The sequence below is a fragment of the Staphylococcus rostri genome, from assembly GCF_002902145.1.
In the GTDB taxonomy this organism is placed as follows: domain Bacteria; phylum Bacillota; class Bacilli; order Staphylococcales; family Staphylococcaceae; genus Staphylococcus; species Staphylococcus rostri.
Map to the genome: position 1 here is coordinate 1 of NZ_PPRF01000014.1, position 57,671 is coordinate 57,671.

At 40.9% G+C, this 57,671-nt stretch carries 49 protein-coding genes and 5 pseudogenes (1 of these 54 running past the window's edge); 46 read left to right on the plus strand and 8 right to left on the minus strand.

From position 1 onward, the window contains the following. From CD122_RS01675 to CD122_RS01750, 17 genes are all read left to right on the plus strand, one after another. Window positions 1-507 (plus strand): DUF1430 domain-containing protein (locus CD122_RS01675; protein WP_142381170.1); only part of this gene is annotated, 507 nt, incomplete at its 5' end. Beyond that, a complete protein-coding gene (locus CD122_RS01680; protein WP_103357291.1) occupies window positions 500-1,123 on the plus strand; it encodes an ABC transporter ATP-binding protein in 624 nt (207 codons plus the stop codon). The genes CD122_RS01675 and CD122_RS01680, both read left to right, overlap by 8 nt. A gap of 65 nt (window positions 1,124-1,188) precedes the next feature. Continuing rightward, complete coding sequence (locus tag CD122_RS11735) at window positions 1,189-1,506, plus strand: hypothetical protein (RefSeq protein WP_142381171.1); 318 nt, start codon at window positions 1,189-1,191, stop codon at window positions 1,504-1,506. 347 nt (window positions 1,507-1,853) lie between these two features. Continuing rightward, window positions 1,854-2,339, plus strand: a complete 486-nt coding sequence (gene lspA / locus CD122_RS01685) for a signal peptidase II (RefSeq protein ID WP_103357292.1) — start codon at window positions 1,854-1,856, stop codon at window positions 2,337-2,339. 3 nt (window positions 2,340-2,342) lie between these two features. Continuing rightward, on the plus strand, window positions 2,343-3,260 hold the full coding sequence (locus CD122_RS01690; protein WP_103357293.1) for an RluA family pseudouridine synthase: 918 nt from the start codon (window positions 2,343-2,345) through the stop codon (window positions 3,258-3,260). A 274-nt stretch (window positions 3,261-3,534) separates the two neighbouring features. After that, the gene (gene pyrR, locus CD122_RS01695) at window positions 3,535-4,059 is read left to right on the plus strand and encodes a bifunctional pyr operon transcriptional regulator/uracil phosphoribosyltransferase PyrR (protein ID WP_103357294.1); all 525 of its coding nucleotides are present in this window, start codon (window positions 3,535-3,537) and stop codon (window positions 4,057-4,059) included. Between the two features lie 207 nt (window positions 4,060-4,266). After that, a complete protein-coding gene (locus CD122_RS01700; protein ID WP_103357295.1) occupies window positions 4,267-5,559 on the plus strand; it encodes a uracil-xanthine permease family protein in 1,293 nt (430 codons plus the stop codon). Window positions 5,560-5,580: 21 nt separating this feature from the next. Next, window positions 5,581-6,459, plus strand: coding sequence for an aspartate carbamoyltransferase catalytic subunit (locus tag CD122_RS01705; RefSeq protein ID WP_103357296.1), 879 nt, complete (start codon window positions 5,581-5,583; stop codon window positions 6,457-6,459). Between the two features lie 14 nt (window positions 6,460-6,473). After that, a complete protein-coding gene (locus CD122_RS01710) occupies window positions 6,474-7,751 on the plus strand; it encodes a dihydroorotase (RefSeq protein WP_103357297.1) in 1,278 nt (425 codons plus the stop codon). Continuing rightward, window positions 7,751-8,851: a carbamoyl phosphate synthase small subunit gene (locus CD122_RS01715; protein ID WP_103357298.1), complete on the plus strand. Its 1,101-nt coding sequence runs from the start codon at window positions 7,751-7,753 to the stop codon at window positions 8,849-8,851. Before CD122_RS01710 ends, CD122_RS01715 begins: the two co-directional genes overlap by 1 nt. Further along, window positions 8,844-12,017 (plus strand): carbamoyl-phosphate synthase large subunit, encoded by a 3,174-nt coding sequence (gene carB / locus CD122_RS01720; RefSeq protein ID WP_103357299.1) that lies wholly within the window; start codon window positions 8,844-8,846, stop codon window positions 12,015-12,017. The genes CD122_RS01715 and carB overlap by 8 nt, the downstream gene beginning before the upstream one ends. Before the next feature lie 14 nt (window positions 12,018-12,031). Further along, complete coding sequence (locus tag CD122_RS01725; RefSeq protein WP_103357300.1) at window positions 12,032-12,796, plus strand: dihydroorotate dehydrogenase electron transfer subunit; 765 nt, start codon at window positions 12,032-12,034, stop codon at window positions 12,794-12,796. Then, window positions 12,793-13,713: a dihydroorotate dehydrogenase gene (locus CD122_RS01730; protein ID WP_103357301.1), complete on the plus strand. Its 921-nt coding sequence runs from the start codon at window positions 12,793-12,795 to the stop codon at window positions 13,711-13,713. The genes CD122_RS01725 and CD122_RS01730 overlap by 4 nt, the downstream gene beginning before the upstream one ends. Further along, window positions 13,714-14,409: an orotidine-5'-phosphate decarboxylase gene (gene pyrF, locus CD122_RS01735; protein ID WP_103357302.1), complete on the plus strand. Its 696-nt coding sequence runs from the start codon at window positions 13,714-13,716 to the stop codon at window positions 14,407-14,409. It abuts the gene before it with no gap. Further along, window positions 14,409-15,017 (plus strand): orotate phosphoribosyltransferase, encoded by a 609-nt coding sequence (pyrE, locus tag CD122_RS01740; protein WP_103357303.1) that lies wholly within the window; start codon window positions 14,409-14,411, stop codon window positions 15,015-15,017. The genes pyrF and pyrE overlap by 1 nt, the downstream gene beginning before the upstream one ends. Window positions 15,018-15,117: 100 nt before the next feature. After that, window positions 15,118-15,552: a MarR family winged helix-turn-helix transcriptional regulator gene (locus CD122_RS01745; protein WP_103357304.1), complete on the plus strand. Its 435-nt coding sequence runs from the start codon at window positions 15,118-15,120 to the stop codon at window positions 15,550-15,552. A 2-nt stretch (window positions 15,553-15,554) separates the two neighbouring features. After that, on the plus strand, window positions 15,555-16,379 hold the full coding sequence (locus CD122_RS01750; protein ID WP_103357305.1) for an N-acyl homoserine lactonase family protein: 825 nt from the start codon (window positions 15,555-15,557) through the stop codon (window positions 16,377-16,379). A gap of 52 nt (window positions 16,380-16,431) precedes the next feature. Here CD122_RS01750 and CD122_RS01755 read toward each other — a convergent pair whose 3' ends face one another. Both CD122_RS01755 and CD122_RS01760 read right to left on the minus strand, forming a co-directional pair. Beyond that, window positions 16,432-16,845 carry a VOC family protein gene (locus tag CD122_RS01755; protein ID WP_103357306.1) on the minus strand — a complete coding sequence of 138 codons (414 nt, stop codon included), beginning with the start codon at window positions 16,843-16,845 and terminating at the stop codon, window positions 16,432-16,434. Between the two features lie 198 nt (window positions 16,846-17,043). Further along, window positions 17,044-18,747 carry an Rqc2 family fibronectin-binding protein gene (locus tag CD122_RS01760; RefSeq protein WP_103357307.1) on the minus strand — a complete coding sequence of 568 codons (1,704 nt, stop codon included), beginning with the start codon at window positions 18,745-18,747 and terminating at the stop codon, window positions 17,044-17,046. A 185-nt stretch (window positions 18,748-18,932) separates the two neighbouring features. On the opposite strand from CD122_RS01760, the gene gmk reads away from it, so the two are divergent. From gmk to CD122_RS01800, 8 genes and pseudogenes are all read left to right on the plus strand, one after another. Beyond that, window positions 18,933-19,556 (plus strand): guanylate kinase, encoded by a 624-nt coding sequence (gene gmk, locus CD122_RS01765; protein ID WP_103357308.1) that lies wholly within the window; start codon window positions 18,933-18,935, stop codon window positions 19,554-19,556. After that, window positions 19,556-19,765, plus strand: coding sequence for a DNA-directed RNA polymerase subunit omega (gene rpoZ, locus CD122_RS01770; RefSeq protein WP_103357309.1), 210 nt, complete (start codon window positions 19,556-19,558; stop codon window positions 19,763-19,765). Before gmk ends, rpoZ begins: the two co-directional genes overlap by 1 nt. Before the next feature lie 544 nt (window positions 19,766-20,309). Further along, window positions 20,310-20,900, plus strand: a complete 591-nt coding sequence (locus CD122_RS01780) for a type IV toxin-antitoxin system AbiEi family antitoxin domain-containing protein (RefSeq protein WP_103357311.1) — start codon at window positions 20,310-20,312, stop codon at window positions 20,898-20,900. A gap of 137 nt (window positions 20,901-21,037) precedes the next feature. Then, window positions 21,038-21,655 (plus strand): annotated as a pseudogene (locus CD122_RS01785) (nucleotidyl transferase AbiEii/AbiGii toxin family protein); the annotation flags it as partial. A 198-nt stretch (window positions 21,656-21,853) separates the two neighbouring features. Next, complete coding sequence (gene coaBC / locus CD122_RS01790) at window positions 21,854-23,068, plus strand: bifunctional phosphopantothenoylcysteine decarboxylase/phosphopantothenate--cysteine ligase CoaBC (RefSeq protein ID WP_103357312.1); 1,215 nt, start codon at window positions 21,854-21,856, stop codon at window positions 23,066-23,068. Next, complete coding sequence (gene priA, locus CD122_RS01795; protein WP_103357313.1) at window positions 23,065-25,473, plus strand: primosomal protein N'; 2,409 nt, start codon at window positions 23,065-23,067, stop codon at window positions 25,471-25,473. The genes coaBC and priA overlap by 4 nt, the downstream gene beginning before the upstream one ends. A 48-nt stretch (window positions 25,474-25,521) precedes the next feature. Next, on the plus strand, window positions 25,522-25,725 hold the full coding sequence (locus CD122_RS12130; RefSeq protein WP_206167742.1) for a hypothetical protein: 204 nt from the start codon (window positions 25,522-25,524) through the stop codon (window positions 25,723-25,725). A gap of 8 nt (window positions 25,726-25,733) precedes the next feature. Then, window positions 25,734-26,276, plus strand: a complete 543-nt coding sequence (locus CD122_RS01800; protein ID WP_206167743.1) for a Fic family protein — start codon at window positions 25,734-25,736, stop codon at window positions 26,274-26,276. A gap of 55 nt (window positions 26,277-26,331) precedes the next feature. Here CD122_RS01800 and CD122_RS12630 read toward each other — a convergent pair. From CD122_RS12630 to CD122_RS12580, 4 pseudogenes are all read right to left on the minus strand, one after another. After that, window positions 26,332-26,469: pseudogene (locus CD122_RS12630) on the minus strand (LPXTG cell wall anchor domain-containing protein); the annotation flags it as partial. Between the two features lie 933 nt (window positions 26,470-27,402). Next, a pseudogene (locus CD122_RS12575) lies at window positions 27,403-28,699 on the minus strand (SdrD B-like domain-containing protein); the annotation flags it as partial. Window positions 28,700-29,233: 534 nt separating this feature from the next. Continuing rightward, window positions 29,234-34,441: pseudogene (locus CD122_RS01810) on the minus strand (SdrD B-like domain-containing protein); the annotation flags it as partial. Between the two features lie 87 nt (window positions 34,442-34,528). Beyond that, window positions 34,529-34,657, minus strand: a pseudogene (locus tag CD122_RS12580) (YSIRK-type signal peptide-containing protein); the annotation flags it as partial. Window positions 34,658-34,969: 312 nt separating this feature from the next. Between CD122_RS12580 and def the strand changes: the two are divergent. From def to pknB, 6 genes are read left to right on the plus strand one after another with little or no spacing between them, the layout of a single operon-like run. Then, on the plus strand, window positions 34,970-35,458 hold the full coding sequence (gene def, locus CD122_RS01815; RefSeq protein WP_103357315.1) for a peptide deformylase: 489 nt from the start codon (window positions 34,970-34,972) through the stop codon (window positions 35,456-35,458). Further along, window positions 35,451-36,383 carry a methionyl-tRNA formyltransferase gene (fmt, locus tag CD122_RS01820; RefSeq protein WP_103357316.1) on the plus strand — a complete coding sequence of 311 codons (933 nt, stop codon included), beginning with the start codon at window positions 35,451-35,453 and terminating at the stop codon, window positions 36,381-36,383. Before def ends, fmt begins: the two co-directional genes overlap by 8 nt. Further along, window positions 36,383-37,687 (plus strand): 16S rRNA (cytosine(967)-C(5))-methyltransferase RsmB, encoded by a 1,305-nt coding sequence (gene rsmB, locus CD122_RS01825; RefSeq protein WP_103357317.1) that lies wholly within the window; start codon window positions 36,383-36,385, stop codon window positions 37,685-37,687. Before fmt ends, rsmB begins: the two co-directional genes overlap by 1 nt. A 1-nt stretch (window position 37,688) precedes the next feature. Next, the gene (gene rlmN, locus CD122_RS01830; protein WP_103357318.1) at window positions 37,689-38,783 is read left to right on the plus strand and encodes a dual-specificity RNA methyltransferase RlmN; all 1,095 of its coding nucleotides are present in this window, start codon (window positions 37,689-37,691) and stop codon (window positions 38,781-38,783) included. Between the two features lie 6 nt (window positions 38,784-38,789). Then, complete coding sequence (locus CD122_RS01835; protein WP_103357319.1) at window positions 38,790-39,533, plus strand: Stp1/IreP family PP2C-type Ser/Thr phosphatase; 744 nt, start codon at window positions 38,790-38,792, stop codon at window positions 39,531-39,533. After that, the gene (gene pknB / locus CD122_RS01840; protein ID WP_103357320.1) at window positions 39,530-41,599 is read left to right on the plus strand and encodes a Stk1 family PASTA domain-containing Ser/Thr kinase; all 2,070 of its coding nucleotides are present in this window, start codon (window positions 39,530-39,532) and stop codon (window positions 41,597-41,599) included. The genes CD122_RS01835 and pknB overlap by 4 nt, the downstream gene beginning before the upstream one ends. Before the next feature lie 59 nt (window positions 41,600-41,658). Here the strand turns inward: pknB and CD122_RS01845 are convergent, their stop codons facing one another. Then, window positions 41,659-42,570, minus strand: a complete 912-nt coding sequence (locus CD122_RS01845; RefSeq protein WP_169926449.1) for a trypsin-like serine peptidase — start codon at window positions 42,568-42,570, stop codon at window positions 41,659-41,661. Window positions 42,571-43,278: 708 nt separating this feature from the next. Between CD122_RS01845 and rsgA the strand changes: the two genes are divergently transcribed. The 3 genes from rsgA to CD122_RS01860 are packed head-to-tail and all read left to right on the plus strand — an operon-like array spanning window position 43,279 to window position 45,454. Beyond that, window positions 43,279-44,154 carry a ribosome small subunit-dependent GTPase A gene (gene rsgA / locus CD122_RS01850; RefSeq protein WP_103357322.1) on the plus strand — a complete coding sequence of 292 codons (876 nt, stop codon included), beginning with the start codon at window positions 43,279-43,281 and terminating at the stop codon, window positions 44,152-44,154. Continuing rightward, window positions 44,154-44,804: a ribulose-phosphate 3-epimerase gene (rpe, locus tag CD122_RS01855; RefSeq protein WP_103357323.1), complete on the plus strand. Its 651-nt coding sequence runs from the start codon at window positions 44,154-44,156 to the stop codon at window positions 44,802-44,804. Before rsgA ends, rpe begins: the two co-directional genes overlap by 1 nt. A gap of 5 nt (window positions 44,805-44,809) precedes the next feature. Beyond that, window positions 44,810-45,454: a thiamine diphosphokinase gene (locus CD122_RS01860; protein WP_103357324.1), complete on the plus strand. Its 645-nt coding sequence runs from the start codon at window positions 44,810-44,812 to the stop codon at window positions 45,452-45,454. Window positions 45,455-45,815: 361 nt separating this feature from the next. Here CD122_RS01860 and rpmB read toward each other — a convergent pair whose 3' ends face one another. Next, on the minus strand, window positions 45,816-46,004 hold the full coding sequence (gene rpmB / locus CD122_RS01865; RefSeq protein WP_014614133.1) for a 50S ribosomal protein L28: 189 nt from the start codon (window positions 46,002-46,004) through the stop codon (window positions 45,816-45,818). Window positions 46,005-46,366: 362 nt separating this feature from the next. Here rpmB and CD122_RS01870 point away from each other — a divergent pair, with 362 nt between their 5' ends. The 12 genes from CD122_RS01870 to smc all read left to right on the plus strand — a co-directional run. Further along, window positions 46,367-46,741 carry an Asp23/Gls24 family envelope stress response protein gene (locus CD122_RS01870; RefSeq protein WP_044360802.1) on the plus strand — a complete coding sequence of 125 codons (375 nt, stop codon included), beginning with the start codon at window positions 46,367-46,369 and terminating at the stop codon, window positions 46,739-46,741. 12 nt (window positions 46,742-46,753) lie between these two features. Continuing rightward, window positions 46,754-48,421: a fatty acid kinase catalytic subunit FakA gene (gene fakA, locus CD122_RS01875; protein WP_103357325.1), complete on the plus strand. Its 1,668-nt coding sequence runs from the start codon at window positions 46,754-46,756 to the stop codon at window positions 48,419-48,421. A 162-nt stretch (window positions 48,422-48,583) separates the two neighbouring features. Beyond that, a complete protein-coding gene (gene sdaAB / locus CD122_RS01880; protein ID WP_103357326.1) occupies window positions 48,584-49,249 on the plus strand; it encodes an L-serine ammonia-lyase, iron-sulfur-dependent subunit beta in 666 nt (221 codons plus the stop codon). Between the two features lie 13 nt (window positions 49,250-49,262). Next, complete coding sequence (gene sdaAA / locus CD122_RS01885; protein ID WP_103357327.1) at window positions 49,263-50,132, plus strand: L-serine ammonia-lyase, iron-sulfur-dependent, subunit alpha; 870 nt, start codon at window positions 49,263-49,265, stop codon at window positions 50,130-50,132. 2 nt (window positions 50,133-50,134) lie between these two features. Further along, window positions 50,135-52,180 carry an ATP-dependent DNA helicase RecG gene (recG, locus tag CD122_RS01890; RefSeq protein ID WP_103357328.1) on the plus strand — a complete coding sequence of 682 codons (2,046 nt, stop codon included), beginning with the start codon at window positions 50,135-50,137 and terminating at the stop codon, window positions 52,178-52,180. A gap of 243 nt (window positions 52,181-52,423) precedes the next feature. Next, complete coding sequence (fapR, locus tag CD122_RS01895) at window positions 52,424-52,984, plus strand: transcription factor FapR (RefSeq protein ID WP_169926450.1); 561 nt, start codon at window positions 52,424-52,426, stop codon at window positions 52,982-52,984. Window position 52,985: 1 nt separating this feature from the next. Beyond that, window positions 52,986-53,972, plus strand: a complete 987-nt coding sequence (gene plsX, locus CD122_RS01900) for a phosphate acyltransferase PlsX (RefSeq protein WP_103357330.1) — start codon at window positions 52,986-52,988, stop codon at window positions 53,970-53,972. After that, window positions 53,965-54,891 (plus strand): ACP S-malonyltransferase, encoded by a 927-nt coding sequence (gene fabD, locus CD122_RS01905; RefSeq protein ID WP_103357331.1) that lies wholly within the window; start codon window positions 53,965-53,967, stop codon window positions 54,889-54,891. Before plsX ends, fabD begins: the two co-directional genes overlap by 8 nt. Next, complete coding sequence (fabG, locus tag CD122_RS01910; RefSeq protein WP_103357332.1) at window positions 54,884-55,621, plus strand: 3-oxoacyl-[acyl-carrier-protein] reductase; 738 nt, start codon at window positions 54,884-54,886, stop codon at window positions 55,619-55,621. The genes fabD and fabG overlap by 8 nt, the downstream gene beginning before the upstream one ends. Before the next feature lie 185 nt (window positions 55,622-55,806). Further along, complete coding sequence (locus CD122_RS01915; protein ID WP_044361001.1) at window positions 55,807-56,040, plus strand: acyl carrier protein; 234 nt, start codon at window positions 55,807-55,809, stop codon at window positions 56,038-56,040. A 297-nt stretch (window positions 56,041-56,337) separates the two neighbouring features. Further along, on the plus strand, window positions 56,338-57,069 hold the full coding sequence (gene rnc / locus CD122_RS01920) for a ribonuclease III (protein WP_103357333.1): 732 nt from the start codon (window positions 56,338-56,340) through the stop codon (window positions 57,067-57,069). 3 nt (window positions 57,070-57,072) lie between these two features. Further along, a protein-coding gene (gene smc, locus CD122_RS01925; protein WP_103357334.1) for a chromosome segregation protein SMC crosses the window boundary here: on the plus strand, window positions 57,073-57,671 show its beginning. The gene runs 2,971 nt beyond the window's last position; 599 of the gene's 3,570 nt are visible here — the first part of the coding sequence; it begins with the start codon at window positions 57,073-57,075; its stop codon lies off the right edge, out of view.

The following is a 57,671-nucleotide window of genomic DNA, read 5'->3' on the forward strand; positions in this document are numbered from 1 at the left end:
TTAAATTATGGTTATTATTTTTCAATGTACTATTACTTTAAGAGTCATCTAGATAATCCATATGAAACAATACATTCAGGTTTAAAAAAACATAAAATTGATGGTGTAATTCAAAATGTGTATTCGGTTTACGATACAAAAGTAGGTATTGTGAATGAATTAAAAACGGAAATTTACAAATATGTCGGTTTGGCGCTACTCACAAGTATTGCATTCATCTTAACGACTTTGACGTTTATTCAAATTTACTTCAAGTCGTACCAGTTCCAAATTTTTCTTAAGCGTTCGTTGGGCTATAGTTACTGGTCGATTCACAAATGGATGTTGTTGTTCCTTGTCATGCTACATGTTTTAATGGGCGCATTACTATTAACAAGCCACAACATGATCGCAATATCAGTTTTTGCGTCAATTACGTTGATAGAGGCACTGTCTGTCGCATTCACATTTATGAAGTTGAATCGTGAAAATGTCAATCTGGTGTTAAAGGGGAAGAAAGATGATTAACTTACAAAACATTAATAAATCATTCGGTAACAAGCGCATTTTAGAAGATTTTAGTTTAACTATTAAGCAAGGTGAATTTGTCGTTATTCATGGGGCAAGTGGTAAAGGAAAGTCGACGTTACTTAATATCATCGGACTGTTAGAAAGTCCAGATTCAGGTACGATTACGTTTAAAGGACAAGCCATTCAAAAAGAGAAAGATAAGTTGGCGTTTAAACGAGAGGACATTGCCTATATTTATCAACATTATGGTTTGTTAGAGAACGAGTCGGTTTTAAAGAATTTGACATTGCCACTGAATGTGAATAAAAGTGACAGTGCACGTATTCAAGAAGTGATGTCACGTGTTGGATTAGCAGATATGCCGTTAAAAACAAAAGTGTATACGTGCAGTGGTGGTGAACAACAACGGATTGCGATTGCACGGGCGATTTTAAAAGCACCAAGCGTGATTATTGCGGATGAGCCTACTGGGAACTTGGATGACCACAATAGCGACACGGTCATGTCATTATTTAAAGAATTGAATGATGATGGTGTTACGGTTGTTTTAGCAACACATGAACCAGCTTATTTTGGTATCGGTAATCAAGAAATTAATTTAGATAGGCAATAAAAATCAGCAAGAAACAGTTACTAGGTTTATAGATAACTTGCAAGAATAATGAAAAGGGGACGACGATGAAAAGAGGGGTTATATTTTTTCTGGTATTGCTCATTGGCGTAGCGTATCTATTTATTAAAATTTCTCAAGATGTACCAGTTTATGGCTATTATGGCGGGTGCGAAAATGTAGATGATGTGCAAACGGATAAAAAGGGCACAGTATTAATCTACAGACATCGAAATCACATTGATATTGAAAGGAATGCAAACAATGATGAAGATTCGTGGTTAAGTCGAGTCAGAGATAAAATTGTAGATTTTACGTATCAGCGTCATAACAAACGACATCATCATGGAGAACTGCCAGAAAAGCATCGCATCACATGTGAATAATAGGGAACGGGACAGGGGCTGGGACACAATAAATTTAAGCACTGGGAAACCGATAAACGGTGTCCCAAAAGTAGGATTTTCGACAGAACTGCCACGATTTCGTCAAAATTTGAAAAGCAATTTTGCTCATCGTTCGGTTCTGCTCAAATCCTAAGCGCTTTTGTCCTAACCTCGTTGTCTCACTCAGTCAACTACTGCCATCTACATAAATACTCAAACTTAAATCGAATGTTTCTATATAATGTCCCAAGCTTGTGATGTCGTGATACATTTTCATCCATGAGTACCGTTCTTCAGTGCCAAGTGGTATAATAAAGCAATGAATCCACACAGAAAGGATTAAAGAAATGAAACGACACTATTATATTGGGCTGTCGCTTTTTATACTCATCGTTGTATTAATTGCGGATCAATTAACCAAATGGGTGGTTGCGACACAAATGATGATTGGTGATTCTTTCACTGTTATACCCAACTTCCTGTCGATTACGTCACATCGAAATAATGGCGCAGCGTGGGGGATTTTAAGTGGTCAGATGGGCTTTTTCATTTTGATTACAATTGTGATTATCATCGCCTTGGTTGTTTTTTATATCAGAGAGGCTAAGAATAATTTGTTCATGCAAGTCGCCATTAGTTTATTACTTGCAGGTGCACTTGGGAATTTCATAGATCGTGTGATGAATGGTGAAGTGGTCGATTTTGTGGATACACTCATTTTTGGATATGACTTTCCAATTTTTAATATTGCGGATGCGAGTTTGACACTTGGCGTAGGATTGCTCGTAATTCTCCTATTAACAGATAAAACAAATGATAAGAGAAAGGTGTAATTTATGGAACAACATCAATTTAAAATTGACGATGCGGCACATCATTTACAACGTATTGATAAGATATTACCAAGTTTTAATACGGAATGGTCGCGCAGTCAAATTCAAGACTGGATTAAAGAAGGATTGGTTTCAGTAAATGGCAAACCAGTGAAATCAAACTATAAACTTAAGTTAGATGATGAAGTGGTTGTGACGGAAAAAGAAGTGATTGAGGCAGATATCCAACCAGAAAATCTGAACTTAGATATTTATTATGAAGATGAGGATGTAGCTATTGTTTACAAGCCAAAAGGTATGGTCGTGCATCCATCTGCAGGGCATTATTCAGGTACGCTTGTGAATGGCTTAATGTATCAAATTAAAGACTTGTCAGGTATCAATGGTGAAATCCGTCCGGGTATTGTACATCGTATTGATAAAGACACGTCAGGATTGTTAATGGTTGCGAAAAATGATGTGGCGCATCGTGCGTTAGTAGAACAATTAATGGCAAAAACGGTTACGCGAAAATATACGGCACTTGTGCATGGTCATATTCCACATGAATTCGGTACAATTGACGCGCCGATTGGTCGTAATAAAAATGATCGTCAATCTATGGCGGTAGAAGATGACGGTAAACCAGCTGTTACACACTTCAATGTTCTAGAAAACTTTAAAAATCATACATTGGTATCATGCCAATTGGAAACTGGACGTACACACCAAATCCGTGTGCATATGAAGTATATTGGTTATCCATTAGTAGGCGATCCAAAGTATGGTCCGAAAAAGACACCAGACATTGGCGGACAGGCACTGCATGCGGGTGTGATTGGCTTTGAGCATCCACGTACAGGCGAATATATTGAACGCACAGCACCGCTTCCAGAGTCGTTTGAAGCAGTTATTGAACAAGCACGTCGAGAAGAAATCTAAAAAGGTCACAGTTCTGACACGTTACTTTTTCAAGAATTGTTTTGACAAGCTGCCTAAAAAAAGGTAAGATAAGTACCAGCAAAACAAACAAAATGATAACGTCTTTAAAAGGGGTCCAGAGAGGCTCAAAAGACATGATATATACGCAAAGAAGCGATGGCTTACTGGATGTTGGCGTACGAGAGACGTCTATCCATGTATCACGGCTGTTTCAGCTTTAGTTAAACTCATGTCTTAATGGCGTGAGTTTTTTGTTTGTATAGGAGGGTTTACGTTGACAAGTCGTATCATTTTAGATGAATCTGCTATCAATCGCACGTTGACGCGTATTGCGCATGAGATCTTGGAATACAACAAAGGCTCTGAAAATTTAGCGTTACTCGGTATTAAGACGCGCGGTGAATTTTTAGCGAAACGCATTCAGCAGAAGATTCAACAGATTGAAGCGGTTGAAGTACCAACAGGAACGATTGATATTACAAGTTTTCGTGATGATAAGGATGCCCGTCACATAGTCAATGATAAGACGTATATGATTGATACGGATTTGAATGATCGTGTGGTCATTATTGTCGATGACGTGCTTTACACGGGAAGAACGGTGCGTGCCTCACTCGATGCGATTCTGTTACACAGTCGCCCGAAGAAAATTGGTTTGGCAACGCTTGTTGACCGTGGTCATCGCGAGTTACCGATTCGCGCGGATTTCGTTGGTAAAAACATCCCGACTTCACACGAAGAATCCGTCAATGTTTATTTAACAGAAACAGATGATCGCAATGCGGTTATCATCACATAGCAACACCTTTTAATTCAGTACGAGAGACTGGCAAAGGTATGTTGTAACAATGGAAACATCAGACGAAAGTGATGTGGATACAGGTAGGGTGTATGCTTTACAAGTATCCATATTGCATAACGTCCCAAGATGCCTACACTGTTACACACCCCCAGTCTCTTAACGAAAATGTTAAGGGACTTTTTTTATAACGAAAGGAAGAACAACATGGAAAACGAACAAATGTTTAAAAGAACGGTGACTCCTGTATTGGATGTCAATGAAAAACCAAAAGCAGGACAGTGGGCATTTTTAAGCTTGCAGCATTTATTTGCGATGTTTGGTGCAACAGTATTAGTACCATTCTTAACAGGCTTACCCGTATCATCGGCTTTACTTGCATCAGGGATTGGGACATTACTCTACATCTTAATTACAAAAGGAAAAATTCCAGCGTATCTAGGTTCTAGTTTCGCATTTATTACGCCAATTATTACGGGGTTGAGTACGAACAGTCTTGGCGACATGCTAGTAGCGCTCTTTATGAGTGGTGTGATGTACGTCATTATCGGGATTGCGATTCGCATTAGTGGTACAAACTGGTTGATGCAATTGTTACCACCCGTTGTAGTAGGCCCAGTCATTATGGTTATCGGCTTAAGTTTAGCACCAACAGCTGTTAACATGGCAATGTTTGAAAACTCAAGTGCAATGAAAGATTACAACTTAACATATGTGGCAGTAGCGGCGATTACGCTGTTTGTCACATTACTTGTCCAAGGTTTTGCGAAAGGCTTCTTCTCACTGATTCCAGTACTTATCGGAATCGTAGTCGGCTACATTACCGCAATTTTATTCGGAATTGTCGATTTCAAGCCGGTTGCTGAAGCGCGCTGGTTCCAATTCCCAGACATCTACATTCCATTTGCAGATTATCAGCCATCATTCCACATCGGTCTGGTAGCGGTCATGTTGCCAATCGTGTTTGTAACTGTAAGTGAGCATATCGGTCATCAAATGGTTATCAACAAAATTGTCGGTCGTAACTTCTTCAAAGATCCAGGCTTACACCGTTCAATTATCGGTGATGGGGTATCGACAATGTTCTCAAGTATTATCGGTGGTCCACCAAGTACAACATACGGCGAAAACATCGGTGTACTTGCGATTACGAAAATTTATAGTATCTATGTTATCGGTGGTGCGGCAGTCATCGCGATTATCCTTGGCTTTGTCGGTAAGTTTACAGCGTTAGTATCATCCATTCCAACGCCGGTCATGGGTGGGGTATCTATCCTATTGTTCGGTACGATTGCCGCGAGTGGTTTGCGCATGATTGTGGAAAGCCAAGTAGACTTTGCGAAAAACCGCAACTTAGTGATTGCATCAGTCATCTTAGTTATCGGTATTGGTAACATGATGTTGAACTTATCAGATGTCGGTGTACAACTGACAATTGAAGGCATGGCATTATCAGCGACAGCAGGAATCGTCTTAAACTTGTTATTACCAAAAAACTAACATTTTAGAGGAGGATCCATTATGAAACATCTTGTCTCAATGGCGGAATTAACGATTGAAGAAATGCAACATTTGATTGATACAGCAATACAGTACAAAAAAGGGACTGTACAACCAAGTCTTAACGGTAAATATATCGCGAACTTATTTTTCGAAAACTCAACGCGTACGAAGTGTAGCTTTGAAATGGCGGAACAACGCCTCGATATGAAAGTGATTAACTTTGATACGGCGACGTCATCGGTGAACAAAGGCGAATCACTTTACGACACGTGTCGTACGTTACAGAGTATTGGCTGCGATGCGCTTGTAATACGTCATCAAGAAAATGATTACTACAATCAGTTATTAAACATGGGTGTACCGATTATTAACGGGGGAGACGGTAGTGGTCAACATCCAACGCAAAGCTTGCTTGACTTAATGACAATTTATGAAGAATTTGGTCGCTTTGAAGGCTTGAAAGTTGTTATCTGTGGCGATATTAAAAATTCAAGGGTTGCACGCAGTAATTATCACAGCTTAACAGCGCTCGGGGCGGAAGTTGTATTCTCGAGCCCTGAAATTTGGCAAGACGATGACATGCCAGGCGGGTATGTCAACTTGGACGATGTGATTTCAGACGTGGACATTGTCATGCTATTACGTGTGCAACATGAACGTCATGGTGAAGATGAACAACACTTTGATGCGGCGACATATCATGAGCGATATGGTTTATCACAAGCACGCTATGATCAAATGAATGAACAAGCGATTATTATGCATCCAGCACCGGTGAATCGCGGTGTAGAAATTGCAGATAATCTCGTTGAAGCACCGAAGTCACGAATTTTTAAACAAATGGAAAACGGCGTATACATACGTATGGCTGTATTAACTGAAACAATACAATCTTAAAGGAGCGAGACAAGATGAAATTAATTCAAAATGCACAAATTTTAGAAGCGGGATCTTTGAAAAAGGTAGATGTGTTAATCGACGGTAAGAAGATTAAACAAATTGCAGAAACGATTGAAGCGACAGATGACATGACGGTTATCGATGCAAAGGGACAATTTCTAGCACCGGGATTTGTTGATGTGCACGTTCATTTAAGAGAACCGGGTGGCGAACATAAAGAAACGATTGAAACGGGGACATTAGCGGCAGCGCGTGGTGGTTTTACAACGGTATGTCCAATGCCAAATACGAAGCCAGTGCCAGATTCAGTGGAGAATATGGAAAGATTGAATCAGTTAATCTCAGATAATGCGCATGTTCGTGTATTACCTTATGCGGCGATTACAGAGCGACAAGCTGGGAAGCAACACGTTGACTTTGAAGCATTAACAAACCTAGGTGCGTTTGCGTTTACGGATGACGGTGTCGGTGTCCAAGAAGCGGCGATGATGTATGAAGCGATGCAAAAGGCGAAAGCACAAGGGAAAGCAATCGTTGCACACTGTGAAGATAACAGCTTAATCTACGGTGGCGCAATGCACGAAGGAAAACGCAGTGCGGAGTTAGGTATCCCAGGTATTCCAAACATCTGTGAATCTGTTCAAATCGCACGTGACGTGTTATTGAGTGAAGCGACAGGCTGTCACTACCACGTGTGTCACGTATCAACGAAAGAAAGTGTGCGCGTGATTCGTGATGCGAAACGTGCAGGTATTCACGTGACGGCGGAAGTAACGCCACACCACTTATTATTAACTGAAGATGACGTGCCGGGCGACGATGCAATGTACAAAATGAATCCACCGTTACGTAGCCAAGCTGATAAAGCAGCGTTAATTGAAGGATTACTAGACGGTACGATTGATTGTATCGCAACAGACCACGCTCCACACGCAGCAGACGAAAAAGCACAAACGATGACACGTGCGCCATTCGGTATTGTTGGCAGTGAAACGGCATTCCCGTTACTTTACACACACTATGTAAAAACTGGCGAATGGACGTTACAACAATTAGTGGATTACTTAACAATTAAACCAGCTGACACATTCAACTTGCCATACGGTCGACTTGCGGAAGGTGAACTCGCTGACTTAACATTAATCAACTTGGAAGATGAATTTGAAATCAAAGCAGAAGACTTCTTATCAAAAGCAACAAACACACCATTCCTTGGAGAAAAAGTATACGGTAATCCAGTTTTAACAATGGTTGAAGGTGACATTCGATACGAGGGGGATCACGCATAATGTTTGAAAAGCGCTATATCGTTCTAGAAGATGGTACGCATTACACAGGGTTCAAGTTGGGTTCAGACAACTTAACAAAAGGTGAGATTGTGTTCAATACAGCAATGACGGGGTATCAGGAGACGATTTCTGACCCGTCTTATACGGGACAGATTATTACGTTCACGTATCCGCTGATTGGAAATTACGGCATTAACTACGACGACTTTGAATCATTAACACCAACGTTGAATGGCGTTGTCGTGAAAGAAGCGTGTGCGTATCCTAGCAACTTCCGCGCACAAAAGTCATTTGATGAAGTATTGAAAGAATACGATATTCCAGGTATTAGTGGTGTCGATACACGTAGTATTACGAAAAAAATTCGTGAGCACGGTGTGTTAAAAGCAGCATTCGTTGACAATGCAGACGAGATTGACGCGATGATTGAGACGCTTAAAACAATTGAATTACCGAGAACGGAAGTGCCAACAGTCTCAACGAAAACACCATATGTGTCTACTGGTTTTGACAAACGTGTCGTACTTGTCGACTTTGGTAAAAAGCAAAATATCGTACGTGAATTGAATGCACGTGGTTGTGAAGTAACAGTGGTGCCTTACGATACGACAGCAGAAGAAATTTTAAAAATGTCACCGGACGGCGTGATGTTATCGAACGGCCCTGGGGATCCAGACGATGTAAAAGTTGCGCTAGATATGATTAACGGCATTCTCGGCAAAATTCCATTCTTCGGTATTTGCCTAGGTCACCAGCTTTTCGCATTATCACAAGGGGCAACATCATTCAAAATGAAGTTCGGTCACCGTGGTGCCAACCATCCAGTTAAAGACTTAGCAACAGGTAAAATCGCCTTAACAAGTCAAAACCATGGTTATGCGATTAACGCAGATTCTATCGCACAAACGGATCTTGAAATCACACATATCGCATTAAACGACGGCACAGTAGAAGGCTTAAAACACAAAACATTACCAGCCTTTTCTGTACAGTACCATCCAGAAGCTTGTCCTGGTCCGACAGATTCCAACTACTTATTCGACCAATTCATCGACTTGATGGAAGAAAACAAACAAAAGGAGTGCGTTCACAATGCCTAAAAGAAATGATATTCAAACAATTCTTGTGATTGGTTCAGGGCCAATCATTATCGGTCAAGCAGCGGAATTCGACTACGCGGGAACACAAGCGTGTCTCGCCTTAAAAGAAGAAGGATACCGTGTCATCCTTGTGAACTCAAACCCGGCAACGATTATGACGGATAAAGAAATTGCCGATAAAGTATATATTGAGCCACTTACACACGACTTTATCGCACGTATTATCCGCAAAGAACAACCGGATGCATTGTTGCCAACACTTGGTGGACAAACTGGTCTGAATATGGCAATTGAACTGCATGAAAGTGGTGTGCTTGAATCGAACAATGTGCAACTGCTTGGAACGGAGCTTGCGTCGATTAATCAGGCGGAAGATAGAGAGTTATTCCGTGCGTTAATGAACGACTTGAATGTACCAGTACCTGAAAGTGACATTGTTAATACGTTGGAACAAGCTTTTGCGTTTAAAGAACAAGTGGGCTACCCATTAATCGTACGTCCTGCCTTTACAATGGGTGGTACTGGCGGCGGTATTTGTTACAATGACGAAGAATTACATGAAGTCGTATCGAATGGTTTGAAATACAGCCCGGCGACACAATGTTTAATCGAAAAATCAATCGCAGGTTACAAAGAGATTGAGTATGAAGTAATGCGTGACAAAAACGATAACGCAATCGTTGTATGTAACATGGAAAATATCGACCCGGTTGGGATCCATACGGGAGACTCGGTTGTTGTAGCACCAAGCCAAACATTGTCTGACGTTGAATACCAAATGTTACGTGATGTGTCATTAAAAGTGATTCGCGCGTTAGGTATAGAAGGGGGATGTAACGTACAACTTGCGTTAGATCCACATTCAATGAACTACTACATTATCGAAGTGAACCCACGTGTATCACGTTCATCAGCCCTTGCATCTAAAGCGACAGGTTATCCGATTGCGAAACTTGCGGCGAAAATCGCAGTAGGTATGACATTGGATGAGATGAAAAACCCAGTAACGGGAACGTCTTACGCGGCATTTGAACCAAGTTTAGACTATGTGGTATCAAAAATCCCACGTTTCCCATTCGATAAGTTTGAAAAAGGGGAACGCGAACTCGGTACGCAAATGAAGGCGACAGGGGAAGTCATGTCAATCGGTCGCACATACGAAGAATCACTTTTAAAAGCGATTCGTTCACTTGAATACGGCGTGCACCACTTAGGCTTGCCAAATGGCGAATCATTCGACCTTGATTACATTAAAAAACGTATCGAAGCACAAGACGATGAACGCCTGTTCTTTATCGGAGAAGCGATTCGACGTGGTACGACTTTAGAAGAATTGCATGAAATGACAAAAATCGACTACTTCTTCTTGCATAAATTTAAAAACATCATTGATATTGAACATACGTTAAAAGCACATAAAGGCGATGTCGACTACTTGAAATTGGCAAAACGATACGGTTTCAGTGATCGCACCATTGCACACCGCTTCGAAATGACAGAAGCAGAAGTTGCAGCATTACGTGAACAACACGGTATTAAGCCGGTTTACAAAATGGTAGATACGTGTGCGGCAGAGTTTGAATCAGCAACGCCATATTACTACGGCACGTATGAAGAAGAAAATGAATCCATCGTCACAGAAAAAGAAAAGATTATCGTACTTGGTTCTGGACCTATCCGTATTGGTCAAGGTGTGGAGTTCGACTACGCGACGGTACACGCGGTATGGGCGATTCAAAACGCAGGTTACGAAGCAATTATCGTGAACAATAACCCGGAAACGGTATCGACAGACTTCTCAATTTCGGACAAATTGTATTTTGAACCGTTAACAGAAGAAGATGTGATGAACATTATCGACCTTGAACAGCCAAAAGGTGTTGTCGTACAATTCGGTGGTCAAACGGCAATTAACTTAGCAGACAAGCTCGCGAAACACGGCGTTAAAATCCTCGGTACCTCTTTAGAAGACTTGAACCGTGCGGAAGACCGTAAAGAGTTTGAAGCGTTGTTACGCAATATTGATGTCCCACAACCAAAAGGGAAAACAGCAACGTCAGCACAAGAAGCGTTAGATAACGCGCGTGAAATTGGCTACCCTGTTGTCGTACGTCCATCATACGTACTAGGCGGTCGTGCGATGGAAATTGTGTACAACGATGATGAATTGCACAACTACATGACAGAAGCGGTAAAAGCAAGTCCAGATCATCCGGTACTTGTTGACCGTTACTTAACAGGTAAAGAAATTGAAGTCGATGCGATTTGCGACGGAGAAACAGTGATTATCCCAGGTATTATGGAACATATCGAACGTGCAGGTGTTCACTCAGGTGACTCAATTGCGGTATACCCACCACAAACATTGTCACAAGCTGAGATTGATACATTAGAAGCATACACAATCAAACTTGCAAAGGGCTTAAACATTGTCGGTTTGATTAACATTCAATTTGTCCTTGCACATGATGGCGTCTATGTTTTAGAAGTAAACCCACGTGCGAGTCGTACAGTACCATTCCTAAGTAAGATTACAGGTATCCAAATGGCACAATTGGCAATGCGCGCGATTATGGGCGAAAAGCTAGCAGAACTTGGCTTTGAACAAGGTGTCCAACCATATCAAGAAGGCGTGTTTGTGAAAGCACCGGTATTCAGCTTTAATAAATTGAAAAATGTCGACATTACACTTGGACCTGAGATGAAATCAACGGGTGAAGTCATGGGGCGTGACTTAACGCTTGAGAAGGCATTATTCAAAGGCTTAACAGCTGCAGGTATGACGGTAAAAGATTACGGTACAGCGTTGATTACTGTGAGTGATAAAGACAAAGATGAAATGGTTAAAATCGCACAACGTCTGAACGCAGTCGGCTACAAAATTATTGCGACTGCAGGTACCGCACGCAAATTAGCAGAACATGATATTAAAGTGGAGACAGTTGGCAAAATCGGTGGTCACGATGATTTAATTTCAAAAATTCAAGCTGGCGATGTTCAAATTGTCATTAATACGATGACAAAAGGTAAAACAATCGAACGTGATGGTTTCCAAATCCGTCGTACATCAGTAGAGAACGGCGTACCATGTTTGACATCATTAGATACAGCAAATGCATTAACGAACGTGATTGAGAGTATGACATTTTCAATGCGTAATATGTAGGAGGGACGAAAGCGGTGGAAAAGTTAACAGTCATTTCAAATGAACAGATTGCAGATCGCATTTATGAATTGAAAGTAGCTGGACCGGTTGTAGACGCGTTAAAACAACCGGGGCAGTTCGTTCATATTAAAGCAGGACAGGGGACACAACATATGTTGAGACGTCCGATTTCAATTTGTGAGATTGATCCAGCAAACCAAAGTTTTACGATGTTGTTCCGTGCTGAAGGTGCAGGAACTCAGAAGATTGCAGCACTGCGTCAAGGGGACGAGTTAGATATTCTCGCCCCTCTTGGCAACGGCTTCCCGGTCGAGAAAGCGAAGCAAAAAGCATTGCTCGTTGGTGGCGGTATTGGTGTGCCACCGCTTTACGAACTCTCAAAACAACTCAATGCACGCGGTATTGAAACAGTTCATGTACTCGGTTTCCGCTCGCAAAAGGATGTGTTTTATCAAGCGCAATTTGAAGCATTAGGTGAGACACATATTGTGACGGAAGATGGTTCACTAGGGACACAAGGCTTTGTGACGACGGTCATTGACAAGCTACCAGTCGATTATGATATTTACTACACATGTGGGCCGAAACCGATGTTAAAGGCGTTGACTGAGCTAGACACATTGAAAGACGTACCTGGCTACATTTCACTTGAAGAACGTATGGGATGTGGTATTGGTGCTTGTTACGCGTGTGTCTGCCACGTACCAGAAAGCCCAACTGACTATGTCAAAGTATGTACAGATGGACCAGTATTCGAAAAAGGAACGGTGATACTATGAGTCGTTTGAACGTTGAAATCCCAGGCTTGTCACTTAAAAATCCAATTATGCCAGCGAGTGGCTGCTTTGCCTTTGGTGCAGAATATAGTCAGTTCTACAACCTTTCTGAACTCGGCGCGATCATGATTAAAGCGGCAACGAAAGAAGCACGCTTTGGTAATGAAACGCCACGTGTTGCGGAAACGGATAGTGGAATGATTAATGCGATTGGGCTTCAAAATCCAGGGGTGCATCACATTTTAGACCATGAATTAAAAGCGTTAGAACAATACGATGTGCCAATTATCGCAAATGTCGCAGGTTCGGTTGAAGAAGATTACGTGTATGTGGCTGAACATATTTCAAAAGCACCGAATGTAAAAGCGTTAGAGCTAAATATTTCGTGCCCTAACGTTAAAGAAGGCGGTATGCAGTTTGGTGTGGATCCACAAGTAGCGGCTGAATTGACACGAAAAGTTAAGGCAGTATCGTCAGTACCTGTCTACGTGAAACTATCACCTAACGTGACAAATATTGTTGAAATGGCAACAGCGATTGCGGAATATGCAGATGGTTTAACGATGATTAACACATTAGTAGGCTTACGTATTGATGCGAATACGGGTAAACCGATTATTAACAATATTATTGGTGGCTTGAGCGGTCCGGCAATTAAACCGGTCGCATTGCGCATGGTCTATGAAGTACGCAAAGCCTTACCAGACATACCAATTATTGCGATGGGTGGCGTGCAAGACGTACAAGACGTTATCGACTTTATCTCGGTTGGTGCGGATGCCGTTGCGGTTGGTACGGCGAACTTCCAAAATCCAACGGTGTGTAAAGATATTATTGACGGCTTGCCAGCGCGCTTGGACGAACTAGGCGTGACGCATATTCACGAACTTAAAGGACGTACACAAGGAGGACATAGCTAGATGAAACAAACACCGATTATCGCATTAGATTTTGCGACGAAGGACGAAGTGATGACGTTTTTAGCGAAGTTTGACACGCCGTTGTTTGTGAAGATTGGCATGGAGCTGTTTTATCAAACGGGTCCAGCGCTACTAGAGGAAATCAAACAACAAGGGCATGACATTTTCTTAGACTTGAAACTCCATGACATTCCTAACACAGTAGGCAAGGCGATGGAGGGGCTTGGTCGTTTGAATGTCGACCTTGTGAACGTTCATGCGGCAGGTGGCTCGGTCATGATGCAGCGTGCCGTAGAAGGGTTACGTAGCACCAACCCTGATACGAAAATTATTGCGGTGACACAGCTGACATCGACAACAGAAGATCAATTACATCATGAACAGAAGATTGATATGTCGATGGAAGAAGCGGTATGTCATTACGCGAAATTGGCACAGACATCAGGGTTGGACGGAGTGGTGTGTTCACCACTTGAAGCGGCTGCGATAACGGAGCACTGTGGCCCGTCGTTCTTGAAGGTGACACCAGGTGTGCGTCCGGCGAATGCAGACGTGAACGATCAGAAGCGTGTGACGACACCGGAGCAGGCGAGACAGCTCGGGTCGACGCATATTGTTGTAGGTAGACCGATTACACAAAGCAGTGATCCGGTCGCAAGTTATCATCAAATTACAGAAAGTTGGTTAGGCGAATAATGGTAAAATCAATTGCACAATCGTTATTAGATATTGAAGCGGTCTCTTTATCACCCAATGACATGTTTACTTGGAGCTCAGGTATTAAATCTCCAATTTATTGCGACAACCGTGTTACGTTAGGTTATCCAGCAGTACGTGAAGCGATTCGTGATGGTTTAATTGACTTGATTCAACAGCACTTCCCAGAGGTGGAAATCGTCTCAGGCACAGCAACAGCAGGCATTCCACACGCAGCGTATGTATCTGACAAAATGGGCTTACCGATGAACTATGTTCGTTCAAAAAGCAAAAGTCACGGGAAACAAAATCAAATTGAAGGCGCGAATAGTAAAGGGAAAAAAGTCGTCGTGATTGAAGACTTAATCTCAACAGGTGGCTCATCCATTACAGCGGTAGAAGCATTGCGCGAAGCAGGTGCAGAAGTATTAGGTGTTGTCGCCATCTTCACTTATGGTCTACAAAAAGCCGACGTTATGTTTGGTGATGCAGGCGTACCATTCTACATATTAAGCAACTATGATGAGTTGATTGAAGTGGCAGAAGCACAAGGTAAGATTACTGCGAACGATATTGAAACACTCGTATCATGGCGCAACCAATTATAGAATAGATAAAAAAACGCTAAACGCATAAGAAAAAATGCGCTTAGCGTTTTAATTTGACATATAGTACACCTAGGTGTACTATATGTCAAAGGAGGTTAATATGGATAAACACAGTTTTGAACAATTTAATGAAATGCATTTAACCTTTATCAAGGTAAATCAGTTAATAAATGAAGTGATTGAAGAACAAAATATTAATATTTCACGTGAACAATTAGGCGTCTTCAAGTTGTTACTTAAGCATAAACAATTACCTTTAAAAACAATCGCAGAGAAGCAAGGCGTTTTTAAGACAGCTGTTTCTAAGCGCATCAAAAAGCTTGAAGAAAGAGGCTTTGTGAAGCGACTAGATTCATCAGATAAAAGAGAAAAAGTAATTGCGCTTACAGATGAAGGTTTAACATTTTATGAAGAAAGACAACAAATATTATATGAAGGCTTTATGAAGAAGTTAAATTTAGATGAAGCACAAGCACGTTTATTTTTTTCATATATGCATGAAGTAAATCAATTGATTAATCAAGGAGAGAAATAGATATGACTGACCAAATTAAAATTCACATCCTACATACAGGGGAAGTGATCGTTGACGAAGCATTACCATTTGGCTACGAATCCAATCGACCACTTGCATGGACCGGGCTTTTCCGTTCTAAAAAACATCAAATTAGTATTCCGGTTTCTGTATATTTAATCGAACATCCTAAAGGGTTGATTTTAATTGATACAGGATGGCACACGGATAATAGAACAAAACAAATCAGAAACTTATCATTCCAATATCCTGTCAATAAAGCAGATCTTCCAGAAGGTCAAGCCGTACATGAACAATTAAAGAAACTGGGCTATGAACCGAAAGATATTGATTATGTGTTAATGAGTCATATGCATTGTGACCATGCTGACGGATTACGCCATGTTAAAGATGCTAAAAAGATTCTATTAAGTGAACCAGAATATAAGGCGATTAAAAAAGACAAAATGCATTATCTTGCACATGAATGGAAAGGCGTGACGCTCAATACTTTCCCATTCTCTCATACTGGATTGGGACCAAAAGGGTATTCATTCGACTTATTTGGCGATGGCACAATACAATTGATTTGGTGTCCAGGTCATAGTAAAGGGCTATGTGCAACGATGGTTAAGCGTGAGAAAGATGACCGCTTTGTATTACTCGCTGCTGATGTAGGTTATGCCAATAAATCATGGGAAGAAAATATTTTACCTGGTGTTTTAGATAATAAAAAAGAGGCACAAGCTTCATTGAACTGGGTACGTCAAAAAGCAGCAGATGAAAATTGTATAGAATCTTTAGCAAACCATGACGCTGAAACAAAACCACATACGATTGTATTATAACGATGTAAAAAAGACCCCCGATATGGTGGTCTTTTTTGGTTCACACATATTATTATTTTTGTGTTTCGGGTAAGGCGAGTTGGAAGTTCACGCCAAACTTGTCTTGCACCCATGCGAACTCACGATATTGTGGTGGCATGGCTGTTTTCGGCATGAGAATGGCACCGCCGTCTTTCAAGCCATTGAATAGGCGTTCCATCTCAAAAACATCTTTAACGGTCACGTACATTGACATGGCAGGTGTCATATCAATCGGTGCACCGTTGATATTGTCGATGGCCATAAACACTTGGTTGTTTAAAGTGAAAATGGCGTGTTGTACTTTGCCTGCTTGTTCCGGGATACTGTCATCGTATTTGACCATTGTAATGATTTCACTGTCTTCAAATAAGGAAGTGTACTTGTTAATGGCCGCTTCCGCATCACCATTAAACATTAAAAACGTCGTAATTTTAGGTATTTGCATCACACATGCTCCTTTATGAATTATTTTCACGCGATAGGCTTATGCTTTTACTTCTGTATATAACCCGTTACAATAAAGTTAAATCATTTATGGAGGTTATGACTTATGATTAGTATGCATTTTTTACTACCTATTTTAGCGATGTTAGTCGTATTTGGCGTTGGCTGGCTATTCGTACGCTGGTACTTAAAATAAAACTTAAGATTCCGTACGCTTCAACGCTTGGATTTTATCATAATCCGGTGTCGCATAGCGTGTCTTCTGATTGTCATAGGTTACAAAGCCAGGTTTCGCACCGCTCGGCTTATGCACATGGCGAATTTGCGTGTAGTCAACAGGGATTTGTCCCGATTGACCGGCTTTTGAAAAGTATGCCGCAATCATCGCAGCTTCATCAATCGTTTGTTCGGATGGGGCATCATTGAGAATAACAACATGACTCCCTGGAAAGTCTTTCGTATGGAACCAATAATGCGACTTTTGTGCACGCTTATTCGTTAAATAATCGTTCTGCTTGTTATTTTTACCAACAAGAATCGTGTCGCCATCTGTTGATTGATAAGTTTGTAACTTAACCGCGGATGCTTTCTTTTTCTTGTGCTGTTTGCGCTGACGAATATAACCTTGCTCCGCCAATTCTTCACGGATTTCATCAATATCATCTACTGTAATATGTGCCAGTTGCTGTTCGATATTTTCGAAATACTGGATATTCTCTTCCGTCAATTCAAGTTGATGTGTTAGTTCGCGCTCACGTGTTTTCATACGATTGTATTGCTTGTAATAGTATTGCGCATTTTCGGCAGGGGACTTCATCGGATTTAACGGAATCGTCACTTGTTCCCCAGTATAATAGTTGAGCGCTTCTAATTCCTTATCGCCTTGTTTCAACTGATAAATGTTTGCGGTAATTAACTCGCCATACAGTTGTTGCATTTCCTTTTCCTGCGTACCTTGTTGTTCGTCAATCAGCTTGCTGCGTTTGTTTTGATACTTCTGTAATAACTGTTGAACAAGCTTCACAAGGTCATTGGCACGCTGTTTCACTCGGGCACGTTCTCCACGTGCATCGTAAAAGCGGTCGAGCAGTTCATGTAATGACTCGTAGCGTACGACATCATCATCGAATTGTGCCAGTTCCATAAAGTAAAAATCTTCCTTGCCAGTTTCGTGATTTTTATGAAATACCGGAACGGGTGGTGCGTCGGTAGCTGCCATTACTTCGTCAAACGCTTCAGGTAACGTATGCGGCGTCATAAAATGTCTTCTCGATACGATTTCCTTCGTGATGAGTGGCGAAAACCCTTCAAACGTCTGTAACAGTTGTCGGTCGATACGTCCCGCATTGAAGTCGATGAACGGTAAAACGTCCGCTCCTTGATAGTCGTACGGATTGTGTTTATTTTGTGCTGGTGGTCCTTCATATTGGAAACCAGGCATGACAGTACGATACTGGTTCGTATTCGGCGTCAGATGTTTAAACCCTTCAATAATTTTATAATCCTGATTAACGAGAATTAAGTTACTATGTTTCCCCATAATTTCTAAAATAACTGTTCTATAAATTGTGTCGCCAATCTCGTCCTTGCTTTCGACATCAATTTCCACACGACGGTCGTTATCAATTTGGCGTATCGCACGCAAAATACCACCTTCTAAGTGCTTACGAAACACACGTGCAAACATCGGTGGTTCAAATGGATTATCATATTTTTTCGTTGTCAGGTGGATACGTGCGAAGTTAGGGTGAATCGACAACAACAATTGATGGTTTTTGCGGTTTTGTCGAACAATCATCAGCACGGTATCATTTTCAGGCTGATTAATTTTGTGGATACGACCACCTACCAAACTTTGTAAATCAGCGACCATTTTTCTCGTAAAGAGGCCATCAAATGCCATATTTTTTACCACCTTTCAATCATATCATCACATCATTATAGCATATCTTAGCGCTCCATCGTGTTCACGGCGTTCTAACATGACGTAAAAAGGGCGGTGTTGTAATACTCGCCCTATACAAGTGAAAACAACTTGTGTTAAGATATGTTAATAACTAGAAGAAAAACGTAGAAAGGTCGTTAGGCATGGATACTGAAAAAGGCTTACTTATCGTTCTGTCAGGTCCCTCCGGTGTGGGCAAGGGTACTGTTAGAAAACGTATTTTCGATGATCCCAACACATCTTATAAATATTCAATCTCGATGACGACACGTGATATGCGCGAGGGCGAACAAGATGGCGTGGATTATTTCTTTAAAACCCGTGACGATTTTGAACAACTGATCGAACAAGATGCATTTATTGAATACGCGGAGTATGTAGGGAATTACTACGGTACACCCGTTCAATATGTCAAAGATACAATGAATGAAGGGCATGATGTGTTCCTTGAGATTGAAGTGGAAGGTGCCAAGCAAGTGCGCAAAAAGTTCCCAGATGCATTGTTTATCTTTTTAGCACCACCAAGTCTTGACCATTTGAAAGAGCGTTTGATTGGTCGTGGGACAGAGTCATCAGAGAAGATTCAACGCCGTGTGGATGAAGCACGTAAAGAAGTTGAAATGATGAACTTATATGATTATGTCGTTGTTAACGATGAAGTAGACTTAGCGAAAGACCGTATTCAGTCGATTGTAGAAGCAGAACATCTGAAACGTGAACGCATCGAAGCAAAATATCGAAAAATGTTATTGGAGGCTAAAAAGTAATGTTATATCCACCGTTACATCAATTACAAGATAAAGTGAATTCAAAATACTTAATCGCAACTACTGCCGCTAAACGTGCACGAGAAATTCAAGAAAACCCTGAAGGCTTATTGTTAGATGATTATGTAAGCAAGAAAACAGTAGGGCGCGCACTTGAAGAAATGGCTGTAAGTAAAGTTGTGCCTAACGTAGACCTAAAAGATTATTAAGCATAAATGACTATGGACTTAGCTTGAGTAAAGAGCTAAGTCTTTTTTTACCTTAATTTAGGCAGAAGAGGTTGGGACAAAAGCGTTTAGGATTTGAGCAGAACCGAACGATGAGCAAAATTGCTTTTCAAATTTTGCCGAAATCGTGGCAGTTCTGTCGAAAATCCTGCTTTTGGGACACCGTTTATCGGTTTCCCAGTGCTTAAATTTATTGTGTCCCAGCCCCGAAGAACATTGAGGTTGGGACACCGTTTATCGGTTTTCCAGAACTTAATTTTATTATGTCCCAGCCCCAAGCAGATGAGGATTTGTATGACATCACTTTGGGTTTACTCGCTAAAGCGTTTGATGAAAGTATTGAGGATGTGTTTTCTAGAATTGAGGTTAAACGTTATACAGTTTTCTATCATTTACCAAAAGCGCGTACTTTGGTGGCAATTCTTTTGAAGGAATTAAATCCGAAATAGTTGGTAAAAAAGAAATAAAATGCTAACATTTAACCGAAGTGTTAGCATTTTATTTCTGATGAAAGGAGAGTACTATTATGAATAGTATTGAAAATATTATAACCTCTTTTCAAGAACATCAAGGCTTCTTAACTTTTCAACAAGTAGTTGAAGAGAATCTCCCCTACAAAATGTTGTTAAAAATGATTGAGGAAGGGCAAGTAGAGGTTGAAACAAAAGGGCTATATCGCCTCCCTGATACTTATCTGGACGAATGGTTTGTGGCACAGCAACGTTTTTCAAAAGGGATTTTTTCTTTAGAGACCGCTCTCTGGCTACATGGACTATCACTAACAGTCCCTTTTGAGATGACCATGAGTTTCCCTTATGGGACTAATACTAAAAATATTAAAGTAGAAGGCATACGCCCGATAGTGCTTCGTTCCAATTATGATGAAGGAATTATTGTGCTTGAGCGACAAGCAGGTCAGAAGATTAAGGTATATGAGCCTGAGCGAGTTTTAGCAGAGTGCCTCAGACCAGTTTATCAAGTCGATGTTCAAATTATAGCCCCCGCATTTAAGATGTATTTTCAACATCACAGAGTTAACTATTCAAAACTTTTTCACTATGCACAGTTATTCAAGGTGACGAATAAGTTACAATCTTATATGGAGGTATTAGCCTAATGTTTTCCAATGCAAATAGCTTTAAGGCAAAGATTAAGAATATGGCTAAGGGATAGAGATATTCCTGCTCAGCAGCTTCAGCAAAACTTCCTTATTGAACAGGTGTTGAAGTTGATTGCTAAAAGTTCTATAAAGATTCATTCGTTGTGAAAGGTGGTTATCTAATCGGACAATTAATAGGTCTTGATAAGCGAACTACAATGGATTTAGATGTAACCCTTAAAGGGACGAAACTTAGTCAAGAGAACTTGATTGAAATCTTCAAAGAGATTCTTTCAGATTCGGATGATATCTTTTCATTTGAAGTAGACAAACTAGAGCCAATTCGCCAAGATAATCAGTATGGAGGCTTTTCTCTAAAACTCAATGCTACATTTGATACGTTAAGAGAGGTTGTCTTTATCGATATCACAACAGGTGATAAGAATACGCCTCGAGAAATTACGTATTTGATGCCATCTCTGTTTACAAATGAATTTATTGAGGTTTGGACTTATAATTTAGAGACCGTCCTCGCTGAGAAATTAGAAACCATTATTAGCCGAGGAATAGCTTCAACACGTCCTCGTGATCGCTATGACCTTTTTACCGTGTATCAACTTAGAAAAGACGAAATAGATTTTGATGTATTACGTAAAGCTTTGGGCAATACTGTAGGAAAACGAGGTAGCGAAGAGTCTATAGATAACTGGGAAAGTCAGTTAAATGGTATTGAGGCTTCTGATTATCAAAAACAACTTTGGACAAGTTATTAAAGACAATTCAAATATGCACAAGATATTTCCTTTGAGGAATCTGTTTTGGTTGTTAGAGACATCATGAGAGCTATTATGTGATCAAAAACGGTTCATTACCTTATTATGTAGGGAACCGTTTTTTATGCATCAATTTATGAAATATCATGATAAATATATTATAATGCACATAAGAGTCTACAATTCAGGAGTGAAACTATGAAGCACATTTTATTAGCGGTGACGGGCGGTATCGCAGCCTATAAAGCGATTGATTTAACGAGTAAATTAACACAAGCAGGTTATGATGTACGTGTCATGTTAACGGAACATGCACAACAATTTGTGACGCCATTATCGTTTCAAGCGATTAGTCGTAACGCGGTTTATACGGATACATTTATCGAGCAAAACCCTGCTGAAATTCAACATATCACATTAGGCGATTGGGCGGATGCGGTGATTATTGCGCCAGCGACGGCCAACACGATTTCAAAGTTAAGTCATGGGATTGCTGATGATATGGTGACGACTACGCTCCTAGCGACGACAGCACCGAAACTCATTGCACCGGCTATGAATGTACATATGTATGAAAACCCACGCATACAGGCGAATATGGCAACGCTCAAAGCGGATGGTTATCACTTTTTAGAACCGGGAGAAGGGTTCTTAGCGTGTGGCTATGTCGCAAAAGGACGTATGGCGGAACCATTGGATATTATTGCATCATTGAAACAGTTAAATGAGGGTACGCAGCTTGAGAATGTAACAGAGGCGAACGGTTATTTTGCGGGGAAACATGTGCTTGTGACAGCTGGACCGACAGTGGAAGTGATTGATCCTGTTCGCTTTGTGTCTAATCGTGCTTCGGGCAAGATGGGCTATGCGATTGCGGCAGCCTTAGTGGAACAGGGGGCACACGTAACATTAGTTTCGGGCCCAACGCATTTAACACCACCAGACGGCGTAACATTTGTGTCAGTGACAAGTGCTGAAGAGATGTTTGAAGCGGTCGTATCGCGCTACGATGCACAGGATATCGTTTTTAAAACAGCGGCGGTATCAGACTATACACCGGTGACCAAATTGACGCATAAAGTGAAAAAGCAAGACGGTAATTTGACCGTAGAATTCGAACGTACGAAAGATATTTTGAAATACTTAGGCGAACATAAGACAACGCAAAAATTAGTAGGTTTTGCGGCTGAAACCCGTGATGTTGCACATTACGCTCAGGATAAATTAGCGCGTAAAAATGCAGATGTGATTATCGCGAACAATGTAGGTGACCGTTCGATTGGTTTTAACTCAGACCAAAATGAAGTGACGATGTATTTCAAAGGTGGTGACGTTCAACCGATTGATAAAGGTGAGAAAACAGCATTGGCGTATCAAATTTTAAGTGCCCTAGAAAGTAGATGGGATGTATGATTGCACAAGTTATCGTAGACGTTGCTGCCAAAAGTGTAGATAGAACGTTCGATTACCTTGTACCCGAAGATTTACAAGATGTCATACAACCAGGCGTACGTGTGCTCGTTCCATTTGGCCCACGTAAAATTCAAGGCTATGTGATGCAACTTGTGCCTGATGAACAATCAGATATTCCGCTGAATCGTTTAAGACCTGTTTATGAAGTGAAAGACATTCAACCTGAGTTGACGGAAGAACTTGTTAAGTTGAGTGAGTGGTATAGTCATTACTTTGTATCCAAACGTATTTCGATGCTGGAAGCGATGTTACCGAGTGCGATTAAGGCGAAGTATACGAAGGCATTTCAGGTGAAAGAGGTTGGAGCATTGCCCGCATCACTTGCACAGCGGTTTAACCAAGAAGGTATCTATCCATATAAAGCGGCACAAGACAATGAAGATGTTGCCGAACTGTTAGCGTATATGAAACAAGGTGCTGTTGAAGAAGTAACGCTGTTATCACAACATACAAATAAGAAAAAGCAACGGGCGGTACGTGTGGCAGACCCAGAGATGGGTGATAGTCTATTGACAGACTTGGAGAAGCGCCCGAAACAGTATGATGTGTTGGCATTTTTATTAGATGAGCGTCATCGTGATGTGTTATTGCGCGAGTTGAAAGATATTGGATTTTCAACATCAGCAATTAATACGTTAGAAAAAAATGGTGTGATTGAAAAGTATGATGTTGTCGTTGAACGTGATCCGTATGAAGGACGCGTATTTGAACAAGAAAACAAACAGCAACTGACCGAAGAACAACAAGTCGCATTTGATAACATTAATCGTGCAGTCGAAGCGCAACAAGCGGAAACATTTTTACTACACGGTGTGACGGGTTCAGGTAAAACAGAAGTATATCTACAGATTATCGATCAAGTGCTTGAACGACAACAAGAAGCAATGATGCTCGTGCCAGAGATTGCGTTAACACCGCAAATGGTCCAGCGTTTCAAACGCCGCTTTGGAGATGAAGTAGCCGTGTTACACTCAGGTTTATCACATGGCGAGCGTTATGATGAGTGGCAGAAAATTCGTGACGGCCGTGCCCGTGTCAGTGTCGGTGCACGTTCAAGTGTCTTTGCGCCATTTAAAAATCTAGGCATTATTATTATTGATGAAGAACATGAAGCGACTTATAAACAAGAAGATTATCCACGCTACCATGCAAAAGAAATTGCAGAATGGCGTAGTCGCTACCATCAATGCCCACTCGTTCTCGGTAGTGCGACACCAAGTCTGGAAAGCTATGCACGTGCAACGAAGAACGTCTATACGTTGTTATCGATGCCGACACGTGTCAATCAACAGCCATTACCAGAAGTTAAAATTCGTGATATGCGTGAAGAATTAGCAAACGGCAATCGCTCCATCTTTTCAGAAGATCTCGCTGAAGCCATTGAGACACGCCTAAACAGACAGGAACAAGTCGTCCTATTCTTGAACCGACGTGGCTATGCATCATTTATGTTATGCCGTGACTGTGGCCATGTCCCGCAATGTCCGAACTGCGATATTTCAATGACGTACCATAAAACAACTGATGAACTTAAATGTCACTACTGCGGTCATCATGAACCTGCGCCATTTCAATGTCCGAGCTGTGGTAGCGAACATATTCGTCAAATGGGCACAGGGACACAACGCGTTGAAGAACTGATTCAAGAACGCTTTCCATCCGCACGTATTATTCGTATGGATGTCGATACAACAAGTAAAAAAGGCAGCCACGAAAAGCTACTGAAAGCATTCGGAGACGGAAAAGGCGATATTTTACTTGGCACACAAATGATTGCGAAAGGATTAGACTTTCCAAACATTACACTTGTTGGGGTACTCAATGCAGATACGATGTTGAACTTGCCTGACTTTCGCTCGAGTGAACGGACGTATCAAATTTTAACGCAAGTGGCCGGTCGTGCAGGCCGTCATGAGAAGAAAGGGGAAGTAATCATTCAAACGTATAACCCCGATCATTATGCGATACAAGACGTTAAGGCGAGCGACTATCTGTCATTTTATAATAAAGAAATGTCATTCCGACAGTTGGCGAAATATCCACCGTACTTTTTCTTGATTAACTTTACAATTACACATGAAAAGATGAAAGTCGCATTACAAGCAGCATCACACGTTCACCAAATATTACTACAACATTTGACAGATAAAGCCTTTATACTCGGTCCTGCACCAGCGGCATTGTCGAGAATCAACAACGAGTTTCGGTTCCAAATCTTATTGAAATATAAAAGTGAACCAGAGTTGATTCATGCGTTACGTTATTTAGATGACTACTATCACGAGCGTTATGAACAAGATAAACTCGCATTACGTATCGATATCGGACCTTATATGATGATGTAGCATTACGTGGACAAAATATAAGTAAAGTTAGGGGTGGTGACCGTGTATATGTCTGTTCATCAAGCTGCTGATAAATGGGATACATCAGAACAAACAGTAAAAAGACTACGTACTAACGGAGAAATTGAAAGATTGAACGAAGCTTTTACTGTGGCGTACACATATAATTCTAATACTATTGAAGGAAATACACTCACTCTGAAAGGAACGGACTTGGTATTAAGAGGGTTAACAATTGATAAAAACCATTAAAAGATCATATGGAAGCAATTGGTCACAAAGAAGCTTTTGATTTTGTGCGCGAGCTTGTAAGTAATAATGTCGTTTTGACTGAAGCGGTAATCAAACAAACACATGCATTACTACTTATAGGAAATAGACAGCATCGTGCTGTTTATCGGCAAGTACCTGTTCGTATAATCGATGCAGATTATGAACCCGTACAGCCAACTTTGATAGAGCGTAGTATGGAAAGGTTGTTGTGGGAATTTGACGCGAGTAATGAGCATATTATCACAAAGTTAGCTAAGTTTCATATTGCGTTTGAGCGTATACATCCATTTATTGATGGTAATGGCAGAACAGGTAGGCTGTTAGTAAATTTAGAACTTATGAAGGCTGGATATCCACTCATTGATATTAATTTCACTGATAGAATGTTGTATTACGCGGCATTTGATGAAGCACATGGTGAAGAAGGACTCACCGCTATGGAAAGCATATTAAAGATTAGATTTTTACTTAAACATATTATAAGCAAAATGAAAGCTACGATAACGTACACAAAATGTGCGGAATCGTAGCTTTCTTAATAGGAAAGAAAAAGAGGGGCGCACCCCTCTTTTTTAATGCTTAAATTTAGTCTTCATGACGTTTCTTTTTACGACCGAACAGAAGTAATGAACCTAGACCAGCAAACATTGTACCGAATGCTGCTGTGTCTGCAGATTCTTGACCAGTGTTTGGTAATGCTTTCGTATTGTCGTGGTGGTCTTTTGCATTGCCGTCATTGTCGCTATTGTGGTCTTGACCATTGTTAGCGCCATTGTTCGTATCTGTATCTGAGTCGCTGTCCGAATCAGAATCACTATCCGAGTCAGAGTCGCTGTCCGAATCCGAGTCGCTATCGGAGTCCGAATCGCTATCAGAATCTGAGTCGCTGTCAGAATCAGAGTCACTATCGGAGTCAGAGTCACTATCGGAGTCAGAGTCACTATCCGAGTCAGAATCGCTATCCGAGTCAGAGTCGCTATCGGAGTCCGAATCGCTGTCAGAATCAGAATCGCTATCCGAATCCGAGTCACTATCGGAGTCAGAGTCACTATCGGAGTCAGAGTCGCTATCAGAGTCCGAATCGCTGTCAGAATCTGAGTCGCTATCCGAGTCCGAGTCGCTATCGGAGTCCGAATCGCTGTCAGAGTCCGAATCGCTATCAGAATCCGAGTCACTATCCGAGTCCGAGTCGCTATCGGAGTCAGAGTCACTGTCCGAATCCGAGTCACTATCAGAGTCAGAATCGCTATCAGAGTCAGAATCGCTATCAGAATCGCTATCAGAATCCGAGTCGCTGTCCGAATCAGAGTCACTATCCGAGTCAGAGTCGCTGTCCGAATCCGAGTCACTATCAGAATCACTGTCAGAATCAGAATCGCTATCAGAATCCGAGTCGCTATCAGAATCTGAGTCACTGTCCGAGTCAGAATCGCTGTCAGAATCAGAATCGCTATCAGAATCCGAGTCGCTGTCCGAGTCAGAGTCGCTATCCGAGTCCGAATCGCTGTCAGAGTCCGAGTCGCTATCCGAGTCACTATCAGAATCCGAGTCACTATCCGAGTCCGAATCGCTGTCAGAGTCAGAATCGCTATCCGAGTCACTATCCGAATCAGAGTCCGAATCGCTATCCGAGTCAGAATCACTATCCGAGTCAGAGTCACTGTCCGAATCAGAGTCGCTGTCCGAGTCCGAATCGCTGTCAGAGTCCGAGTCGCTATCCGAATCCGAGTCGCTATCCGAGTCCGAATCGCTATCCGAGTCCGAATCGCTATCAGAGTCCGAGTCGCTATCCGAGTCAGAATCGCTATCAGAGTCCGAGTCACTATCCGAGTCCGAATCGCTATCAGAGTCCGAATCGCTGTCAGAGTCCGAATCGCTATCAGAATCCGAGTCGCTGTCAGAGTCAGAGTCACTGTCAGAATCTGAGTCACTATCAGAATCAGAATCACTGTCAGAATCCGAGTCGCTGTCAGAGTCCGAGTCGCTATCAGAATCCGAGTCGCTATCAGAATCGCTATCCGAGTCCGAATCGCTGTCAGAATCCGAGTCACTATCAGAATCAGAATTCGCTATCAGAATCAGAATCGCTATCCGAGTCAGAGTCGCTGTCAGAATCAGAATCACTGTCCGAATCAGAATCGCTGTCCGAGTCAGAATCGCTATCCGAATCCGAGTCACTATCCGAATCGCTGTCAGAGTCCGAGTCGCTATCATCTGGATCTGTATTTGGTGTATCAGGATCTACATTTTCATTAGGATCAGTTGTCGGTGTATCAGGATCTTCTCCATCTACCGTGCTAGTTTCTTCATCTGGTTGAGGTTCTGAGTCGTCAAATACATAGAAACCAGAATCAATTGTTAGATTTTCATCTTTCAAGATAACTTTTACAGTTAGACCGTTTGAATCAAGCGCCGTATCACTACCTTGAAGCACGTGTGTCGCTCTGTAGTAATTAGGTGTACCAAATTCAACGAAGTATGTGCCTGGTGTTAAGTTGTCAAATTGATATAAACCATTATCGTTTGTAACAGTTTCCGCAATGACGTCACCGTTCGCATTTTTCAATGTAACTGGAACTGCAGGAATACCATATTCTTCAGGTGATTGAATACCATCGCGATCATAGTCATTCCATACAAAGTCACCAATTTTTAATGGTGGTACTTTGTAGAAACCAGAGTCAACAGTTAAGTTGTTCTCATTTAAATCAACATTAACGATGCTGCCATCAGAATCATTTGCATCATCGCTACCTTGGTTAGATGGGGTAGGGACGTAGCCAACAGGTGTTACAAATTCAACTGTATAACGACCTTGTTTCAACTGATCAAAGAGGTAATGACCGTTTTCATCAGTTGTTGTTCTTGAAACCTCAGCACCTTGTTCATCTTTTAAAACAACCGTAACATTTGCGATACCAGGTTCATTCGCATCTTGGATACCGTCTTTGTTTGTATCTTCCCACACTGTATCGCCAACTTTGACGGAAGGTGTTAATAATGAGAAATGGTAGAACTCAGATTTTTTCAACTCAACTGGAATGCGAATACCTTCATTAGTACGATGAATGATATCGTCATGATTGATTCCTGGTCCACCAGGGCCAACAACTCTATCTTCATAAAATTCATAATTTGATACTCTATATCCCTCAGGAGGTATGATTTCTACTGTATAATTTCCAGGCTTAAGATGTGTGAATAAGTATTCTCCACCACCATAGTAGATTTCAAAAGCAGAATCATCGCCTTCTAATTCTTTATTCTGTTCGCGATTATTCGTTGTCATACGCTTAATTTCAACACCATTTTCATCTCTTAAAACAACAGTAATATCGTATCCACGGTCATCTGCACGTTCATCTACACCTTGTGAACCGCTTAGGCCAGTCCAACTTTCACCAGCATGATTACCGCCACTGTCGTCATTATCAAGGAAAATAGTACCGTGTAGCATAAAGTCATTTTTAATAAAACCAGAGTCAATTGTTACGTCATCATCTGTTAAGTCAACAGGTACGACTAAACCGTCAGAATCACGTGTTGGATCAAGTGTTGCGCCTTCCCTCTCTTTTACGGCTTTTGGTACATGATGAACAAGTGTTGGACTATAACCTTCAGGCGTTACAAACTCAACAGTATAGTGACCAGGGTCTAAATCATCGAATAAATAATGACCTGTTTCATCTGTGACTGTACGTTTAATTTCATTATTGTCGGCATCTTTTAGGATAACTGTTACATCGGCTAATGGTACATCAGTTAATGGCTCATCTTCACTATTATTTTGATATCCTAAATCATTGTCAACCTCATGACGATTGTGTATCCATGAATCTTCAAGTCCAAGCATTGTATCTTCAGCATCGATCCATACGAAGTCACCAATTTTATATTTCTTGACTTTGTGGAAGCCGACATCAACTGATTCATCATTATGGTCAACATGAACGTTAACTGTTGTACCATTAGAATCTTTTTCAGGATCTGTACCTTGTTGAGATGCTGAAGGTTGATAGCCATCAGGTGTGACAAATTCAACTGTGTAGTCACCAGGTGGGACATTGCTGAAGTGATATTCACCATTGTCATCAGTTGTCTTAGTTTCTACTGTATTGCCATCATGATCTTTCAAGATGACTGTAACACCGCTAAGACCAGGCTCATCTTCATCTTGAACGCCGTCTTCATTCGTGTCATTCCATACTTTATCACCGATTTCATACGTCTCTTTGTAGAAACCAGCATCGACAGTTAAGTTGCTCTTATGCAAGTCGACTTCAACCGTGCTACCATCAGAATCATTTGCATCGTCACTACCTTGGTTAGCAAGGGTAGGTGTGTAACCTTCAGGCGTTACAAATTCAACTGTATAGTGTCCTTGTTTCAACTGATCAAAGAGGTAATGACCGTTTTCATCAGTCGTTGTTCTTGAAACTTCAGCACCATGTTCATCTTTTAAGACAACAGTGACATTTGCGATACCAGGTTCGTTTGCGTCTTGGATACCGTCTTTATTTGTGTCTTCCCAGACTGTATCGCCAACTTTGACAGCAGGCGTTAATAGTGTGAAATGATTGAATTGGGATCTCTCTATGTTAATAGGAATCCTAATACCTTCATTTACAAAGTACCATTCGTCATCATCTCTTGGTCTAGGTGTAACATAAGCATTGTAATCAGATACTCGATACCCTTCAGGAGGTATGACTTCAACTGTGTAACGACCCGGTTTAAGATGCGGGAATACATATTCACCGTCACCATAGAAGAAATTAACGAAATATGCTTCTCCAGGTATCGTCTTAGAGTTATTCTCATCATTCGTGGTAATGCGATTAATTTCAACACCATTTTCATCTCTTAAAATAACGGTGATATCATGAGCCCACTCGTCATATTTATCAGGATTAGAAGGTGTGTATGTCCCATTATCATCATAATCAAGTATAATCGAACCATGTAACAAAAAGTCGTTTTTAACAAAACCAGAATCAATCGTTAAGTCATCGTCTGTCAAGTCAACTGGTACGATTAATCCATCAGAATCTCGAGTAGGATCTAGTGGATCATCTATACCACGAGGAATGCCACCAGGAACGTGATGAACTAGTGTAGGGCTATAGCCTTCAGGTGTTACAAATTCAACAACATAGTGTCCAGGATCCAGATCGTCAAATGAATAATGACCTGTTTCATCTGTAACTGTGCGTTTAATTTCATTGTTATAGGCATCTTTTAAGATAACTGTTACATTAGCAATTGGATGCTCATCAAATGTTGGATTACCATCATTATCATAATAACCTAAGGTGTTATCACTAGGAATACGGTTATCTATTTTTGTGTATTCATAAGCAACGCCCCAATTATCTCGATCTTCCCATACAAAGTCACCAATGCGTAGTTTATGGAAACCAGAGTCAACAGATAAATCTGTATCTTCTAGGTGAACCGACACTTTCACGCCATCAGAGTCTTTTTCAGGGTCTGTACCTTGATGTGCTTCTGAAGGTTTGTATGGTGAATCTGGCTCATTTGGATTTTTAGGTGGTAAGAATTCAACATCATAGTTACCTGGAACCAAGTCCTCAAACACATACTCTCCGTTTTCATCAGTCGTTGTTGTTATTTCAGTACCATCTTCGCCTGTAAGGATAACTGTCGCGCCTGGAAGTCCAGGTTCATTGTCATCTTGAATGCCATCGTGATCTATGTCATTCCATACTTTACTACCGATTTTTAAGTTCGGTCTGTAGAAGCCAGAGTCGATTGTAAGGTCAGTATCTTCAAGGTTAACGCTAACTGTTGTCCCATCAGAGTTTTTACCTTGATCTTCACCTTGAGATAACATTGTAGGTACGTAGTGGTCAGGTGCTACAAATTCAAGGTTGTAGTGACCTTTGTCTAAGTTATTAAAGATATAATGACCATTTGCATCAGTTGTTGTACGTGTGATTTCTGAATTGTTTTCATCCTTCAAAATAACTGTAACATTTGCAAGTCCAGGTTCATTGTCATCTTGGATACCGTCTTTATTAAGGTCATCCCATACATAATCACCTAATTTGACGGATTTTTTAACGAAACCAGCATCAACAGTTGTGTCGTCACTGTCTGTTAATCGTACTGGTACTTCATTCCCGTCAGAATCTTTTGAATCATCAGAACCTTGGTTGGCGATTGTTGGGTCATAGCCTTCAGGTGTTTCGAATACGACTTTATAATCTGAAACTGTTACATTACTGAAGTGGTAATCACCGTTTTCATCTGTAGACGTTGTTCTAATAACGTTGTTATCGCTGTCTACTAAGTGTACCGTTACATTCGGAATGCCCGGTTCGTTTGGATCTTGAATACCGTTCTTGTTTGTATCTTCCCAAACATGGTTGCCAACGGTTACTTTAGGTACTTTGTAGTAACCAGAGTCAATCGTCATGTCGTCACCAGTTAAGTGAACATTGACGCGATAACCATCAGAGTCTTTGGCATCATCTGTACCTTGGTTATCTTTCGTTACCGTATAACCTTCAGGCGCAAAGAATTCTACAACGTAATCGCCTTTCTGAAGATTATTAAATAGGTAATGACCTGTATCATCTGTTACTGTACGTGACACTTCTTCGCCATTGTGGTCATATAAGATAACTGTCGTACCTGGAAGAGGGGTTTCGTTGCTATCTTGAATACCATCTTTATTTGCGTCAATCCATACATAATCACCAATTTTATAGGAGTGGTTTGTACGGTAGAAACCAGAGTCAATTGTTAGATCATCTGCTTCTAAGTTAACAGTGACATTAAGACCGTTAGAATCTGTTTTACCAGCAAAGTCTTGGTTAACCAATGTTGGTTGATAGTCAGTAGGTGTGACAAATTCAATGTTATAGACACCACGGCTTAAGTGGTCGAATTGATAATGACCTGTTGTATCCGTTGTCGTACGCGTGATTTCAGTATTATTTGCATCTTTCAAAATAACTGTAACACCGGCAAGGCCAGGTTCATCATTATCTTGGAGACCATCTTTGTTTGAATCTTCCCATACATAATCACCGATCACAAGTGTCGATGGTTTTTTGTAGAAACCAGAGTCGATTGTTACATCGTCATCATCAAGCTCAACTTCAACTTTAGTACCGTCAGAGTCTTTGTCGTCATCGCCACCTTGTTCAGCAAGCGTTGGTTTGTAATCTTTTGGCACCTTAAATTGAACTGTGTAGTGACCAGGTTCTAAGTCTTGGAATATATAGTTCCCGTTTTCGTCTGTAACTGTACGTGCGATTTCAACATCATCAGAGTCTTTCAAGATAACTGTAACACCTGGGAATGGCTGTTCATCTTCATCTTGAATACCATCTTTGTCTTTATCAATCCATACGTAATCACCAACACGAACGGTGTCTGCGATGCGATAAAAACCAGCATCAATTGTAATGTCATTGTTTGTTAAATGAACGAGTGTACTAGGAGCATCAGAATCCAATTCAACAAAATGACCATCCAATTTCTCTAGAGTTGGTACATATGCATGCGGCGTCACGAATTCAACAATATAGTCACCAGGATCTAAGTTTTTAAAACTATAATCCCCGTGCTTGTCTGATACAGTACGTTTTAGCACATTGCCGTCTTTGTCTTTTAAGATGACCGTTACGCCACCGAGGCCTTCTTCATATGGGTCTTGGTAACCGTCTTGGTCTTCATCTTTCCATACTTTATCACCAATACTGTATGTTGGTGTGATTTGATAAAAACCTGAATCGATTGATAACTCGTCATGTGATAAGTAGACGTTTACCGTTGTACCATCTGAGTCTTTTGTATTATCGAAACCACGACCGATGTGTGTTGGACGATAGCCTTCAGGTGTTTCGAATTTCACTGTGTATTCGCCTGTATCTAGGTCAGTGAATGAATAATAGCCATGTTCATCTGTTGTCGTACGATTAATGACTTCACCATCAGCATTCTTTAAGACAACCGATACATTGGCAATACCGTTCTCATCTTCATCTCGGATACCGTCATAGTTAGTGTCATTCCATACGATACTTCCAAGCTTGTGACGTTGAACAACTGGTTTTGGCGGTGGAGGAGGAGGCGGTGGTGCACCACAACCACATCTTCTTGGTGTATAGCCAGTAGTAGGGCTTGGCGCAGGATATCCATAGTTATAGCCATATCCAGTAGTTGGATAGTAGTATCCATAAGTACAGAGACCTGTACCCGGTGTTAAAGCAGCCGCAAAATACTTGTCGTTCAATGGAAGTAAATCTCTTGGATATGCTTGTGAAGCAATATCGTCAGCTGAACGAATAATATTGTTTTTCGTTGCGATTGCTTGTTGTTTAGCGATCGTGCTAATTGATACATTTGATGTTTGCTCTTCAGTAGCTGCTGAAGGTGTTTCTTCTTCATTGTTTGCTGTGATTGTTGTATTGTCATCTGATTTAGATGTTGAAGCTTGGACATCTTTAGCTTCTGTTGATGATGTATCGACAGCTGTATCTTCTGTCGCAACATCGTTTACTTCATTGTTATCTGAAACTTCGTCAATTGGTTTATCAGTATCAACTTCTGCAGATGAAGAGGTTGACGCGTCAATTGAATCTGTTGTTGCTTCTGACTGAACTTCTGTTGTGTCGGCAGGTGTGTTTGCTGCATCTTGACTTGTAACATCGACGTCATTCAAAAGTGTTGTTTCTTCTGAAGACGTGTCGTCAAGGTCATCAGCGCTATTGCTAACGACAGCTGCAGTTTCCTGCTCATCAATTTCATCCGCTTTGGCTTCATCATTTAATCCGAATAGTAATGTTGCGCCGACTAAAATAGATGCGACACCGACAGTGAACTTTCGAATTGAGTACTTATTAAGCCGGTTCGGAATAAAATCGTACTTCTTATTCATATTTACACCCCTATACGATTGATATAGCGTATATTCATACTGCTAAGGAGATTATATGCTAACTTTTTTATAAAAACAACATCGAAATTTAATTCTAAAATTTATATTATTGGTATTTTGTAATAGCAATAATTGTAGGATTCTGAGTGTTGTTTTTTGTGATTTTTGTCTTTGCGTTCAGAATTAACGTTTAAAAGTGGGAGAGTGGGTGATTTTCCTGCATTTTTGTTATGATGAGATGGGTGGAACTATCGTTTAGAACCAATTTAGGCTATAATGAACTGATGAATTTTTATTGAGGAGTTGTGCATGATGGCGATTAAAAAAATTTTAAATTACAAGACGTCGAATTTACGACAAAAAGCTGCGCCAGTGACAACATTTGATGAAGCATTGCCTTCATTAATACAAGATTTAGAAGATACAATGTATGATGCCGGGAGTCAGGCACTTGCTGCACCGCAAATTGGTGTAAATAAGCAAGTTGCGCTCATTGATATGGGGCAAGATGGACTGTTACAACTGATTAATCCAGAAATCGTTTCAACAGGTTCAGAGATGGCTTCAGAACTAGAAGGGTGTTTAAGTGTGCCTGAACGCTATGGTGAAGTGGAGAGAAGTCGTGCCATCACTGTTAAAAGCTTTGATTTACAAGGCAACCAGGTTGAATTGACGGCATACGACGATATTGCACGCATGATTTTACATGAGATGGATACATTAAACGGTATTTTATTTATAGATCGAATGCACAAAGAAGTTTCAGCAGCAGAATTGGAGGCGTATTTAGAAGATGAGTAAAATTATTTTTATGGGAACACCAGATTTTTCAACTAAAATATTAGAAATGTTAATTGAAACGGAAGAGGTCGTTGCCGTTGTGACACAACCCGACAGACCTGTTGGTAGAAAACGCCAGCTCACACCGCCACCCGTTAAAAAGGTAGCATTAGCACATGACATCCCAGTCTACCAACCAGAAAAGTTAGCAGGCTCAGAAGAATTAGCCACATTGATGACATTGCCATGTGATTTAATTGTCACAGCGGCATTCGGTCAATTATTGCCAGAAACATTGCTAACTTACCCTAAATACGGTGCAGTCAATGTGCATGCGTCGTTACTACCAAAATATCGCGGCGGCGCTCCGATTCATCAATCAATCATTGACGGAGAAGCTGAAACAGGTGTCACGATTATGTATATGGTGAAACAGCTAGATGCAGGTGACATCATTTCACAACGTGCTATTCCAATTGAAGAGAGTGATGACGTAGGAACAATGCACGATAAGTTAAGTGATCTTGGGACGGAATTATTACGTGAGACGTTGCCAAGTATTTTAAATGGCACGAATTCACGTACACCACAAGATGCTGCACTGGCGACATTTGCCTCAAACATTCAGCGTGAAGATGAACGCATCGACTGGACACAAGACGCACGCACAATCTTCAATCATATTCGTGGCTTATCGCCATGGCCAGTTGCATATACAAAGCTAGACGATAAAGTGATGAAGTTGTATCGTGCACAGGTCGTTTCTAATAAGCAAGGTGCACCTGGTACAATTATTGAAACAACGAAAAAACAAATAATAGTAGGAACAGGTTCAGACGACGCTATTGCATTAACTGAAATTCAACTGGCAGGTAAAAAACGTATGCCTGTTGCCAACTTCTTAAGTGGCGTTCAAGACGCACTCGTTGGAAAGGAATTACACTAATGACATCAGTACGTGAATTAAGCTTTCAGACGCTTGAAGCGGTATTAAAAGATGGTGCATACAGTAACCTTAAAATGAATGAAGTATTACAAGAACATTCATTAAACGCAGCTGATCGTGGTCTTTATACAGCGCTTGTCTATGGAACGTTAAAGCGTAAGTTAACTCTAGACTTTTACTTGAAACCTTACGTTAAGACAAAAATTAAAGGCTGGGTACGTCGTCTATTATGGATGAGTTTGTACCAATATATTTATATGGATAAAATTCCGACGCATGCCATTATTAATGAGGCGGTCAATATCGCTAAAAAAAGAGGCGGCAAGCAGACGGGGAATACGGTTAATGCGATATTACGTCAAGTGACAACACAACCGTTACGGGATATTGAGCGTATTAAAAATAAAGAAGAGCGCTTGTCAATTCGCTATAGTCTTCCAACATGGATTGTGCGTCATTGGTTGACACATTTTGGTGAAGAGACGACTGAAGCAATTGCGGCACAAATGTTGTTGCCAGCAGTCCAAACTGTACGTGTGAATCGCACAAAAATAACGGTTGATGATGCGATAGCGCAGTTAAAGCAAGAAGGTTATCGTGTCGAACAAGATCATGACATTACCCATTGCTTAATTGTTGAAGGACATGGTGTCATGCAATCGCAATTGTTCCAACAAGGGAAGATTAGCATTCAAGATAAGAGTTCCATGTTCGTTGCAGAAATGATGGACTTGCAACCGGGGCATCGCGTGCTTGATTGTTGTAGTGCACCGGGTGGCAAAGTATGTCATATGGCAGAGATTCTGGCAGGTGCGGGCGACATTATCGCAACAGATATACATGACCACAAAATTGGACTCATCCAACATAATATTGATAAGTTAGGTTTATCAGGTATTCATGCACGTCAACATGATGCAACAGCACCTTATGAAGGTCAGTTTGATCGCATACTCGTTGATGCACCGTGTAGTGGTCTTGGGGTGTTACGACATAAACCAGAAATACGCTATACGATGACACCTGAGACGGTTGATAAACTCGTACAAATTCAATTACAAATCCTTGAGAATGTTGCACAAAATGTAAAAATAGGTGGCGAGCTCATCTATTCAACCTGTACAATAGAACAAATGGAAAACGAGAATGTGATTTATACATTCTTAAAAGCGCATCCGGAGTTTGAATTTACAACGATGCGTGACCCTCGAACAGATGCACAAGTGAAAACATTACAACTTTTGCCACAAGATTATAATGCAGATGGCTTTTTTATAACGAAGATTAGAAGAAAGGATCAGTGAGATGATAACAGCAGAAAAGAAGAAAAAGAACAAATTCTTACCTGATTTTGATAAACAATCAATCTATTCCGTTCGTTTTGACGAAATGAAAGATTGGTTGAAAGAACATGGACAACAAAGCTTTAGAGCTAAACAAATTTTTGAATGGTTGTATGAAAAACGCGTTAATCAATTTGATGAGATGACAAACCTTTCGAAAGATTTACGTCAGCTTTTGGCAGATAACTTTACAATGACGACATTAGAAACAGTCGTTCGTCAAGAGAGCCGAGATGGCACGATTAAATTTCTATTTGAATTACAAGATGGTTATACAATTGAAACTGTATTAATGCGACATGAGTATGGAAACTCTGTTTGTGTAACAACACAAGTAGGTTGTCGTATTGGATGTACGTTCTGTGCGTCAACGTTAGGTGGCCTAAAACGTAACCTTGAAGCGGGCGAGATTGTATCGCAAGTATTAACGGTTCAAAAAGCACTCGATGAAACAGATGAACGTGTTTCTTCAATTGTTATCATGGGGATTGGTGAACCATTTGAAAACTATGATGAGATGATGGACTTCTTAAAAATCGTCAATGATGACAATGGTTTGAATATCGGTGCGCGTCATATTACGGTTTCAACATCTGGTATCATTCCACGTATTTACGACTTTGCGGATGAATCATTACAAATTAACTTTGCGATTAGCTTGCATGCAGCGAACAATGATATTCGTTCACAACTAATGCCGATTAACCGTGCGTACGATGTCAATAAGTTGATTGAAGCAATCGAATACTATCAACAGAAGACGAATCGTCGTATTACGTTTGAATATGGGCTTTTTGGTGGTGTGAATGATCAGTTAACACACGCGCGTGAATTAGCAGCATTAATCAAGCATTTGAACTGTCATGTGAACTTGATTCCAGTAAACCATGTACCAGAACGCAACTACGTTAAAACACCGAAAGAAGATATTTTTAAGTTTGAAAAGGAACTTAAACGATTAGGTATTAATGCGACAATTCGTCGAGAACAAGGCGCTGATATTGATGCAGCGTGCGGTCAATTGAGAGCGAAGGAACGAGAAGCAGAAACGAGGTAGAGTGTTATGTTAAACGTAGAACTTTATTCGATTACAGGACATTATCGTGACCAGAACGAAGATGCGGCGGGTGTCTTTTATAATCAGACAGATCAACAGTTGCTTGTCATGTGTGATGGTATGGGCGGTCACTTGGCTGGTGAAGTCGCGTCACAATATGTGCTGGAAGCTTTGCAGGAACGTTTTGAGCGAGAAAACTTAATAGAAGCACATCAGGCAGAATCATGGCTTAAAACAGCGTTGCAAGAGGTTAATAGAGAACTGTATATGTTGGCGCAAGATAACGAAGCGTATGCAGGTATGGGAACGACATGCGTATGTGCGCTTGTATTTGAACATCATATTGTAGTCGCAAATATTGGTGACTCACGTGCATACCTCATCAATAGTCGTGAATGTGACCAAGTGACGATGGATCATACTTTTGTGAATCAGCTCGTCATGCTTGGACAGATTACAGAAGAAGAAGCATTCCAACATCCGAAACGTCATATTATAACGAAAGTGATGGGGACGGACAAACATGTTAAGCCGGACATTTATACGCGACGTACGAACTTTTATCAATATTTGTTGTTAAATACGGACGGTTTAACAGATTATGTCACAAAAGCCGAAATGCACGAATTATTAATGCAACAAGAAGGACTTAAAGCTACGGGCGATGCGTTGTTAGCGCGTGCAGAAGAGAATGAAGCGAAAGACAATGTGTCATTTATTTTAGCTGAGATTGCAGGTGATCCGGTATGATTGGCCGCATGATAGATGAACGTTATGAAATTCAGGAAATCCTTGGTGGCGGTGGAATGTCTAAAGTCTACGGAGCGATGGACACCATCTTGAACCGTAAAGTTGCCATCAAACTGATTCAAATTCCAGCGAGTGAGAAGCAAGCGACGATTAATCGTTTTGAACGTGAAGTGCAAAATACGACGCAACTGTCACATCAAAATATTGTCAGTGTGTTAGACGTTGGCGAAGAAGATGATTGTTTCTACCTTGTTATGGAATATATTGAAGGTATGACGCTCGCTGAACATATCAAAAAGCATGGTGCGCTCGATCCGCAAACTGCGATTGGCTATATTGAACAAGTGTTACATGGGATTCAACATGCACATGAGCAAGGGATTGTACATCGTGACATTAAACCGCAAAACATGATGATTGACCCAAATGATACGATAAAGATTGTAGACTTTGGAATTGCGAAGGCATTGAGCGAAACAACGATGACACAGACGAATCATGTTATTGGAACGGTGCAGTATTTATCGCCGGAGCAAGCGAAGGGCGAGAAAACTGGTGAGCAGTCGGATATTTATTCAATTGGGATTGTGCTTTATGAGATGTTAACGGGAACGGCACCATTTACTGGTGAGACAGCTGTAAGCATTGCGATTAAGCAAATCCAAGAACCTGTGCCGAATGTGACTGCTCAACATCCTGATATACCGCAAGCATTGAGTAACGTTATCTTGAAAGCGACTGAGAAAGAAGCGGTAAATCGCTACAAAACAGTCTCGGAAATGACCCACGATGTTGCAACTGTATTGTCTCCGAGTCGCGCGAATGAGCCTGTTTACAAAACAGATGACGAAGCTTTAACAAAAACTGTTGCGTTGGATAAAAATAGTTTGAAACAACAAAATGATCCTGTTGCGTCAAATGATACAGCGAATATACCGGTTGTACCAACGAAGACACGCAATCAAGCACAAACAACACAGCCGCGTACACAACGTACAGCAGCGGCAGGTACATATACACAAGCGTCACAACCAAAAAAACGCTCACGTAAAAAGAAAGTCATCGCAGGATTGGTATTACTCTTGCTATTCGTTGGACTCTTTTTCTTTGTTACGGCTGCAGTAATGGGTAACAAATACAGCCAAGTGCCAAATGTCCTTGGACAAACGGAACAACAGGCGACACAAACATTGGCAGAGGACAACTTGAAGGTTGGTAAGGTGACGAAAGCATACAGTGACCGCTACGAAGAAGGACATGTAGCGGCGATGACACCGAATCATGGGTCTAAAGTCAAACAGAAGAGTACTGTGGACCTTGTGATTTCTAAAGGGGAACACGTTGAAAAAATGCCTGACTTGGTAGGGCGTCCGAAGATGGAAGCTGAAAAGATTTTAGCGGATCTCGGCTTTGAACAAGTGACTTTTACAACAGCTTATACACAAAATGATATCGCAAAAGGGAATGTTGAAGCACAGAATATTGCACCGGGTACAGAAGTGTCTGTGAAGAAAGAAGCGATACAGATTACTGAGTCTCTCGGTAAACGTAAAGTGCATGTAGGTGACTATACGAACAAAGACATTAGCGTTGCGAGATCGGAGTTAGAAGCAAAAGGTCTTGTTGTAACAGTAACATCGGAACGTGAAGACGACAAAGTGAAGGAAAATCATATTATTCAACAAACGCCGAAGAATAAAGAGGTAGAAGAAGGATCAGAAGTTAAGTTCATTGTGTCAAAAGGTTCAGCTGATAAAGATGATGAAGATGACACGAAAGATACTTCTAAAGACTCAGAGAAAGATAAAGAAACACCGAAATACGATAAAACGTATACACAATCGTTAGTGATTCCTTACTCAGGTAAAGATAACAAGCCACAAAAAGTTGAAGTTTATTTGAAAGATAAGAACAACGATGGTAAAAAACCACGTACTTTCAACATTAAGAGCAGTACGTCGCAAGTATTAAACTTTACGATTGAAGACGGTGGTAGCGCAAGTTATCGTGTCTTAGTAGACGGTAAAGAAATTGATAGTAAACAAATTAATTACGATGACTTTTAGATAATAGTTAAGCACGTGATGTCAATCAATCAAATTGAGAGACATCACGTGCTTATTTGTTATTCCATATTCTGCATGATTTCTTTGCGTACGTGTTTGGTTATTGCAACACCGTAGCCCATTTCTTCGGCGTTATATTTGAACGTCGACTTACCTGAGTTATTAAACGCATTTGGAAAAATACCGATTAATTCATGCTTGTCATTGATAATTGGACTACCGGAATTGCCTTTTCGAGTAATCGCATTGAAGTAGAATTGTGGCTCAACAGTTGTCGCCTTATTTAAATAATAGCCGTTTGTAATGAACATTTGATGATTGGGTATTTTGGCCAGTTTTGGAAAACGTGACGCAAAATATTTAGGTTGCGGATAGCCAACAATCGTAATCGGGTCTTTAAAAGACATGGCTTCAATGCTTTTTTCACTAGCAATAGGCATGGGTTTCATTACATTGCTCAAATTTTCATGTGTATGGACTATGGCGACATCTACACCTTTAATCATATGCACAGACTTTACCGTAAACGTATAGGGCGTTTGTAGTGGTGACTGCATCGGTTTGAAACGCAACATACTCGGATTAGCAGGGCGATAATTTCGTTTGCCTGGTTGCGTTTTTGTATCTTCTACTAGATGATTGTTCGTTAAAAGTGTATGGTCATCAATTGCTACCGCCGTTCCTGCAGAATCCGTTTTATAATTGATGAAGCGGCCAACAGAACGATAGGTTTTAGGTATGGGTGTGTCGACTGTATCGATGTTTACCGATGCATCATCAATACGTTGTGCTAATTGGAAAGCCGTCTTACTTCCAGCTTGTTTTTGATAAGCATTATTTGTAACGTTAGCATCTTTAGGGTCATTCGTATCATGAACTTGCACGCCAGATGAACTTGGCCGTGTCGAGATGAAAATAATAAAGATGATACAAATTAATATTAAAGCGCTTAATAACGTACGTTTTTTCACAATTCAATGACTCCTTATTTGAATAAATGTTTTGTGAATATAGTATAAGGTGTAAGGCGACATGTCAAATCACACATCAATACTAAAAGGCGATGCGTGATTTAAGTTCATCTAGCTTGTTATAGGATGTGAAAATAATCGTTTGCTCACGTCCACGAATATAACCGCTTTTGTATTCGTTACCGAGAATAAATGTATTACTGAAGCGGAATAGGTCATATTGGTAATCGGGCATGGGACATTAATACAAACATTCAAATTAAGCCTGAGATTTTATGTATATGGCATTAGCTGACTGGTATGAAAATACGCTTTTACAAGCTTTTTTCATGCCTAGTCAGCCTTGCCGGGGTGGGACGACGGAATCTTTTTAGAAAAATGAGATTCCTGTCCCACTCCCTTGTACCGAATAACTTTGACGTTCGCGCATCATAAAGCGTCCTGTAAGATTTACCGCTACAGAAGGGTCTAAATCATATTTTTTGATAAAGGCGCGTTTATATTGATTTCTGTTCGCAAAGTTTTCAAAAATCCCCCTTAAACATAACATTCAAAATTTAATATACAATGAAATTAAAGTGGTGACAAATACACATTCAGTATGTTATACAAACTAATTTGACGTCCGATAGTCGGCAACTGTATCCGTGAGCCGTAATTTGGTATAATAAACGTAATTTGAAAAAGAGAATTGGATGAGGTGTGAATTTGAAAACAGGACAAATTATTAAGTCTTTAAGCGGTGTCTATCGTGTGGAAGTGGATGGGGAACAATTTGACGCCAAACCACGCGGACTGTTTAGAAAGAAGCAAATAACACCAGTGGTTGGTGATATTGTAGATATAGATTTTGAAACACACGCGGAAGGCTACATTCAACATGTACATACGCGTAAAAATGAATTAAAGCGACCACCAGTGAGTAATATTGACGTACTTGTGATTGTGATGAGTGCAGTGGAACCGGATTTTTCTACGCAGTTACTGGATCGTTTTCTCGTCATTGCACATTCCTATCATTTATCTCCGCGCATTGTGATTACTAAAAAAGACTTAACGAACGAAACGCAACGTGCAGAAATTGAACGTTTGCTGGCGGTTTATCAACGCATTGGTTATGACACACAATTCGTTGGTAAGGAAGACGATGCACAGGCAATCTTTAATGAGTGGCAGCCGGGTATTGCGGTGCTAAGTGGTCAATCAGGCGTCGGTAAGTCAACGTTATTGAACAGCTATTGCCCAGAGTTGGCATTGGAAACGAATAGTATTTCACAGTCTCTTAATCGTGGGCGACATACAACACGCCACGTTGAGCTATATCCGCGCGCAAATGGTTATATTGCGGACACACCAGGTTTTAGTGCGTTAGATTTTGACCATATTGACAAGCAAGATTTGGACGACTACTTTATTGAGATTAGCGAGGCGAGTGAACAATGTAAGTTCCGCGATTGTTCACATACGAATGAGCCAAAGTGTCACGTCAAAGCAATGGTTGAAGCGGGCGAGATTGCAGACTTTAGATACCAACATTACGAACAACTACTACAAGAAATTTCTAATCGAAAGGTACGATATTAATGACTAAAATACTCCCTTCTTTATTATCTGCAGATTTTTTAACGTTACAAGATGAGATTACGGCACTTGAAAAAGCAGGTGTTGACGGTTTGCATTTTGACGTCATGGACGGGCAGTTTGTGCCGAATATTTCTATCGGGTTTCCGATTTTAGAGGCGGTTCGACGTGGGACAACATTGCCGATTGATGTCCATTTAATGGTGGCAAATCCTGAAGCATATATTGATGAATTTTGTGAAAAAGGTGCTGATAAAGTATCCGTACACGTTGAAGCAACACCACATATTCATCGCGCGCTTCAAAAGATACACGCACATGGCAAAGAAGCTGGCGTTGTCTTGAATCCGGGGACAACTATTGAAGCGATTCGCCCAGTGCTTGCCGATGTTGATTTCGTCTTAGTGATGTCTGTCAATCCGGGCTTTGGCGGCCAAGCATTTATCCCGTCAAGTCTTGATAAAATTCGTGCACTTAAAGCATTGCGTGAAGAACAAGGTCTAGCATTCCGCATTGAAGTAGACGGTGGTGTGAATGCAGAAACCGCACAACAAGTCGTTGATGCAGGTGCAGACTGGTTAGTTGCAGGTTCTTACTTCTTCAATCAAGAGGATTATGCTCAAGCAGTTCAAACATTAAAAGGTGAGGCGTAAGGACGATGTCAAAACGCATTCATTTGTTGTGTAGTCGCCGCAACGTCCCAGAAACCATTTTTGAACAGCATAAAAATTACCATTGGGCGGGCGTTGACCGTGGAACGAAAATTCTTTTGGAACAGGGCATTCAGCCGGTGTTTACAGTAGGGGACTTTGATTCTGTGTCCGATGAAGAACGCGCATGGATTGCAGAACGTATTACTATCACACCTGTACCTGCTGAAAAAGCTGATACTGATTTAGCACTTGGTGTCGCACAAGCGATTAAACAGGGCTTTGATGAAATTTGTATTTATGGCGCGACAGGCGGTCGTCTCGATCATTTTATGGGCGCTATGCAGTTGTTGAAAATGCCTGCTTATCAGAATGCACATATACAGTTGATCGATCAGCAAAACGAGATTTCTTTATTAACGGCTGGAGAACATACACTACAAAATAATACGCGCTATCAATATATTTCATTCGTACCTGCGACTGATGACGTGACGTTATCATTACATGGTTTTAAATATGACTTGGAACAAGAAGTATTAGCGCAAGGGTCTACGTTGACCATTTCAAATGAATTTGACGGGGCAACAGCCCGAGTCATTGTGCATAAAGGGATGGTTTATCAAATGCGCAGTCGTGATAAGAAAGATTAATCTATCAAGTGGGATGGCATACGCCGTTCCGCTTTTTTGATAAATAGCGGTAAAAAGTTTTAGTCGAACAATTAAATCTAGGTGAGATGCTTTATAGCGTTTATATGCTTGTTCAAGAACTGAGAGACGCATAGAAACATAGGGTTAAAGCAGAGTGAGAAAAAGAACGTATTAGCCGGAGTGAGGCGCCTTGGCAAGCGAGCAATCAAGAAACGATGATATTCAAAAAGCGCACAATCACAAAGGGGTGTAAGATAAATGTAGAAAGCTATTCCACCACAGAAGCTGAACAGCCCAAAAAAGCGCACAAAAAAAACGAGACTTCCACATATAGTCTCGTTTTGATCTTCATAATATAAAATTATACGCGTGTTACTTTACCTGATTTTAAAGCACGTGTAGAAACCCAAACTTTTTTAGGTTTACCATCAACAAGGATTCTCACTTTTTGTAAGTTCGCATTCCAACGACGCTTCGTTGAGTTCAATGCGTGTGAGCGTCTGTTACCAGTTGATGCTTTACGTCCTGTTACGAAACATTCTTTACCCATCATCGTACCTCCTTTAAGAAATACAAATACACTTTGCTACTACATACTACGGTAATATACCATAATCACAGCATGTGTGCAATAAAAATATAAACGTTAATTCATAAATCGCTTTGTGTAACTACAAGTTTCTGTTATAATTTACTATTGTGATTACGTATAAGATAGAAGAAAGTGTCTATCAAGCTTTTTTCAGCGTCTTATGTTATTCATTATAGTAGCGTACATATTCCTTGCATAGTAGAATATAACTAAGCTGGAATGAACATCGCGAAATGTAAGTAACAGAAATATTGAATAATGAAACTTCGAATGACGAACATACAAGTAGAAACAAAATGTAGAATAGGAGGCGTTACGATATGGCATTAGAAATTACAAATGATTATGGCAGTATTGATATTTCAAATGAGGTGATTGCTTCTGTAGTAGGCGGTAAAGCAGTCGAGTGTTACGGGATTGTCGGTATGGCTTCTCGTCAACAAGTACGTGATGGTATTGCTGAAATTTTAGGTCATGAGAATTACGCAAAAGGGATTGTTGTAAGAGAAAATGACGGCATTTTAGATGTAGATATGTATATTATCGTAAGCTACGGCGTTAAGATTTCAGAAGTGGCACAAAACGTACAATCAACAGTTAAGTATACGTTAGAACACACACTTAAACTTAAAGTAAACTCAGTTAATATATTCGTACAAGGTGTACGTTTTAACAACGACGGGAACGACAAATAGGAGGACATTCGCATGATTACGAAAATCAACGGTAATCTATTTGCCGACATGATTATACAAGGGGCTCAAAACTTATCAAACAATGCTGATTTGGTCGATTCATTAAACGTGTATCCAGTGCCAGACGGTGACACAGGAACAAATATGAACCTGTCAATGACTTCGGGGAAAGAAGAAGTTCAAAATAACCCATCAAGCCACATTGGTAACTTAGGGAAGTCATTCTCTAAAGGTCTTTTAATGGGTGCTCGTGGTAACTCAGGTGTTATTTTGTCACAAATCTTCAGAGGTTTTTCTAAAGCATTAGAAGAAGAAAGCGAAATCGACGCTAAAGGTTTTGCGCGCAGTTTCGATGCTGGTGTAAAAACGGCTTATAAAGCGGTTATGAAGCCGGTTGAAGGGACAATCTTAACAGTTGCCAAAGATGCTGGACAAGCGGCAATTGATACAGCTGAAAAGACAGAGGATTGTTTAGAAATTATGACAGCTGTTTATGAAGCGGCACAAAAATCTTTAGAAAATACACCAAACTTATTACCGGTATTGAAAGAAGTGGGTGTTGTCGATAGTGGTGGTAAAGGTTTAACACTTGTGTATGAAGGTTTCCTTAAAGCAATGAAAGGTGAAACAATCGAGCCACAAACACCAAAAGTAGACAAAGAAGAATTTTTCAATGACGACCATGATTTCCATGGCGTTATCAATACAGAAGACATCGTTTATGGTTACTGTACGGAAATGATGGTACGTTTCCAATCAGGTAAAGCACCATTTGACGAAGCAACTTTCAGAGAAGACATGAGCAAGTTCGGTGATTCATTACTTGTGATCAGTGATGATGAAATCGTGAAAGTACACGTACATACAGAAACACCAGGTGAAGTTTTCACTTTCGGTCAAAAGTATGGAGAATTAATTAAAGTTAAAGCTGAAAACATGCGTGAACAACACCGTGAAGTATTACGTAAAGAAGCAGCTAATGCCGATAAACAAGCAGCTGCTGAACCAAAAACAGCTGAAAAGGTAGAAACAGCAATTATTACAATCTCAATGGGTGACGGTATTACGGAACTCTTTAAATCAATGGGTGCCACACATATCATTAGTGGTGGTCAAACAATGAACCCATCTACAGAAGATATCGTAACAGTGATTCAAGAAAGTGGTTGTAAACGTGCGATCATCTTACCAAACAACAAAAACATTCAAATGGCAAGTCAACAAGCCGCTGAAATCGTTGATGTTGAAGCAGTTGTCGTACCAACACGCACAGTGCCACAAGGTATTGCGGCGATGTTTAGTTATGATACAACAGCGTCAATTGAAGACAATGCTGAAGCGATGACGGCAGCACTTGCTAATGTAAAATCAGGTTCTATCACATATGCGGTTCGTGACACGAAAATCGATGGCATTAACATCGAAAAAGGTGCGTACATGGGCTTAGTAGAAGATAAAATTATTGTAAGTGACCGCGACGTTGAAGCAACGTTGAAACAAACGTTAGAAGCAATGATTGATGAAGATAGTGAAATCTTAACGGTAATTGCTGGTGAAGAAGCGACAGAAGCACAAACAGCATTTATCGAATCATTCGTGGAAGAACACTTTGAAGACCTTGAGCTTGAAGTTCAAGAAGGTCAACAGCCAATCTATCCATACTTATTCTCAGTAGAGTAGGTTGTACCGTCTATAACAGTGGGGCAAGAATCTTTGTATGAACAGAAGATTGTTGTCCCGCTTTTTCTATGTCTAACATATTACAAACGTAGAGGTTCATTAAAAAAGTTAGAATTGTTATAATAGATTTACATTTTATTGAAAAAGTACAGGGGGGAAACTATGAAGTTTAAAAGTGTGTTCGATATTATTGGTCCGACGATGGTAGGGCCTTCGTCATCACATACAGCGGGGGCTGTGCGAATTGGGCTTGTCGCAAGGTCGTTGTTTGGGGGACAGCCAGCACAAGCGGATATTTACTTATTCGGTTCGTTTATGGAGACGTATAAAGGTCACGGTACAGATGTCGCATTGGTCGGTGGCTTGCTGGGGTATGATACGGATGATAGTCGTATTGAATCAAGCCTTGAGACTGCGAAAGACTTAGGTATGCGTGTCAACTTTATTGAAATGTCAGAAGAACGTTCGCATCCGAATACGGCGATTATTGATATGACAGATGGCGAGACGACGATTTCTGTGGAAGGTGTTTCTATCGGTGGGGGCAAAATTGAAATTGTGGCGATTAATGGCTTTCCAATCAATATTAGTGGTAACTATCCAACATTGCTTGTTTTTCATAAAGATACGTTCGGCACGATTGGTAAAGTGGCGAATGTGCTAGGTGAACACAGCATTAATGTAGGGAGTATGCATGTGTCGCGTAAGGAGAAAGGCGATCAAGCGTTGATGACGTGCGAGTTAGACGAATCAGTCGGCGCAGACATCATTGAAGAGATTCGCCAAATACCAGGCATTATAACGGTATCATTAATGGGAGAAGATTGATTGGAGGGATAGGATGTTTAAAAGTGTTGAAGAATTAATCGCAAAATGTGAAGCAGAAGGTAAAGCGATTCATGAAGTGATGCTTGAACAAGAAATGACAGTCACAGGAATGACACGTGAAGAGGTCTATACGAACATGGACCGCAACTTGACAACGATGGAAAATGCGGTAGCTGAAGGGCTTGAAGGTGTGACATCTAAAACAGGTTTAACAGGTGGCGATGCAGTACTCATGCAACGTTATATCGCCAGTGGCCGTTCATTAGCTGGTGATTTAGTGTTAGATGCCATTAGTAAAGCTGTGGCGACGAATGAAGTCAATGCAGCGATGGGCAAAATTTGCGCGACACCAACAGCAGGGTCAGCGGGTGTCGTTCCAGGTGTGCTATTTGCGTTGAAGGACAAGTTGCAATTGGATCGACAAGGCATGTTGAATTTCTTGTTAACAGCCGGTGCATTTGGATTTGTTGTAGCGAATAACGCATCCATTTCAGGTGCGGCAGGTGGTTGCCAAGCCGAAGTGGGTTCGGCGAGTGCAATGGCAGCGGCAGCGATTGTTGAAGCAGCAGGTGGCACACCGCAACAATCTGCGGAAGGCTTTGCGATTTGTATGAAAAATATGTTGGGACTTGTTTGTGATCCGGTTGCAGGTCTTGTAGAAGTCCCTTGTGTAAAACGTAATGCGGCAGGGGCATCTAATGCGATTGTTTCCGCAGATATGGCACTTGCTGGGATTACGTCACGTATCCCGACTGATGAAGTCATTGACGCAATGTACCGCATTGGACAAACGATGCCAGTGGCGTTGCGTGAAACAGGTCGCGGTGGCCTAGCAGGTACACCGACAGGCCAGCGTTTAAAACAACAAATATTTGGTGATTAAACATGACGAAAATAGCGATAATTGATAATCCTTATGCGCTGAAAGATATTAAAGGGCTCGGTCCTAAGCGTTTAACGATACTCAATGAAATGAATATTCATACGGTGCAAGATTTGATTTTGTATTTGCCGACACGCTACGAAGACAATTCGTTGGTTGATTTGACGCAAGCTGATGATGAATCCGTTGTTACCGTACAGGGCGAGATTTATTCGACGCCGACAGTCGCTTTTTTAGGGCGTAATCGGTCAAAATTAACGGTACATATGATGGTTAACGGTATCGCGGTAAAAGTAGTTTTTTTCAATCAACATTATCTTAAAAATAAAGTGCAGTTACATGATACTGTGGTTGTAAAAGGCAGATGGTCACGACGTAAGCAAGAAATTAACGGTCAAAAAATGTTTACAGATATTGCACAGCTAGCCGACGCACAATTTACGCCTGTGTATCGTGTGAAAGAAGGCATGAAACAAAAAACATTGCGTGACATGATTCATGCGACGTTAAAAGACGTAACGATTCATGAATGGCTACCTGAAGACTTGCGACAAAAATACAAATTAGAGTCGTTGCATGATACATTGCACGCCTTACATGAAGCACCCGATCAAGCATCGATTTTAAAAGCACGCCGTACATTTGCGTTTACCGAATTTTTTATGTTTGAGTTGCGCATGCAGTGGTTGAATCGACTGGAGAAAAGTTCCGATCAAGCAGTTGCCGTGCAGTATGATATTGAAGCGGTTAAAGCTTTTATTGATGACTTGCCGTTTGAATTAACGGACGGGCAAAAACAGAGTATCAATGAGATTTTCCGAGATTTGAAGGCACCGATTCGTATGCACCGCTTATTACAAGGTGATGTTGGTTCCGGTAAAACGGTTGTCGCAGCGATTTGTATGTATGCGCTCAAAACAGCAGGTTATCAGTCAGCGCTTATGGTGCCGACTGAAATTTTAGCCGAACAACACGCAGAAAGCTTAGTTGAATTGTTTGGCGAGCGTATGCGTGTCGCACTTCTAACAGGTTCCGTGAAAGGTAAGAAACGCGCCTTGTTGCTCGAACAACTTGCGCAAGGCGACATTGATTGTTTAATCGGGACGCACGCGTTGATTCAAGACGATGTCGTCTTCCATGATGTAGGACTCGTAATTACAGATGAACAACATCGCTTTGGTGTTGAACAACGCCAAAAGCTGCGTGAGAAAGGTGCGCTCAGTAATGTGTTGTTCATGACCGCAACACCAATTCCGCGTACGTTAGCAATCTCAGTCTTTGGCGAAATGGACGTGTCATCTATTAAAAGTATGCCAAAAGGACGCAAGCCAATTATCACACATTGGGTGAAACATGAAGGTTATGACCAAGTATTGGCGCAAATGGAACAAGAGCTTGCGAAAGGGCGCCAAGCATATGTGATTTCGCCACTGATTGAAAGCTCTGAGCATTTGGAAGACGTTCAAAACGTCATTGCATTGTATGAAAACTTGCAGATGCAATTGCCAAATCGTCGTATTGGTATTTTACATGGGAAGATGCGTCCGGATGAGAAAGATGATGTTATGCAGCGTTTTAGTGCACATGAGTTGGACGTGCTTGTGTCGACAACGGTTGTTGAAGTAGGTGTGAACGTTCCGAATGCGACGTTTATGATGATATATGATGCGGATCGTTTCGGCCTTTCAACATTACACCAGTTGCGTGGGCGTGTTGGACGTAGTGACCATCAAAGTTATTGCGTGTTGATTGCATCGCCAAAAACGGAAACGGGTATCGAGCGCATGACGATTATGACGCAAACGACGGACGGTTTTGAACTGAGTGAACGTGACTTAGAAATGCGTGGACCGGGTGACTTCTTCGGCGTGAAACAGAGTGGTTTGCCAGACTTTTTAATTGCCAATCTTGTTGAAGACTATCGTATGCTAGAAGTTGCACGTGATGAAGCGGCAGAGATGATTCAATCGGAACGCTTCTTTAGTGATGAACTCGTACGCCTTAGAGAATTTATCGAGCGTAATATGTTACATCAAAGTTTTGATTGATGTTCCGTGATTTAATCGCACTTTTTTAGCAGTAGTTGACGAGATATGTGAGATACCTTAAAAGGCCGTCGCATATCAGTGAACTACTGTTTTCTATTAGGAAGTATTTATTTAAGCAGTGGAAACTGATAAACGGTGTCACAACCTCCGCGCGCTAGTGAAATTATTTTGAAGATAGGATAGAACGTGTTAAAATGTACAAGAACCAATTAAGACTTGGTACTAAATGATGGTGGCGATGAAGTGAAAAGAAATAAAAACGAAAGACGCAAGTTAATCGAACAGACAATTCAAGACAATCCGTTCATTACCGATCAAGCGTTAAGCGAGATGTACGATGTGAGCATTCAAACCATTCGTCTGGATCGTACACAATTACATATTCCAGAGTTGCGTGAACGTGTGAAACGTGTTGCTACCGAGCAATATCCACAGATCAGTTCACTCGAAAATCAAGATATCATCGGTGATATTGTCGCATTAGAACCCAATTATTCTGCCAAGTCTTTATTAACAATATCACCCAACGATGTCTTTTCACGCAACAATATCGCACGTGGACATATTGTCTTTGCACAGGCGAATTCATTGTGCGTAGCGATGATTAAGCATGGCTTTGTGCTCACGAAAGAAAGTCATATTCATTTTGTCAAACCCGTACATTTAGGAGATAGTGTGATGGCTGAGGCGAAAGTCGCACATCATGATGACAAATATTATGAAATGACTGTCAGCTCCTATGTGGGGAAAGAGAAGGTTTTTGAAGGATTATTCAAAATGTACTATATAAGTGAGGATGAATAAAATGGTAAAAATAGCTGTAGATATGATGGGTGGCGACGACGCACCGGGAATCGTGCTAGAAGCGGTTCAACAAGCAGTGAATGATTTTGAAGACTTAGAAATTATTTTATTTGGCGATGAATCACAATACACATTAAACCACCCGCGTATTACGTTCCGTCCAACGTCAGAAATGATTACGATGGAAGACGAGCCTGTTCGTGCAATTAAGCGTAAAAAAGACAGCTCAATGGTGCGTATGGCTGAAGCAGTCAAAAATGGTGAAGCGCAAGGCTGTGTATCAGCAGGGAACACTGGCGCATTAATGTCAGCGGGATTATTCGTTGTCGGTCGTTTACCAGGTGTTGCACGCCCAGCACTTGTTGTTACATTACCAACAGTAAGCGGTAAAGGTGTAGTATTCTTAGACGTCGGTGCGAACGCGGATGCGAAAGCCGAACATTTATACCAAAATGCGATTTTAGGTCATGTCTATGCGAAGAAATTACGTGGTATTGAACAACCGAGAGTCGCGTTGTTAAATATCGGTACAGAGACGCAAAAAGGGAACAGCTTAACGAAAGCGGCATTTAAACAAATGGATGGCTCTCAACAATTCAATTTCGTTGGTAATATCGAAGCGAAAATGATTATGGAAGATGAAGCAGATGTTATCGTGACAGACGGCTTTACAGGTAATATGATTTTGAAAAACTTAGAAGGTGTCGCGAAGTCATTTGGCAAAATTATTAAACATGACTTGCTATCAAGTATGAAAAATAAACTTGCAGCCTTAATGATGAAGAAAGATATTAAAGGCATTGCCAAACAACTCGACTACTCTGAATATGGTGGCTCTGTGCTCCTAGGACTAGACGGTGTCGTTGTAAAAGCACACGGTAGTTCAAGCGCAAAAGCCTTTTATTCTGCAATACGTCAGGCGAAAGTGGCTTGTGAGACACAAATTGTAGAAAATATGCGTGAATTGGTTGGTGAACAGAGTGAGTAAAGTAGCTTTAATGTTTCCGGGTCAAGGTGCCCAAAAGGTAGGGATGGCACAAGACCTTTATTTGCATGATGACACGGCAAAGGCTTTGCTTGATACAGCACAGGCAAACGTAGATTTCGATTTACTAGAGACGATGTTTGAAGATCCACAAGGTGTGTTATCACAAACTGAAAATACACAACCAGCATTGTTGGCTCACAGTACAGCACTCTATGCTGCAATGGGGAAACCTACTGCAGATTATGTGATTGGACATAGTCTTGGAGAATACTCAAGTCTCGTTGCAAATGGCGTATTAAAATTTGAAGACGCGATTAAAATTGTGCGTCGCCGTGGTGAACTGATGGCTCAAGCATTTCCAAGCGGTGTAGGGAGCATGGCAGCTGTACTTGGCTTGTCACTTGAAGAAGTCACTGCGATCTGTGAACAAGTTTCAACAGCAGACGCGATTGTTGAACCGGCAAACATTAATTGTCCGGGTCAGATTGTTGTATCAGGTCATGCAACAGCGGTTGACCAGCTTGTACAAAACGGCAAAGCACTCGGTGCCAAACGTGTGCTACCATTACAAGTATCAGGACCGTTTCACGCGTCAATGATGCAAGTGATTGAGGAAGACTTTGCAGCATACATCGATCAATTTGATTGGCATGACGCGCAAGTGCCTGTCGTTCAAAATGTACACGCACAAGGTGAGACTGATGCAGAAACAATTAAGCAACATATGATTAAACAACTTTATTCACCCGTACAATTTATCGATTCAATTGAATGGTTGATTGCGCAAGGTGTCACACACTTTGTTGAAATCGGACCAAACAAAGTATTATCAGGTCTTGTTAAGAAAATTAATAGAGATGTTAAAATAACTTCGATTCAAACACTCGAAGACGTAAAGGAATGGATGACGAATGACTAAAGTAGCACTTGTAACAGGCGCATCACGTGGGATTGGACGTAGCATCGCTTTACAATTAGCAGAAGAAGGCTATAACGTAGTCGTAAACTATGCAGGCAATAAAGAAAAAGCAGAAGCTGTCGTTGCTGAAATCCAAGCAAAAGGTATGGAAAGCATGGCGATTCAAGCGAACGTCGCAAATGGCGATGAAGTAAAAGCGATGATTAAAGACGTTGTTAAAACATACGGTTCAATTGACGTACTTGTTAATAATGCAGGGATTACACGCGACAACTTATTAATGCGCATGAAAGAACATGAGTGGGATGATGTTGTTGATACGAACTTAAAAGGTGTATTCAACTGTATTCAGAAAGTAACACCACAAATGTTGAAACAACGCCACGGTCGTATTATCAACTTAACAAGTGTGGTAGGTGCGGTCGGTAACCCTGGTCAAATCAATTATGTCGCAACAAAAGCAGGGGTAATAGGTATGACGAAAACAGCTGCGCGTGAACTTGCGTCTCGTAACATCACAGTGAACGCTGTTGCACCTGGCTTCATCGTATCTGATATGACGGACGCATTAAGTGACGAATTGAAAGAAACGATGAAAGGTCAAATCCCATTAGGTCATTTCGGTCAAGATACAGACATCGCACATACGGTAGCCTTTTTAGCATCGGATAATGCAAGCTACATCACTGGTCAAACAATTCACGTTAATGGTGGTATGCACATGGAATAATGCTACTATGTGGCAAGAACCATGCTATAATATAAAGGAAGTTCCTTGTGTTTTTTGCAAATGATGTCTTGGGTTGTAATTCTCACTATATCATGGCAAAATATAACAGTCGGGTATGATAACGTATGTCTATCACTACAGTCGACCAAGGATAATCCTTGAATTTTTAAAGGAGGTGACAGACTGTGGAAAACTTCGATAAAGTAAAAGACATCATCGTTGACCGTTTAGGCGTAGACGCTGACAAGGTCACTGAAGGTGCATCATTCAAAGATGATTTAGGCGCAGATTCACTTGACATTGCAGAATTAGTAATGGAATTAGAAGACGAATTCGGTACAGAAATTCCGGATGAGGAAGCGGAAAAAATCAATACAGTAGGCGACGCTGTTAATTTCATTAATACACTTGAAAAATAATTATTTTCATCTGAGCCGATTTGTGTCGGCTCAGATTTTTTCTAATGTGTAAAAAGCGGCTGAGTATGTAGATTGTCAGTGTTCGAGAATGTGGGTACTGTGTGGTATGACAAAAGTGTAGACACATGACAATAGGCTTCTGGCAAGTGCATGAACAACATGACTCAGGGCTGAGACACAATAGTTTTAAGCACGGGGAAACCTCTAACTCCCGCTTTGATTACAATCACTGATGTTTTGCCTAATGGACTATAAAAAGAGAGAATCTAGTACAACTCGATAAAGGAGGCGTTGTATATGGCTAAACTAAGTAAAGAAGCCTTGGTGAAAAATTTTAGAGAAAAGTTTGATGAAAAAATGCAGGAGCTTGGACTCCCTTATAACAATATTGAAATCTACCAACAAGCCTTTTCGCATTCAAGTTTTATTAATGACTTTAATATGGCGCGTTTAATGCATAATGAACGATTAGAATTTCTAGGCGACGCGGTATTAGAATTGACGGTATCACGCTATTTATATGATCAATATCCACATCTACCTGAAGGGAATTTGACTAAAATGCGTGCAACAATCGTGTGTGAGCCCTCACTTGTAATATTTGCGACGAATATTGATATGAACCCGCTTATTTTATTGGGGAATGGCGAAGAGAAAACGGGTGGACGTACGCGACCGGCATTAGTTTCAGATGCTTTTGAAGCGTTTGTCGGTGCACTTTATTTAGACCAGGGTTTGGATGTCGTGCGTCAATTTGCAGAACGTGTGATTTTCCCAAATATTGAAGGCGATACATTGATGGGTGTGGTAGACTTCAAGACGAAATTACAAGAGTACATTCATCAATACCATCTTGGACAGTTGGCGTATCGTGTGACGAAGGAAGAAGGACCAGCACATAATAAGCAATTCACGTCAGAAGTGTTATTGAATCAGAAAGCGATTGCTGTTGGAGAAGGTAGAACGAAGAAAGAATCGGAACAAAAGGCAGCAGAGCAAGCCTATGTAAAAATGACAAATAAGGAGTAAGATATGGTGTATTTAAAGTCTATTGATGCATATGGTTTTAAGTCTTTTGCTGAGCCGACACAGATACAGTTTGATAAGGGCGTCACGGCGATTGTTGGCCCTAACGGTAGCGGGAAAAGTAATATTACTGATGCAATCAAATGGGTGCTTGGTGAACAGTCTGCACGCTCATTACGTGGTAGTAAAATGGAAGACATTATCTTCTCAGGTGCTAAACATCGTAATGCACAAAATTATGCAGAAGTTCAACTGAAACTCGACAATCAGCAACGCCTGTTAAATGTTGACGCCGATGAAGTAGTCGTGACACGTCGTTTGTATCGTAGTGGCGAAAGTGCCTATTATTTAAACAACGAGCAACAGCGTTTAAAAGACATTACGGAACTATTTTTAGATTCCGGCTTAGGTAAGGAAGCATTCAGCATTATCTCACAAGGACGTGTAGATGAAGTGTTGAATGCTAAACCAATTGACCGCCGTCAGATTATTGAAGAGTCAGCAGGGGTATTAAAATATAAGAAACGTAAAGCAGTGTCACTGGATAAGCTCGAACAAACAGAAGACAACTTAACACGTGTAGAAGACATTTTAAGTGATTTGGA

Excerpts from the sequence above, each read along its gene's own strand:
- CD122_RS01680 (WP_103357291.1), top strand. The coding sequence starts at position 500 with ATGATTAACTTACAAAACATTAATAAATCATTCGGTAACAAGCGCATT.
- CD122_RS11735 (WP_142381171.1), top strand. The coding sequence starts at position 1,189 with ATGAAAAGAGGGGTTATATTTTTTCTGGTATTGCTCATTGGCGTAGCG.
- lspA (WP_103357292.1), top strand. The coding sequence starts at position 1,854 with ATGAAACGACACTATTATATTGGGCTGTCGCTTTTTATACTCATCGTT.
- CD122_RS01690 (WP_103357293.1), top strand. The coding sequence starts at position 2,343 with ATGGAACAACATCAATTTAAAATTGACGATGCGGCACATCATTTACAA.
- CD122_RS01700 (WP_103357295.1), top strand. The coding sequence starts at position 4,267 with ATGGAAAACGAACAAATGTTTAAAAGAACGGTGACTCCTGTATTGGAT.
- CD122_RS01705 (WP_103357296.1), top strand. The coding sequence starts at position 5,581 with ATGAAACATCTTGTCTCAATGGCGGAATTAACGATTGAAGAAATGCAA.
- CD122_RS01710 (WP_103357297.1), top strand. The coding sequence starts at position 6,474 with ATGAAATTAATTCAAAATGCACAAATTTTAGAAGCGGGATCTTTGAAA.
- CD122_RS01715 (WP_103357298.1), top strand. The coding sequence starts at position 7,751 with ATGTTTGAAAAGCGCTATATCGTTCTAGAAGATGGTACGCATTACACA.
- carB (WP_103357299.1), top strand. The coding sequence starts at position 8,844 with ATGCCTAAAAGAAATGATATTCAAACAATTCTTGTGATTGGTTCAGGG.
- CD122_RS01730 (WP_103357301.1), top strand. The coding sequence starts at position 12,793 with ATGAGTCGTTTGAACGTTGAAATCCCAGGCTTGTCACTTAAAAATCCA.
- pyrF (WP_103357302.1), top strand. The coding sequence starts at position 13,714 with ATGAAACAAACACCGATTATCGCATTAGATTTTGCGACGAAGGACGAA.
- pyrE (WP_103357303.1), top strand. The coding sequence starts at position 14,409 with ATGGTAAAATCAATTGCACAATCGTTATTAGATATTGAAGCGGTCTCT.
- CD122_RS01745 (WP_103357304.1), top strand. The coding sequence starts at position 15,118 with ATGGATAAACACAGTTTTGAACAATTTAATGAAATGCATTTAACCTTT.
- CD122_RS01750 (WP_103357305.1), top strand. The coding sequence starts at position 15,555 with ATGACTGACCAAATTAAAATTCACATCCTACATACAGGGGAAGTGATC.
- CD122_RS01755 (WP_103357306.1), bottom strand. The coding sequence starts at position 16,845 with ATGCAAATACCTAAAATTACGACGTTTTTAATGTTTAATGGTGATGCG.
- CD122_RS01760 (WP_103357307.1), bottom strand. The coding sequence starts at position 18,747 with ATGGCATTTGATGGCCTCTTTACGAGAAAAATGGTCGCTGATTTACAA.
- gmk (WP_103357308.1), top strand. The coding sequence starts at position 18,933 with ATGGATACTGAAAAAGGCTTACTTATCGTTCTGTCAGGTCCCTCCGGT.
- rpoZ (WP_103357309.1), top strand. The coding sequence starts at position 19,556 with ATGTTATATCCACCGTTACATCAATTACAAGATAAAGTGAATTCAAAA.
- CD122_RS01780 (WP_103357311.1), top strand. The coding sequence starts at position 20,310 with ATGAATAGTATTGAAAATATTATAACCTCTTTTCAAGAACATCAAGGC.
- coaBC (WP_103357312.1), top strand. The coding sequence starts at position 21,854 with ATGAAGCACATTTTATTAGCGGTGACGGGCGGTATCGCAGCCTATAAA.
- priA (WP_103357313.1), top strand. The coding sequence starts at position 23,065 with ATGATTGCACAAGTTATCGTAGACGTTGCTGCCAAAAGTGTAGATAGA.
- CD122_RS12130 (WP_206167742.1), top strand. The coding sequence starts at position 25,522 with ATGTCTGTTCATCAAGCTGCTGATAAATGGGATACATCAGAACAAACA.
- CD122_RS01800 (WP_206167743.1), top strand. The coding sequence starts at position 25,734 with ATGGAAGCAATTGGTCACAAAGAAGCTTTTGATTTTGTGCGCGAGCTT.
- def (WP_103357315.1), top strand. The coding sequence starts at position 34,970 with ATGGCGATTAAAAAAATTTTAAATTACAAGACGTCGAATTTACGACAA.
- fmt (WP_103357316.1), top strand. The coding sequence starts at position 35,451 with ATGAGTAAAATTATTTTTATGGGAACACCAGATTTTTCAACTAAAATA.
- rsmB (WP_103357317.1), top strand. The coding sequence starts at position 36,383 with ATGACATCAGTACGTGAATTAAGCTTTCAGACGCTTGAAGCGGTATTA.
- rlmN (WP_103357318.1), top strand. The coding sequence starts at position 37,689 with ATGATAACAGCAGAAAAGAAGAAAAAGAACAAATTCTTACCTGATTTT.
- CD122_RS01835 (WP_103357319.1), top strand. The coding sequence starts at position 38,790 with ATGTTAAACGTAGAACTTTATTCGATTACAGGACATTATCGTGACCAG.
- pknB (WP_103357320.1), top strand. The coding sequence starts at position 39,530 with ATGATTGGCCGCATGATAGATGAACGTTATGAAATTCAGGAAATCCTT.
- rpe (WP_103357323.1), top strand. The coding sequence starts at position 44,154 with ATGACTAAAATACTCCCTTCTTTATTATCTGCAGATTTTTTAACGTTA.
- CD122_RS01860 (WP_103357324.1), top strand. The coding sequence starts at position 44,810 with ATGTCAAAACGCATTCATTTGTTGTGTAGTCGCCGCAACGTCCCAGAA.
- rpmB (WP_014614133.1), bottom strand. The coding sequence starts at position 46,004 with ATGGGTAAAGAATGTTTCGTAACAGGACGTAAAGCATCAACTGGTAAC.
- CD122_RS01870 (WP_044360802.1), top strand. The coding sequence starts at position 46,367 with ATGGCATTAGAAATTACAAATGATTATGGCAGTATTGATATTTCAAAT.
- fakA (WP_103357325.1), top strand. The coding sequence starts at position 46,754 with ATGATTACGAAAATCAACGGTAATCTATTTGCCGACATGATTATACAA.
- sdaAB (WP_103357326.1), top strand. The coding sequence starts at position 48,584 with ATGAAGTTTAAAAGTGTGTTCGATATTATTGGTCCGACGATGGTAGGG.
- sdaAA (WP_103357327.1), top strand. The coding sequence starts at position 49,263 with ATGTTTAAAAGTGTTGAAGAATTAATCGCAAAATGTGAAGCAGAAGGT.
- recG (WP_103357328.1), top strand. The coding sequence starts at position 50,135 with ATGACGAAAATAGCGATAATTGATAATCCTTATGCGCTGAAAGATATT.
- plsX (WP_103357330.1), top strand. The coding sequence starts at position 52,986 with ATGGTAAAAATAGCTGTAGATATGATGGGTGGCGACGACGCACCGGGA.
- fabG (WP_103357332.1), top strand. The coding sequence starts at position 54,884 with ATGACTAAAGTAGCACTTGTAACAGGCGCATCACGTGGGATTGGACGT.
- rnc (WP_103357333.1), top strand. The coding sequence starts at position 56,338 with ATGGCTAAACTAAGTAAAGAAGCCTTGGTGAAAAATTTTAGAGAAAAG.